This is a genomic window from Picosynechococcus sp. PCC 7003, from assembly GCF_001693255.1.
In the GTDB taxonomy this organism is placed as follows: domain Bacteria; phylum Cyanobacteriota; class Cyanobacteriia; order Cyanobacteriales; family MRBY01; genus MRBY01.
Genome location: NZ_CP016474.1, coordinates 1 through 57,671, shown reverse-complemented (window position 1 = coordinate 57,671; position 57,671 = coordinate 1). Strand labels below are relative to the sequence as shown.

48 protein-coding genes and 1 other RNA gene (1 of these 49 running past the window's edge) are annotated in these 57,671 nt (G+C 50.4%); 21 read left to right on the top strand and 28 right to left on the bottom strand.

Annotated elements, in window-relative coordinates:
• A protein-coding gene (locus AWQ21_RS00245) for a helix-turn-helix transcriptional regulator (protein ID WP_065712814.1) crosses the window boundary here: on the top strand, positions 1–293 show its 3' portion. Its footprint begins 55 nt before the window's first position; only the last 293 of its 348 coding nucleotides appear in the window; the start codon falls outside the window, past its left edge; it ends in the stop codon at positions 291–293.
• A 119-nt stretch (positions 294–412) separates the two neighbouring features.
• Positions 413–1,066: a DUF3318 domain-containing protein gene (locus tag AWQ21_RS00240; protein ID WP_065712813.1), complete on the top strand. Its 654-nt coding sequence runs from the start codon at positions 413–415 to the stop codon at positions 1,064–1,066.
• Between the two features lie 12 nt (positions 1,067–1,078).
• Here the strand turns inward: AWQ21_RS00240 and AWQ21_RS00235 are convergent, their stop codons facing one another.
• The 5 genes from AWQ21_RS00235 to AWQ21_RS00215 form a co-directional block, all read right to left on the bottom strand.
• Positions 1,079–4,213, bottom strand: a complete 3,135-nt coding sequence (locus AWQ21_RS00235) for a hybrid sensor histidine kinase/response regulator (RefSeq protein ID WP_065712812.1) — start codon at positions 4,211–4,213, stop codon at positions 1,079–1,081.
• Between the two features lie 122 nt (positions 4,214–4,335).
• Positions 4,336–8,736 carry a GAF domain-containing protein gene (locus AWQ21_RS00230; RefSeq protein ID WP_065712811.1) on the bottom strand — a complete coding sequence of 1,467 codons (4,401 nt, stop codon included), beginning with the start codon at positions 8,734–8,736 and terminating at the stop codon, positions 4,336–4,338.
• 89 nt (positions 8,737–8,825) lie between these two features.
• Positions 8,826–9,317, bottom strand: coding sequence for a chemotaxis protein CheW (locus tag AWQ21_RS00225; protein ID WP_065712810.1), 492 nt, complete (start codon positions 9,315–9,317; stop codon positions 8,826–8,828).
• 74 nt (positions 9,318–9,391) lie between these two features.
• Positions 9,392–9,754, bottom strand: coding sequence for a response regulator transcription factor (locus AWQ21_RS00220; RefSeq protein WP_065712809.1), 363 nt, complete (start codon positions 9,752–9,754; stop codon positions 9,392–9,394).
• 90 nt (positions 9,755–9,844) lie between these two features.
• Complete coding sequence (locus AWQ21_RS00215) at positions 9,845–11,053, bottom strand: response regulator (RefSeq protein WP_065712808.1); 1,209 nt, start codon at positions 11,051–11,053, stop codon at positions 9,845–9,847.
• Positions 11,054–11,530: 477 nt separating this feature from the next.
• On the opposite strand from AWQ21_RS00215, the gene AWQ21_RS00210 reads away from it, so the two are divergent.
• Complete coding sequence (locus tag AWQ21_RS00210; RefSeq protein ID WP_065712807.1) at positions 11,531–12,208, top strand: uracil-DNA glycosylase family protein; 678 nt, start codon at positions 11,531–11,533, stop codon at positions 12,206–12,208.
• Positions 12,209–12,235: 27 nt separating this feature from the next.
• Here the strand turns inward: AWQ21_RS00210 and AWQ21_RS00205 are convergent, their stop codons facing one another.
• Positions 12,236–13,783 (bottom strand): FAD-dependent oxidoreductase, encoded by a 1,548-nt coding sequence (locus AWQ21_RS00205; RefSeq protein ID WP_065712806.1) that lies wholly within the window; start codon positions 13,781–13,783, stop codon positions 12,236–12,238.
• Positions 13,784–14,051: 268 nt separating this feature from the next.
• Here AWQ21_RS00205 and AWQ21_RS00200 point away from each other — a divergent pair, with 268 nt between their 5' ends.
• The 3 genes from AWQ21_RS00200 to ftsH3 all read left to right on the top strand — a co-directional run bounded on the left by AWQ21_RS00200 (position 14,052) and on the right by ftsH3 (position 22,496).
• A complete protein-coding gene (locus AWQ21_RS00200; protein ID WP_065712805.1) occupies positions 14,052–14,393 on the top strand; it encodes a hypothetical protein in 342 nt (113 codons plus the stop codon).
• 306 nt (positions 14,394–14,699) lie between these two features.
• Complete coding sequence (locus tag AWQ21_RS00195; RefSeq protein ID WP_065712804.1) at positions 14,700–20,492, top strand: translocation/assembly module TamB domain-containing protein; 5,793 nt, start codon at positions 14,700–14,702, stop codon at positions 20,490–20,492.
• A 141-nt stretch (positions 20,493–20,633) separates the two neighbouring features.
• Positions 20,634–22,496 (top strand): ATP-dependent zinc metalloprotease FtsH3, encoded by a 1,863-nt coding sequence (ftsH3, locus tag AWQ21_RS00190; protein WP_065712803.1) that lies wholly within the window; start codon positions 20,634–20,636, stop codon positions 22,494–22,496.
• Between the two features lie 80 nt (positions 22,497–22,576).
• Here the strand turns inward: ftsH3 and AWQ21_RS00185 are convergent, their stop codons facing one another.
• The 3 genes from AWQ21_RS00185 to trpS are packed head-to-tail and all read right to left on the bottom strand — an operon-like array spanning position 22,577 to position 25,464.
• Positions 22,577–23,479, bottom strand: a complete 903-nt coding sequence (locus tag AWQ21_RS00185; protein ID WP_065712802.1) for a PhzF family phenazine biosynthesis protein — start codon at positions 23,477–23,479, stop codon at positions 22,577–22,579.
• Between the two features lie 18 nt (positions 23,480–23,497).
• Positions 23,498–24,409, bottom strand: coding sequence for a methylenetetrahydrofolate reductase (locus AWQ21_RS00180; protein WP_065712801.1), 912 nt, complete (start codon positions 24,407–24,409; stop codon positions 23,498–23,500).
• Between the two features lie 44 nt (positions 24,410–24,453).
• The gene (trpS, locus tag AWQ21_RS00175; RefSeq protein ID WP_065712800.1) at positions 24,454–25,464 is read right to left on the bottom strand and encodes a tryptophan--tRNA ligase; all 1,011 of its coding nucleotides are present in this window, start codon (positions 25,462–25,464) and stop codon (positions 24,454–24,456) included.
• 210 nt (positions 25,465–25,674) lie between these two features.
• Here trpS and AWQ21_RS00170 point away from each other — a divergent pair, with 210 nt between their 5' ends.
• The 3 genes from AWQ21_RS00170 to AWQ21_RS00160 all read left to right on the top strand — a co-directional run bounded on the left by AWQ21_RS00170 (position 25,675) and on the right by AWQ21_RS00160 (position 29,339).
• Complete coding sequence (locus AWQ21_RS00170) at positions 25,675–26,670, top strand: hypothetical protein (protein WP_065712799.1); 996 nt, start codon at positions 25,675–25,677, stop codon at positions 26,668–26,670.
• Between the two features lie 88 nt (positions 26,671–26,758).
• Positions 26,759–28,459, top strand: a complete 1,701-nt coding sequence (gene lysS / locus AWQ21_RS00165; protein ID WP_065712798.1) for a lysine--tRNA ligase — start codon at positions 26,759–26,761, stop codon at positions 28,457–28,459.
• Positions 28,460–28,493: 34 nt separating this feature from the next.
• Positions 28,494–29,339: a 3'(2'),5'-bisphosphate nucleotidase CysQ gene (locus AWQ21_RS00160; RefSeq protein WP_065712797.1), complete on the top strand. Its 846-nt coding sequence runs from the start codon at positions 28,494–28,496 to the stop codon at positions 29,337–29,339.
• A gap of 76 nt (positions 29,340–29,415) precedes the next feature.
• On the opposite strand, the gene ssrA is transcribed toward AWQ21_RS00160, so the two are convergent.
• The 4 genes from ssrA to AWQ21_RS00140 all read right to left on the bottom strand — a co-directional run bounded on the left by ssrA (position 29,416) and on the right by AWQ21_RS00140 (position 32,677).
• Positions 29,416–29,811: a transfer-messenger RNA gene (gene ssrA, locus AWQ21_RS00155) on the bottom strand.
• A gap of 120 nt (positions 29,812–29,931) precedes the next feature.
• A complete protein-coding gene (locus AWQ21_RS00150; RefSeq protein WP_369009151.1) occupies positions 29,932–30,399 on the bottom strand; it encodes a Dps family protein in 468 nt (155 codons plus the stop codon).
• A 161-nt stretch (positions 30,400–30,560) separates the two neighbouring features.
• A complete protein-coding gene (csaB, locus tag AWQ21_RS00145; RefSeq protein ID WP_065715132.1) occupies positions 30,561–31,592 on the bottom strand; it encodes a polysaccharide pyruvyl transferase CsaB in 1,032 nt (343 codons plus the stop codon).
• A gap of 26 nt (positions 31,593–31,618) precedes the next feature.
• The gene (locus AWQ21_RS00140; RefSeq protein ID WP_065712796.1) at positions 31,619–32,677 is read right to left on the bottom strand and encodes a glycerate kinase; all 1,059 of its coding nucleotides are present in this window, start codon (positions 32,675–32,677) and stop codon (positions 31,619–31,621) included.
• A gap of 98 nt (positions 32,678–32,775) precedes the next feature.
• Between AWQ21_RS00140 and AWQ21_RS00135 the strand changes: the two genes are divergently transcribed.
• Complete coding sequence (locus AWQ21_RS00135) at positions 32,776–33,297, top strand: hypothetical protein (RefSeq protein ID WP_157094675.1); 522 nt, start codon at positions 32,776–32,778, stop codon at positions 33,295–33,297.
• Between the two features lie 132 nt (positions 33,298–33,429).
• Here the strand turns inward: AWQ21_RS00135 and AWQ21_RS15750 are convergent, their stop codons facing one another.
• Positions 33,430–33,609: a hypothetical protein gene (locus AWQ21_RS15750; RefSeq protein ID WP_071932252.1), complete on the bottom strand. Its 180-nt coding sequence runs from the start codon at positions 33,607–33,609 to the stop codon at positions 33,430–33,432.
• Positions 33,610–33,748: 139 nt separating this feature from the next.
• Here AWQ21_RS15750 and AWQ21_RS00130 point away from each other — a divergent pair, with 139 nt between their 5' ends.
• Positions 33,749–35,104 (top strand): GTP-binding protein, encoded by a 1,356-nt coding sequence (locus tag AWQ21_RS00130; protein WP_065712794.1) that lies wholly within the window; start codon positions 33,749–33,751, stop codon positions 35,102–35,104.
• Here AWQ21_RS00130 and thiD read toward each other — a convergent pair.
• The 3 genes from thiD to AWQ21_RS00115 all read right to left on the bottom strand — a co-directional run bounded on the left by thiD (position 35,101) and on the right by AWQ21_RS00115 (position 38,164).
• Complete coding sequence (thiD, locus tag AWQ21_RS00125; RefSeq protein ID WP_065712793.1) at positions 35,101–35,904, bottom strand: bifunctional hydroxymethylpyrimidine kinase/phosphomethylpyrimidine kinase; 804 nt, start codon at positions 35,902–35,904, stop codon at positions 35,101–35,103. The genes AWQ21_RS00130 and thiD overlap by 4 nt on opposite strands.
• A 4-nt stretch (positions 35,905–35,908) precedes the next feature.
• A complete protein-coding gene (gene ftsZ, locus AWQ21_RS00120) occupies positions 35,909–37,156 on the bottom strand; it encodes a cell division protein FtsZ (protein ID WP_065715131.1) in 1,248 nt (415 codons plus the stop codon).
• A gap of 165 nt (positions 37,157–37,321) precedes the next feature.
• Complete coding sequence (locus AWQ21_RS00115; RefSeq protein WP_065712792.1) at positions 37,322–38,164, bottom strand: cell division protein FtsQ/DivIB; 843 nt, start codon at positions 38,162–38,164, stop codon at positions 37,322–37,324.
• Positions 38,165–38,245: 81 nt separating this feature from the next.
• Between AWQ21_RS00115 and AWQ21_RS00110 the strand changes: the two genes are divergently transcribed.
• Positions 38,246–42,403: an eIF2A-related protein gene (locus AWQ21_RS00110; RefSeq protein ID WP_065712791.1), complete on the top strand. Its 4,158-nt coding sequence runs from the start codon at positions 38,246–38,248 to the stop codon at positions 42,401–42,403.
• 62 nt (positions 42,404–42,465) lie between these two features.
• Positions 42,466–43,353 (top strand): alpha/beta fold hydrolase, encoded by an 888-nt coding sequence (locus tag AWQ21_RS00105; protein WP_065712790.1) that lies wholly within the window; start codon positions 42,466–42,468, stop codon positions 43,351–43,353.
• Between the two features lie 116 nt (positions 43,354–43,469).
• On the opposite strand, the gene rsmD is transcribed toward AWQ21_RS00105, so the two are convergent.
• The 3 genes from rsmD to AWQ21_RS00090 are packed head-to-tail and all read right to left on the bottom strand — an operon-like array spanning position 43,470 to position 45,814.
• Positions 43,470–44,009 (bottom strand): 16S rRNA (guanine(966)-N(2))-methyltransferase RsmD, encoded by a 540-nt coding sequence (gene rsmD, locus AWQ21_RS00100; protein ID WP_065712789.1) that lies wholly within the window; start codon positions 44,007–44,009, stop codon positions 43,470–43,472.
• Between the two features lie 9 nt (positions 44,010–44,018).
• Positions 44,019–45,557: an AAA family ATPase gene (locus AWQ21_RS00095; RefSeq protein ID WP_065712788.1), complete on the bottom strand. Its 1,539-nt coding sequence runs from the start codon at positions 45,555–45,557 to the stop codon at positions 44,019–44,021.
• 26 nt (positions 45,558–45,583) lie between these two features.
• A complete protein-coding gene (locus AWQ21_RS00090; RefSeq protein WP_065712787.1) occupies positions 45,584–45,814 on the bottom strand; it encodes a hypothetical protein in 231 nt (76 codons plus the stop codon).
• 246 nt (positions 45,815–46,060) lie between these two features.
• Here AWQ21_RS00090 and AWQ21_RS00085 point away from each other — a divergent pair, with 246 nt between their 5' ends.
• Together AWQ21_RS00085 and AWQ21_RS00080 are read left to right on the top strand one after the other, a co-directional pair.
• Complete coding sequence (locus tag AWQ21_RS00085) at positions 46,061–46,363, top strand: hypothetical protein (RefSeq protein ID WP_065712786.1); 303 nt, start codon at positions 46,061–46,063, stop codon at positions 46,361–46,363.
• 81 nt (positions 46,364–46,444) lie between these two features.
• Positions 46,445–46,810, top strand: coding sequence for a VOC family protein (locus tag AWQ21_RS00080; RefSeq protein ID WP_065715130.1), 366 nt, complete (start codon positions 46,445–46,447; stop codon positions 46,808–46,810).
• Here the strand turns inward: AWQ21_RS00080 and AWQ21_RS00075 are convergent.
• From AWQ21_RS00075 to AWQ21_RS00055, 5 genes are all read right to left on the bottom strand, one after another.
• On the bottom strand, positions 46,794–47,708 hold the full coding sequence (locus AWQ21_RS00075; RefSeq protein ID WP_065712785.1) for a TIGR04168 family protein: 915 nt from the start codon (positions 47,706–47,708) through the stop codon (positions 46,794–46,796). The genes AWQ21_RS00080 and AWQ21_RS00075 overlap by 17 nt on opposite strands.
• Positions 47,709–47,727: 19 nt before the next feature.
• Positions 47,728–48,483, bottom strand: coding sequence for a DUF1995 family protein (locus AWQ21_RS00070; protein WP_065712784.1), 756 nt, complete (start codon positions 48,481–48,483; stop codon positions 47,728–47,730).
• Positions 48,484–48,586: 103 nt separating this feature from the next.
• The gene (locus AWQ21_RS00065; RefSeq protein ID WP_065712783.1) at positions 48,587–49,285 is read right to left on the bottom strand and encodes a macro domain-containing protein; all 699 of its coding nucleotides are present in this window, start codon (positions 49,283–49,285) and stop codon (positions 48,587–48,589) included.
• A gap of 13 nt (positions 49,286–49,298) precedes the next feature.
• Positions 49,299–50,099 carry a DUF4433 domain-containing protein gene (locus AWQ21_RS00060; protein ID WP_065712782.1) on the bottom strand — a complete coding sequence of 267 codons (801 nt, stop codon included), beginning with the start codon at positions 50,097–50,099 and terminating at the stop codon, positions 49,299–49,301.
• Between the two features lie 111 nt (positions 50,100–50,210).
• Positions 50,211–50,795, bottom strand: coding sequence for a Uma2 family endonuclease (locus AWQ21_RS00055; protein ID WP_065712781.1), 585 nt, complete (start codon positions 50,793–50,795; stop codon positions 50,211–50,213).
• Positions 50,796–50,904: 109 nt separating this feature from the next.
• On the opposite strand from AWQ21_RS00055, the gene AWQ21_RS00050 reads away from it, so the two are divergent.
• The 4 genes from AWQ21_RS00050 (at position 50,905) to AWQ21_RS00035 (ending at position 53,103) form a co-directional block, all read left to right on the top strand.
• Complete coding sequence (locus tag AWQ21_RS00050) at positions 50,905–51,264, top strand: Spx/MgsR family RNA polymerase-binding regulatory protein (RefSeq protein ID WP_065712780.1); 360 nt, start codon at positions 50,905–50,907, stop codon at positions 51,262–51,264.
• A 38-nt stretch (positions 51,265–51,302) separates the two neighbouring features.
• Positions 51,303–51,644: a phosphomannose isomerase type II C-terminal cupin domain gene (locus AWQ21_RS00045; RefSeq protein ID WP_065712779.1), complete on the top strand. Its 342-nt coding sequence runs from the start codon at positions 51,303–51,305 to the stop codon at positions 51,642–51,644.
• Between the two features lie 100 nt (positions 51,645–51,744).
• Entirely contained in the window at positions 51,745–52,389 is a 645-nt protein-coding gene (gene purN, locus AWQ21_RS00040) for a phosphoribosylglycinamide formyltransferase (RefSeq protein WP_065712778.1), read from the top strand.
• An 18-nt stretch (positions 52,390–52,407) separates the two neighbouring features.
• A complete protein-coding gene (locus AWQ21_RS00035) occupies positions 52,408–53,103 on the top strand; it encodes an N-acetylmannosamine-6-phosphate 2-epimerase (protein ID WP_065712777.1) in 696 nt (231 codons plus the stop codon).
• Here AWQ21_RS00035 and AWQ21_RS00030 read toward each other — a convergent pair.
• The gene (locus AWQ21_RS00030; RefSeq protein ID WP_065712776.1) at positions 53,100–54,146 is read right to left on the bottom strand and encodes an aromatic ring-hydroxylating dioxygenase subunit alpha; all 1,047 of its coding nucleotides are present in this window, start codon (positions 54,144–54,146) and stop codon (positions 53,100–53,102) included. The genes AWQ21_RS00035 and AWQ21_RS00030 overlap by 4 nt on opposite strands.
• A 142-nt stretch (positions 54,147–54,288) precedes the next feature.
• On the opposite strand from AWQ21_RS00030, the gene nrtS (AWQ21_RS00025) reads away from it, so the two are divergent.
• The gene (nrtS, locus tag AWQ21_RS00025; RefSeq protein ID WP_065712775.1) at positions 54,289–54,546 is read left to right on the top strand and encodes a nitrate/nitrite transporter NrtS; all 258 of its coding nucleotides are present in this window, start codon (positions 54,289–54,291) and stop codon (positions 54,544–54,546) included.
• Between the two features lie 42 nt (positions 54,547–54,588).
• On the top strand, positions 54,589–54,870 hold the full coding sequence (nrtS, locus tag AWQ21_RS00020) for a nitrate/nitrite transporter NrtS (RefSeq protein ID WP_065712774.1): 282 nt from the start codon (positions 54,589–54,591) through the stop codon (positions 54,868–54,870).
• 464 nt (positions 54,871–55,334) lie between these two features.
• On the opposite strand, the gene AWQ21_RS00010 is transcribed toward nrtS (AWQ21_RS00020), so the two are convergent.
• Together AWQ21_RS00010 and dnaA are read right to left on the bottom strand one after the other, a co-directional pair.
• Positions 55,335–56,264, bottom strand: coding sequence for a cobalamin-binding protein (locus AWQ21_RS00010; protein WP_065712772.1), 930 nt, complete (start codon positions 56,262–56,264; stop codon positions 55,335–55,337).
• A 57-nt stretch (positions 56,265–56,321) separates the two neighbouring features.
• Positions 56,322–57,671 (bottom strand): chromosomal replication initiator protein DnaA, encoded by a 1,350-nt coding sequence (gene dnaA, locus AWQ21_RS00005; RefSeq protein ID WP_065712771.1) that lies wholly within the window; start codon positions 57,669–57,671, stop codon positions 56,322–56,324.

Sequence of the window (57,671 nt, the reverse complement as noted above, 5' to 3'; positions counted from 1 at the left end):
TTAGTGTTCTGGGAGAGCCGATGCGATTAAGGATTTTAAGTCTCTTGCAGGACGGAGAACGCTGTGTCCAGGATTTAGTTCAGGCAACGGATACAAGCCAAGCGAATGTATCTAAACACCTCAAGGTGATGCTCCAAGCAGGAATCCTACAGCGGCGGAGTGAAGGGACTTCTGCCTACTATCGGGTCAGCGACGAACTAATCTATGACCTGTGTAATCTGGTTTGTAATCGCTTAGCTGAGCGCATTGAAGAACAGGCGAAGAAATTCCGGAATGCCTCTTTGACTTCCTAGGCGATCGCCTTTTTTGATGCTGTCCAAGGTTAACAAAAGGATTAGGTCACGAAAGTTTACAATTATTTTATAACGAAGCCAGAATTTATCTCCTAGCCCACCTACAGATTGCCGATCCTATGACTTCCTATTCCACTTTTTCTGCCAGAGCCGAAATGAGTGAGCTGCGTCGCCTCAAGACGTTGTTACCCCCTGAGTTGCAAAGTTGGGTGATGGTTGAGGGCACCACAGAGGTCAATCCACCCCTAGTACGCTGCGAAGAATTGGGTAAAGACGAAGTTGAAATCCAAATTGATTTGGCGAAATGGGAAAATCTTGCCATTGACCAGCGCAACCTCTTGTTTTGGCATGAAGTAGCGAAGATCCAGAACGATACAATTCCCCGGGAAGGTTGGGAAATGGCAGCCCTCGCCATTGGTCTTGGGGGTGCTGTGGGTGAGCTTTGGGTGCAAGATGGCCTACTTTTGGTTTTGGCGATCGCCCTTTGTGGTTTTTCGGGCTACCGACTGTGGCAAAAAAATAGCGGTGAAAAACGGATGACTATTGCCATTGATGCCGATGAACAGGCGATCCGCCTCGCCACCCGGTTTGGTTATACCCTGCCGAATGCTTACAAGAGTTTGGGGAGTGCCCTCAAAACCCTGATTGAACAAACCCCCAACCGTCGCAAACGCAAGGATTACGAAACGCGCCTCCAGTTTTTACGCAAGAGTGCCGCTAAGGCGAAGGCCCAGATGGAAGACCAACAGGTGCGCCGTCCGAAAATGAGCTAGTCCCCATAACGGTTAAACGGTGGCGATCGCCGTTGGTTTTGCCTTTGTTTCGGCGATCGCCCCTTGGAGGGTTTCGACCAACTCTTGATCCAAATAAGGCTTTGTTAGATAGCCACTCGCCCCTAACTGCTGGGCCAACTGACGATAACGTTTACTGCCCCGGGACGTCAGCATCAACACCGGCAGTTCTGTTTTCGGGTGTTTTTTGCGACAGCGGCCAAGAAATTCAAAGCCATTCATATTGGGCATTTCCACGTCACAGATGATCCCAACCACTTCAGGGTGAAGCTCCAGTTGATTGAGGCCGTCAGCACCATCTTGAGCCTGGATGACGCGATAACCGGCCTTTTGCAGGGTGGTGGAAAGGGTTTGTCGTGTCGTCAGCGAATCATCAATGGCGAGGACAGTGGGCAAGGTCAATTTCGGCTGGCGGGCCCGGAATTGGGGATCAATGATAGCTGTGTTCTGGTTGTCTTTTTGGCAGACCCGTTCGATGAGGGCGGCACTATCCAGGACGGGCACCAGGCGACCATCCCCTAGAATGGTGCAACCAGAAATATACTGAGGCGAGGCGATCGCCGTCCCAAAGGGTTTAATCACGAGGTCTTGTTCGAGGAGAATTTGATCAACCCGCAAACCAATCACTTCATTGGCCTGGGCCATGACCAAAACCATCTGTTGGCCCACTTGATTCCAAATATTGCTGATATTGCCCTGGGCTAAAGAGCCAATTTGTTGCCGACTGGCAATGGCTGCAGCGGGATAATTAAAGCCACTCAGTAGAGTTTGAACGAGGGGCACTGTTTTCCCTTGCCAGTGGAACTGTTCCTGGTGACCATCCTGTGTGAAATCTGCTTTTTTAGCAGCGGCGATCGCCGACAAACTATTGATGGGCACCGCAAAGAAACTCTCTTGACAACGGAAAATCAACAATTTTGTAATGGTCATACTCCAGGGAAGCCGGAGGGTAAATGTTGTCCCTTGGCCCAGCTCGGAAGTCAAGGTAATATTCCCCTTGAGGGCACGAATTTGTAGTCGTACCGCATCAAGACCCACCCCGCGACCGGACAAATGACTGACTTGTTCTGCTGTCGAAAAACCCGGAACAAAGAGTAATTCATACAGTTGTGACCGAGATAATTCTGTCGCTTCAGTGGCACTGACTAAGCCTTTGCGCACTGCTTTAGTGCGGACTTTCTCGATGTCAATGCCGCGACCGTCGTCTTGGATTTCAAGGTAGGTAGAGTTGCCCCGGTTGTAGGCCTTGATTGTAATGGTGCCCGCCTCCGATTTATTGTGGGCGGCCCGCTCTTCAGGGGAGTCGATGCCATGGTCAAAGGCATTACGGACTAAGTGAACTAGAGGATCATAGAGCTTCGATAAAATGGCGCGATCCACAAGGGTATCTGTTCCTTCTAGGTTCAGGGTGACGGGTTTATTGTCTTTAACGGAGAGATCGCGCACGGTACGGGGAAAACGGTTGAGGAGCTCCCCAATGGGCAACATTCGGGCTTGAATCAGATTATTTTCTAATTGTTTGAGGGTTTGTTGTCGTTGTTTGAGGGCCTGTTGATCCTGCTGGGCGATGAGGGTGGTATCTTCAATGGTTTCACTGAGCTGGGCCATTTCTTCAGCCATTGTTGAGGCGAAAATTACGAATTGTGCCAACTGAGTCCGGGCCTGGGGATTTTTGGCCACCAGTTCTTTGGCATATTCTTGCAATTGAGTAGTAATTTTGTCTAAGCGGCCGTACCAGCGTTTGAGGGAATTAAGGGCGTCGCTACTTTGCTTGTTGCGGAGCAGGGCACTGTTGTCCTGGGTGACTAATTCTCCCACCAAATTGTTGAGGTGATTGAGGCGACCCATGTCGAGGCGCACGCTGAGGTTATTGGTGTCGATGGTGGGGAGAACTGGATTAGGAGGGGGGGCGATCGCCTTTTCTGTGACTGGGGTCTTCTCTGGAACCGGAGCCACATCGGCATTTGGGCGCAAACTTGGTTCTAGTACAGTGGCCTGAGGCGTGCTGGGGGAGGTCTTGTCCTCGGTGGAGACGACATCATCATTCTGGGTGATGGGTTCGCTGGGTTCCGGTTCATCCATGAGTACAAGGCTCGTGAGGTCCACATCGACCTCTGCGAGGACATCATCGGCTTCAAGGATCAGTTCAGCCAGATCCGTGTCACTCAGGACAGGTCGAATTTCGGCTTCTGGTCGGGCATTTTGGGTCAAAAATTGCAGGGCCGCCAGTTCATCGGCATCGAGGGAAAGACCGTTCCCTAAATCTTCGCCATTGTCACCACTCACGCTGTCACTGACTGTCTCCTGGGGGGGGATTTCTGGTTCCTGTGACGGGGGCGCAGTCTGGATTTGGCTAAGTTGGCGGAGGGCGGCGCTGGGTTCTCCCCCCTGGGTGCGATCGCCTTCGAGGACTGCGGCTTGGCCCGCTTGAAAATCAGCAAGGGCGCAACGGGCAATCTCTAGGTATTGTTCGGTATTGGTTTCGAGGGCGGCTTGGGCCACCTGGGCGATCGCCGCAAATCCTTCAAGGTTCAACATATCGCCTAGGGTTGCCAAAACTTCCATTTGGGAAACGAGTTCCCCATGGGGATTTTTCGTTGGCGGTTTTTTGACGTAATTTTCGAGGCGACCAAGGGCCTGGGGAACTTCTTCTTTGAAAATAAACTCGGTAATATCCCCCTCCATTTGCATTTCTGGCAGTTCTGCCGCTTCATCCAGGGCATGGCCTAACTTTTGTTCTAACTGGCTAAAGATCGGCTTCGCCCGCCCCAAAGCTTGGTCGGGGTCATATTCTCCCTGGTGGATTTGCTGATTGATGGGATCTTGGAGGGCGTCATAGGCTTTGAGCAAGAGATTTTCTAGCTCCACATCAAACACGGTATCTTCTTTGTATAAAGCCCGGATTCCGTTTTCTAAATCATGGGCGATCGCTTGGATGGCCATCAAGCCCACACAGGCTGCTCCCCCTTTAATGGAATGGGCTGCCCGCATCAATCCGTGGATTGTTGGTGTTTCGTGGTCTTGGCAGAGGCTCATCAAACCCGTTTCGAGGTGCTGCAAAAGCGCCTGTGATTCCTGGACAAAGAATTCATAGGCTTGATCGTTTGTATCAACTGTTTCCTTGGCCATGATTGGATTGTGATCCCCTACTCAACCGATGTGATGATGAAAGTAAATAATGTTGCGATGCGATATTTCTAGATAGGGTGGGGAAAGGGCGATCGCCTCTCCCCCGTACCCCGACATTCAACTTACTGCACCTTAAAGCGAGACACACTCTGTTGCAGTTCTCCAGCGACTCCCAGAAGCTTGGTGAATGATTCCGCCACCTTCACCGATTGAACAGAGGTTTGATTGGAAACATTGGCCACATCCTGCATCGTTTGGTTCAACTCATTGGAAATATCCACCTGGGTAGATGCCGAATCCGCAATTTTTTCGACGGTTTGGTTGATGCTCATACTGACCTTGGCAAGATCCGTGAGAGCCTGGCGTGTTCCTTTCACCAATTTTGTCCCGATCAAAACCCGCTTCCGGCCCACATCCATGGCTTTGATCACCTCGTTGGTTTCCGCTTGGATTTCTTCGATGATCGCCTCAATCTCCTTGGTGGCGTTGGCCGATTGTTCCGCCAGGGTACGCACTTCATTGGCGACAGCAAAGCCCTGTTCTTCTTCCCCGGCGCGGGTTGCCTCCACAGAAGCATTCAGGGCTAGCAGATTGGTTTGGTTGGCCAGTTCGCGGATCAGGTTCAAGACCCGGGAGATCTTCTGGGAAGAATCCGCCAGATTTTTAACCTTACGGGCCGTTGCGTCAACGGTTTGTTGAATCGCCACAATCCCCTGCACAGTACGGTTCATGGCCATATCCCCTGATTGGAGCGTTTTGTTTGCCAATTGGACTTTGGCTTGGGCTTCCTGGGCGTTGCTGGCGACCTCTTGGATGGATGCAGTCATCTTAAAGAGCTTATCGAGGGCCACATTAACGCTCTCAGCTTGGCGCAACGCTTCCCCAGAGAGGTTTTGGACGAGGGATTCACTCTCTTGGGCGGTGTCCGACACAATGGTGGTCGATTCCTGTACCCGCTGTACCAGCAGTTGGAGATTTTCGAGGGTGGCATTGAAAAAGTCGGCTACGGTGCCCATTTCCCCTTCGGTGACCCCAGCCCGCACGGTCAAATCCCCTTCAAAGGACTCTTCAATTTCTTCGAGGAAGTTTTCAATTTGCCCTTGGAGTTGCTCCCGCTGTTGGCGCTGTTCTTCGGAAACCATCTCCGCTTGACGGCGGGACGTTTCGACTTCTTCGAGGAGGAGCGCTTGGTCGAGGGCATAGCCCAATTGAATCGCCACCTGACGGAAGGATTCTACCAGGGGGGCTTCCCATTCTCTAGTGCTTGCACATTGGTGCGCCCCCAAAAGGCCATAAAGCTTTTGGTTAACCAGAATGGGGACCACCACGTTGGCTTTCACCTGCCATTTACCAAGTTGTTCTTCATGACAGGCGGTGAGGCCAGCTTGGGAAACGTCAGGGGTCACTTGCACCCGGCCTTGGCGGTAGGGTTCAACGTAATCTTCGGGGAAACAGGGGGCATCGCCGGAGGTCATCATATCTTCACTGAGTTTGCGCCAACCGCTTTTAACCGCTTCGTATTTAATCCGGCCATCCCAGTTGTCGTCAAAGCGGTAAACCACGACCCGATCGCACTTCATGAGTTTGAGGGCTTCTTCGACGCCAGTCCGGAAGATTCGTTCTAGGTCGAGGGATTCACGGATCCGGAAACTAATGAGGTTCACTTGGCGTGTCCGGGTGATCGCCTGCTCCTGTTCTCGGCGGAGGAGAGCCTGGTCAAGGGCATACCCCACCTGCTCAGAGAGTTGGCGGATAGTATCAATTTCCGCCTCCGTCCAAGCACGGGTACTGGAACACTGGTGAACAATGAGGAGCCCATAAAGCCGTTGGTTCGCGTTAATTCCCGCCGCCATGTAACCTTTCACACCGTAGGGGGAAAACTCGTTGATATGGCAATCGGCGAAATCGGAATTGAAAATGTCAGTGACTGCGAGAATCTTCCCCTTCATGTAGCCTTTGGACAATTTTTCCGTTACGTGGGGTTCGTCGGTACGAACGCCGAGGGTCGCAGGGTAGCCTTGCTCCACTGACTCAGCCGTGATCAGCCCTTTCCAGGAGGAGTCGAATTCATACACGATCGCCCGGTCTGTGCCCAAAAGGTTCCGCGCTTCTTCCACTGCCACATTGAGGATCGCCTCTACCTCTGAGGCTTCCTGGAGACGGATACGGGTTTCATTTAGGCGCTTAGCCCGTTCCTGTTCTTCCTTCAGAAAAGCTTGCTCTAGCACATAACCAATTTGTTGAGCAATTTGTTTGAGGGTATTGATCTCCGTGTCATTCCATTGACGAGGGCCAGAACATTGGTGGACGATCAGCAGACCATAGAGTTTTTGATTTGCCACAATGCCAATGGCCATGTAGCCCTTCACCGCATGGGATTCAAATTCTTTGATGTGGCAATCGATAAAGTCAGCTTCGTAGATGTTGTCATAGGCAGTGACTTTTCCACGGATATAGGCTTTGGCAAATTTTTCGGTGACTCGGGGTTCATTGGTCTTAAGACCCAGGATCGATTCAAAGCCAGGCACCACGGATTCAGCATTGATCAACCCACGCCAGTTGCGGTCAAAGCGATAAACGATCGCCCGGTCTGCCCCGAGGATTTCTCTGGTTTCTTCAACGGCGGCGGCGAGGATCTCCTTAACTTCGAGGGATTCCTGGAGACGGGCACTGATATCACTGAGGCGCTGGGCCCGCTCGGCGGTCATTTGCCGCTGTTCAATGAGACTGATCCGCTCCAGGGCAAAGTTAACCTGGTTGCTGATTTGTCGCATCAAGTTGCTGTCTACGTCCTGCCATTGCCGTGAACCTTGACAACTGTGAACTACCATCAAACCAAAGAGATTTCGTTCAATGGTGATGGGGGCAATCATCATCGCCCGCACCTGGGCGGTGTCAAGGGCTTCTAGTTGGGAGTTGCTCAAACCGATATCGCTGAGGCGATTGAGTACGGTGAGTTTGCCCCGTTGGGCTTGCTTTACATAGCGTTCGTCAAGGCCGCAGTCCTGGAGGGTTTTCCCCATGAGGCTTCTCCACCGAGGATCTGCAGATTCGGCGATCGCCATTGTTTTTTGTTGGCCATCGACCCGGAAAATGAGGACTCGGTCAGCCTGGAGAGCTTCGCGGGCATCGTCCACTACCGTTTCAAGGATCTCTGCGGTGTCGTTAAAACTGCCGAGGCGGGACGACAATTCATTAAGAATTTGGGCCTGGAGGGCGGCGGTTTCTTGTTGTTGGAGGGCAAAGGCTTGATCTAAGGCCGTGCTGACTTGGGTGGCTGCCTGGCGCAAAATCTCTAGCTCACTATCGGCCCAGCGGCGGGGCAGCGAGCATTGGTGCACCATCAAAAAACCCACGAGCTTTTGGCGGGCGATAATTGGGGCGATCGCACTAGCGCGAATGCCTTTGGCTTTGAGGTGATTGAGCACTGTTTCATCGAGGTCGACATCGTAGGTGTCCTCAATGGCATTCACCTGGCCCCGGAGATAAGCATCTTGGTGGCTGGCCTCTAGCCAGGGAAGATTAAGCTCCAGACCCATAATTGCCGGAAACGGCCGTTCTACGGCCTCGGCAATCACTTGACCCCCAAGGGCATTTTCACCAAGGTGATAGACCACCGTGCGATCGCCCCGGAGGGCAGTTTGGACTTCCTGAACCACCGCCGCAAAAATATCCGCTGGCGTGAGGGACTCCCGGATCCGCGCACTAATTTGGTTTAACCATTGGGCCTGTTCCGCCGCCGCCCGCTGTTGATCTAACAATTGTGCTTGGTCGAGGGCGTAGCCTACTTGTACTGCTAACTGCCGGAAAAATTCGATCTCCGACTCTGACCATTCCCTGGCGATCTCACATTGGTGGGCTACTAATAACCCATACAAATCGCCCCCCAAAAGCAATGGTGCCGTTAAGCTCGCCTGTACTTCCAATTGTTGCCATTGATCCAGTTGGGTACCGTCCGCCGTCGTCCCATGGCCGAGATTGTTAAAGGCTTCAACTCGACCCTGTTGAAAGAGCCGAATGGCATGGTCTGACAAACCTACCAGGGAATAGGGCATCCCCAAAGCACTGGGCCACCGCCGTTCAACGGACTCGTACATGACCTTGCCGAGCCAATCTGGGTCATCAAACAAATACACCACCACCCGATCCACATCCAGGGCATTGCGCGCATCCGAGACCGTTGCATTGAGAATATATTCAAAACTTAAGGACTCGCGAATGTGGGAAGTCATCGCGTTGAGAAGTTCAGCCCGCTCCACCGCCGCCCGTTCCGTGGCCAGTAGAGACTGGAGTTCTTCCGTCATCATGTCGATGTTAGAACGGAGATTACTGAGTTCACTAACGAGGGTGCCCGCCTTCGAGGTGAGGGTAGAATGCTTCCCGTTGGTGTCGGCGTTGGTGGCCTGAACCGGCACAATGGTTACTGTTTCTTCAATGGGCCGTTCTTTGCGGTCATGGCTAAGGGATTGGGGATTGAGATGGTTGTCCTGGGAGCTGTTGGGGCGAAAGGGAGCTTGAGTCATGGCAGTTTCAGGGAATTTCAATTTGGGTAAACGCAAGAAGGGAAAGAATGAGAGGCCGACATTGGGCTAATCTATTCAGTCTGGCAAGGTCAGCCTGGGGATTTGAGGTGGTCTAACAAGGCTTCGAGGTTGATGCTCCAGATGGTTTCCCCTGAAGCCAGACGAAACTCACCTGCCACCAAAGCCGAAACATCACTGGGAATTTGCCCTGGAGGGCCCGGTAATAATTCCAGGCGATCGCCGCGCATTAAATGCTGCACCTCGGCGACAAGAATGCCGAACGTCTGCTGGTTAACCGTAACCCGTAAAACATGACATTGCGATCGCGAATAATCACCATCCAATAAAGGAGACAAACGGAGGGCATAGGCTAAATCCACCAGCCACAGCACATCGCCGCGCCAACCACAGACCCCTACCACTGCAGGTGGCAAATCTGGCATTTGCACAATATGTCCTAACTCGACATTGATTGTTTCGACCAATTGAGCCGTGGGCACCATGGCCCGAAAACCATCGGACAAAAGAATACTAATGTATTGTGTTGTGCTACTTTCCGGGACAGAGGTCACAGTGGCCATAAACAACCCTCCAAATCAAACTTCAATCAACAAAAGTTGCGCAAGACGGGGCAGCAAATCACGCAGAGCCAAGCTTAATTAATCCAACGCCGTACCGCATTTAACAGTTCGTTTTGGTCAATGGGTTTGGTGACATAGTCATTCGCCCCCTGTTTACTGGCCCATTTTTTATCCATTTTTTCGGCTTTACTGGAGCACATGATGACAGGAATATTTTGGGTTTTTGGATTATTTTTGACCTCACGACAAAATCCAAAGCCGCTTTGGCCCGGCAGCACGACATCCAGGACAATGCCATCAATCATTTTGCTATCCAGGATGGCCCGCGCCGCCTCTGCCGTTGTGACTTTTAGTAAACTAAACCCAGCATTTTCTAGACAACTTGTAATAATTTGTGCTTCTGTCGGACTATCTTCAACTAATAATAAAGTTGCCATTACAAACCTCTGAGGAAAAATTCAAAATTCAAATTAAATAACAATTTTTGTTTGAGAGCAACCCTTAAGTAAACTTTGAAAAATCAAATTTTATCGGGCAGAACTAGAGACTTTCAAGGTGGCATTTTCTATTTCATTACCTTGTTCGGCAACTTCATCTAAATATTTTTCAATTAAGGCAATGGTTTTCTCTGGATCTGGTGGTTTTCCCAGAAAATCAGAGGCCCCCACAAGCTTGGCTCGGTTACGGTCAATTAAGGTATCGCGGCTAGTCAAGACAATAATCGGCGTTTTTTCAAACACAGAGGTTTGTCTGAGAAATTTACACACGGTATAACCACTGGCATTGGGCATCACGAGGTCAAGAATGATAATGTCGGGTTGACTCTCGATGAGCTTGGCAACGCCCCGCATGGGTTCACTGATGCCAATGGTGCGATAGCCAGCTCCTTCGAGGATTTTCCGCAGGGTTTGGAGAATCACGGGGCTATCATCGATACAGGCAATGAGGGCATCACGCTTTTCAGGGGATCTCAGACTGCCGGAGGTGGGGGCATCGGCATCGGTGGGTTCAACAAGATTGGCCAGGGGATGGGGTAAATCTGCAATTTTTTTCAGTTGAACAATGCGCTTTTTGAGTAGGGGAATTAGGGCATTGGCAACGCTATTGACTGATTTACCGAGATGCACAGAAATGTCCCACATGGTGAATTGCCCATTGAGATACTGGCCCAGACCACCCAGGGCACTGGCATCAATACCCGCTTTTAGCACCGGGGCGAGGGTTGGACTTAGGTTGCCCAGACCTGCACCTTGCCATTGTTGCTGGAGTTGCGTGACCCGATTGAGGTCGGGTTCAACTTCTAGATAGGACAAGGACAAACTGAGGGCAATTTCTGTGGCATTTTTTTGGGTTTCATGCCATTCGATGGTGGCATCGGCATAGCAACCAAGATCAAAGAAGACTTCCTGGGCGATCGCCCGAATAATGGCCTTCGCTTGCATGACCGTAAGTTGCTTCGTTGTAATCCCTTGATAGAGGAGCTGATATTCCCACATTTGCGGGCTCATCAGTTCTTGGGGATTTGGCGTCCACTGGGGGGCGAGCCGTTGGGTAATGCGGTTCCAACGACGGGTCGAGTGGATGCCGGCTGTGGCATGGAGAAGACGCCCGGACAGGAGATGAATATGCCCCTGGTATTGACTATTCCCCACAACCAACTCACCCGTAGCCCGTGTTTGGCACAGTTGGTTGAGTTGATCGGCGATGAGATTGAGTGTATTGCCTGCAGCAGTCATATTCTGTGTCTAGAGCATTTCTCGATCTTAAATATACCCATAACCTCTAGATAGCCTAACAAAAGCTTTGCAACAATATACAAATTGACAAATCATTCTGAATTTTATGAATTTAAACATAAATAGCAAAACAGTCCCCAATATTTTTTCTTGGCATTGGGGCTTGCTGGCTTTCTTTTGATTTTTTACCGCGAAGACATCCAAACGATCTTTAATTTTCTTGGCACTTTCTACGTATAAACACTGAATTTATTTTGATTTTTATTAAGTCCAAGAACATGTTAATTGTTAGCTGTTTCAAAGCAGTTATTAAAAAAAAAATTATAAGGATTTTTTCTAAACAATTTTGTGAAGATTTGATATAGCTTTCGGTGTCCTAGGATAGAAAAAGACGCCGTCAGCCATGGTTTGGGTTGACAAAGGGCGGTGGCGATCGCCAACAATGACATAGATTTCTAGCCCTCTCCAGTTGAGACCATGACGGATATTGCGACGTTAATCGCCCAAGTAAAAACGGAGGCAGAACGGGAACCATTTCCCATTGATGTGCCTGTGTATCAAGCGGCACACCTTGCCCCCACGGAGCCAGTGCTCTATGCAGGAAATCTCAAAGCTTCCCTATGTTTTTTTGGGCGGGATTTGGGACGGGATGAGGTGCACGCCCGTCAACCCCTGTATGGCGCTGCGGGCACCCTGGTTCGCCAGGGATTTTATTACGCAATCCACCAGCAAAAGGTTCATGACAAAGCACAACTAGCAACGGTTTGCGATCGCCTCTTGTTGACCAATACAGTGCCCTACAAACCGCCAGGCAACAAAGCCTATCCGGTGTCGGTCAAAGAACGATTTCGTCCCTTTGTGGAGCGGCTTTTGGTCTTACATTGGCAGGGGAATCAAATCATCACCCTCGGCACAGAGGCCTTTAAATGGTTTGACCCCTATGGGCGACGGGGAGAAGTAAATGGATTTTTTCGGCGGGGCGATCGCTTTGAAACTTCATTACAAGTGACCCTCCGGGCCGTGGACGATCTGGGACTGGAACACCAAAAGATCGTTACTTTATCGCCTCTGCCCCACCCATCCCCCCTAAATCAACGCTACTATGCCCAGTTTCCTCAGATGTTGCAAAATCGTTTGGGGGCGATCGCCTTTTGATGAGGTTTAACCATTGAGTTTTTTGAGCTACTCCTGGGACTGCTCTAGTAAGCCAGCCGGATGAAAATCTTGACCTGACCCATACTGCCAGGCCTCACGCCGTCGCTTAGTCTGGTAACTATCCCCCATGGGCAGACGCTGACTGAGGGCATAGCCTGAGGTATAAAGACCCAGGGCAAGGTAGTGGCGCAACCAATCGGCCAAGGCTCCCACCCCTAAATGGGGCAACAGGGGCAACACCGTTTTAAAGTTCACCCTGGGTAACGTCTTCGTCAGTCCCTGGAATTGCACCACATCCTGTAAGAAAGGATTAAGGGTGTCTTCCCCCAACTGGGCCATCACCCCAAAGACCGCATTTAACAGATCATTAATCTGGTTTGGTGGGCAAGTTTGCTTTACCCCAACGCTCATGGCCTTTTGAAACAGCCAGGTGACCGAAAGGTTCGGTTGGTAGGGTTGTAACAGAGCGAGGGATTGGCGATCGCAACAGTCCTGGGTGAGGACGTCATCTAAACCGTTGGTGAGTCGCTCTAGATGTCTCAGCATTGCCCCAAAGCCACCAAAACTCACGGGAGATTGGCTGCCACTACTATCACCAATGGGCAAAATACGGTCCCAAGGATAACGGAGGGGACTACGACGATAGCTCGGAAAAAAACCAAACAGAAACCGTTGAAAATCTAGGGCCGCTAAATCCACCTGTTGGTAGTCAGGGAGTAGTTTGAGGTATTCCTCCAGAAGAAAAGCCAGGTCAAACCGTTGGGGATGGGCATCAAGATAGGTAAATAAATAGGTGGTGCGGCCATCGTGGGCGGGAAAGGCTTCCCAAAAATATTGGCATTGATTGCGAATCGGCGTGAACGAATAGATTAAATCTCCCTTACTATTCGCCGCAAACCCCTGGGCACAACTTCCCACCACCAGACAGACACCGTCGGGCTTTTGGCCTTGGCGCACCTGTTGGGCAAGGGGAGAAAAATGCCCCATCCCATCCAAAATTAAGCGGGTGTGAAACGTAAACTTTTCGGTCTTGGCGATCGCCCCCTGCGGCGAAACCGTAATGCCTGTGCAAGGGTGATTTTCAAAAATTTTGCCGCCCCAAGTGAGGAATTTTTCCTTCAAAATTGCCAGCAACCGTCGGGGACTGACACCAATATTTAAAATATCTTTCACCCAGAGGGGATCTCCCCCATGGAACTGGATCCGCAGGGGGTTAAATTCCGTCATGATGACTTCGCGCAGTTCTGTCTCACTAAGGAGATCGAGATCCAGGAGCGTTTGTAACTCACTCCGGGAAATGTTCCATTCCTGGACGCGCCCTTGTAATGGCCCCCGTTCCAGGATAATCACCCGCCAGCCTCGACGTTGTAAGGCCGCCGCAAGGAGCAAACCTAACGTGCCCCCACAGACCAGTACATCGCAATCGTAATCAGGGCCATCCTCCGTACCAATTTGAACCATCGTCGGAGCACCGATTTTACCCTGTCGCCAATTTTGCCACCGTTGATCGGCCGCCCGTAATCCCTGGAGGGGATTCCCCGGCATGGCACCCAAAATTGTTTCTACCTGACCCATGGCGATCGCCTCTCATTTTTCTGCACACTGTGGCTATTTTTTATCATTTTCCCCGGAAGCAATGGTCATAAATACTTAAAAAATCTCGAATTTCCGGGATTGCCTTGACTTCATAAAACTTAATCAATAGAATCAGCGTAACTTAATCTCGCCAAAATATTCGTGCTTAATCATTTGGTGCGTTGAGTACTGTTTTAATCCATTTTTAATAATCAGGAGCTTGCCCGTGCTAGGAAAAATTTTAGGAAAGAAGAAAGATAACTTTTTCATGGAATTACCTTCCCAAGGTAACGACACAATCGCTGAAGCGTCCGTTGCGCCCGAAGTGCGGGTACAGGAAACAACTGAGGTAGAAGCCCCCGCTGCTGCTGCATCCCAAGAGGCGCCTGCTCCCGCCGCCAGTGCCCCTGCCCCCAATGTTAATGACCCCACCGATGTGATTGTTGCGGCGATCCAAGCTGCAAGCCGAGAAGACGTTCTTGCACAGACAGTAGAAGCAGGTGCCTTTGCCGAAAACTATCTCCTCAACCCCGGCAATCGTTCTAGCCGTCGCCGTCCAGGGGCAAACATGGCTGCTTTTAAATCCATGGCCCAAAACATCAAATTCTAGAAAAAGGTTTGCGTCAAAAAAATTTCTGTCAGAGATAACGACAGCCATTTATGGATTTAGGGTTTAGCAAGGGAAGTAATTACTTCTCTTTTTTTGTGGCAAATTTATCAATGTGGCAACGGTCAAACAACGAATCTTTGATGCTTGGGCTACTGGGAATCGCTTCTATATGGGATTGATTCAAAACTTTTCAGGCTGACCTTTTGGGGCAGATCCAGAATCTATAGTAATTAAAAAGCGACAAAAGCCATTGCGATAGGGTCATCCTATCTATAATGATCGCAACACTTGCAACCTGTTGCCACCATGAGCCAAAACCTCCCCCCTTCCTCCGAAAACTCAGTGCAAGTTCCACCATCTCGTCGGCGTAAACGTCTCATTACGGGGGCGGCGGTGGGCCTTGTGCTGGCTGTGGGAGCGGGATTGGGCTATGGGCGTTACTACATTTACCAGCGCCTATCGCCACAAATTGAGCAGCAGCTGAATAAACAAATTGATCGCCCCATTAACCTGGGGTCAGTGCAAGGGTTTTCTTTGGGGGGGCTACGGTTCGGCCCTTCTGAACTGCCGCCGACGACGGATTCTAATGATCAGCTTTTGGTTGAGGCGATCGCCGTTGACTTTAACCTGTGGACATTGCTCACCCGACGGCGCTTAGACCTAAACCTCACCTTGATTAATCCCCAGGTGACCGTCGAGCAAAACCAAGCCCGCAAATGGCTAGATTTGACGATTACACCAGATGACTCGGACAGCGAGGGTCTCGAGGTCAATATCAACCATATCCGACTCCGCCGGGGCCAACTGACTCTCATTGCCCGCCAACGTTCCGGCACCCTAAGCCCTCCCGTGCAATTGGCGATCGCCTCTGGGAAAGGCCGCCTCACGAACGAAAACAAAGTTATCGATTTTGATATTCAAGGCAAGTTGGCCCTGGGAGGAGAATTAGACATCCAAGGGGTCCTCGATTTTGACCAAGAAACAAGCCATCTCAAGATTCGCGCGAAAAAATTAGACCCCGTCGCCATTTCTAACCTGGTGGTTCCGCCGGTCACTTTTTCCGGAGGCTTAGTAGATGGGGCCATCGAGCTATTCCTCGAGGAAGGCGACCTCAGCAATTGGAATGGGGAGTTAATGGCCGAGGGGACAACCCTGATCGTGCCAGCCCTCGCCAAACCCGTGGAAGATTTTGCCGGCAGAATTGGCTTTCAGGATCAAGAAATTCAACTCCAGCAGATTACGGGCCAACTGGGGGCACTGCCGTTCAGTGGCGATCTGAATATCGATTTTGAAACAGGTTTTGCGGGACAAATTGAGACTGCCCCCACAGAAATTGCCCAGATCCTGGACACATTTGAATTAGAATCCCCAGCCTTTCCGGTGGAGGGAAAATTAGCAACGACGGTGACCTTTGGGGGGCCATTGGAGGAAATTCAGTTGGCCGTTGCCGCGACGAATGCTAGCCAATTAAAAGTAGATCGCCTGACCCTTGAGCGTTTTCAGGGCGATCTGACTATTGTAGAGAATCGTTTTTTGCTTGATCAGTTCACCGCTCAACCCACCCTGGGGGGCATGATTACAGGCCAGGGGGTGATTCAATTGGCCGATGAAAGTACGTCTTCGCCTGGGGCGATCGCCATTACTGCCCAGGGCGATCAACTGCCGACTAATGCGTTGGCCCAACTTTACGAACTTGATTTACCGGTCACTGCCGGGCCAGGGCGAACGAATCTGGTGTTTGAAGCGCCCTTGAACCAAGTCTCAGAATTTGTGGTTTCAGGTACCGCTGTGGTACCCGTGGCTGGGGGCCTGGTGACGATGCCCAACCTGCGCATCACCCAAACCCAATTCCAAACCCCGGCACGTGCCCAGGGGCTGCGCCTCGCACAACTCACGGAACAGGAACTGCCTCCTTTTCTCCAGCGCAGTATCGTCAATGGTGATTTTCAAGTTGCGGGCACCTTTGGCCAGTCAGAACCCCAGGAGCAAAGTGGTTCCCTCGAGATTACCGGTCAGGCCCGTACCAGTTTTGCCAATGGTCAGGCGATCGCCCGCAATATTCGCGTCGGGGATGGTCGGTGGCGCGCTGACCTGGCCCTAAATAGTCTCGATCTCAAAGACATCCTCCCCGCTGTTCCCCGTACCCTGGTAGCAAACTACTCCGGCCAGTTTCAGACTGGGGGAACCTTGGCCGAGGTGAACTTAAATACCGTTGAAGCGGTAGGTTCAGGGCGTCTCACGGTAGGTGCTGGTGAGATTCGCACCGAGGGGGTCACCATCGCCAGCGGGGAATGGTACAGTCGCACTGTCCTCAATAATGTTGATTTGGTGGACTTTGCGCCCCAATTGGCTAATGTGGCGAATGCAGTTCCCAGCCAAGGTCAGTTTGAGGTGCGGGGTAATTTAGAGGATCTCTCCGTAGAAGGGATTTTGGCCCAGGGTTCCCTGAGCGCCCAACTAGCAGGCGGTGTTATTGACGGCGGACTGTTAACGCTCCAGAATGGCCAACTCCAGGGAGATTTTACCGCTCAAAATTTGGATCTCAATCGCCTCAACAGCAGTCTCGATGGAATTGGTAGTGGTGCTGTGCAATTGACGGCGGATGTAACCCAGCCAGATCTGAAAAACGTGCGGGCCGAAGGGGATCTGCGCCTCAGTGAAGGGGTCGCCTTGATCAATTCTCCGTTAACCAGTCAATGGGCTTGGAACGGGCGACAACTGCAAATCCAAAGGGCGATCGCCGAAAATTTCCGGGCCGATGGGGTTTTAACCCTTGATAGCGATCGCCTCGGTCGCAATGCAAGCCAAGCGATTACAGAGTTAGCTCTCAACCTAGAAGTCGAGGGTTTAGATCTCCAGCAACTACCTTTACCGGAGGTGGCCCAGTCCCTCGATATCTCTGGTCAAGGGGATTTTCGAGGCACGATCCAAGGGACGCTCCAGCAGCCCCGGATCAACGGTCAAGTGGCCCTTAATAATGTGCAGCTAGCCGAATTAATCCTCGATCCGACCCTCCAGGGCACCATTCAAACCCGCAGCGATCGCCGCACCATTATCGCTATCGAAGGGGAAGAAGACCAGATTTTTGCCCGTCTGAATTCCCGTCTCCGCCCAGAACAGGCCCAGTTCAAGCTTGACGGCTCGACCCTAGACCTCGCCCTGGAGTACAACCCCGCAGGCCTCGAACCCATTAGACTTGAACTGAGCAGTGGCAACCTCCCCGTCACTTTGATCCAACAGGTGGCCCAGGGACAACCTGCCTTGCAACGGCTTGATTTTCCCCTAGAAACGATGGTCTTGGGGGGACGACTCTCCAGTGAACTGCGGGCGGATCTCCGGGCAAATTCGGTGTCTGGTCAAGTGGCGATCGCTCAACCGATGCTGGGTTATCTCGAAGGCGATCGCCTCAGCGGCAACTTTTACTTCGCCAACGACACCCTCAGACTCCAGGATTTCCAGTGGGCCCAAAATGGCGGACTCTACAGCGTCGATAGCACCATTGCCCTGGCCAACGAAAATCGGCCTAGCCCAACCATTCAAACCACGGGCACCATTGAGCAAGGCCGGATTGAAGATGTTTTAGCGGCCCTGCAGATTTTCGATTACGGCGATTTCCAAAGCCTCGGTAGTTTATCCCTACCTGATTATTTTGGCCGTTCTAGTCGCTTTGATCAGAGCGCCGATCTCTACGCCAACCGTCCCCAGGATCTGCCTCCCATTACCACCGAAATTGAGTCCATAGCAGTACCAGCCCAACCTACCCTGGAATTGGCCGATGCTTCGCCCCCCAAACGGGAAAAATATCGTTGTGAGACTCTCCTCAACGGCATGGCTGAAGCGAATCCGCCTGAAAATAATGGCGAAAATCCAGCCCTCTACAGTCGCGGCGATCGCCAACAGTCCTTTGCCGAAAGAATCGCTCTCCTCAGTTGCGTCCAAAGCCAATTAAATTTGGATGTCGCCGAGAGCAAACCGCTCCTGCCCGCAGAATTAGCCGACCTCCGGGGGGAATTTAACGGCGATCTAACCATTGCCTACAATGCCGATACTGGTCTCCAGGCAGATTTTGATCTCACCGGGGGATACCGCGAAGTAGACGTGTTTGGCGAATCGCAGATTGTCGGTGCTCCTTGGCAGTGGGGTGAGATCACCATGCCCCAGATCATCGCGCGGGGTGTGCTGCGAGACCGGGTCTTAACGCTTCGGCCCGTGGGCATCCGTCTCTCGGAACAAGATGGTGGGGGACGCCTCAGCTTCATCGGTAGCTTTGGGGGGGATACCCAAACGGGACAATTGCGTCTGACAGAAGTCCCTGTAGCTTTTTTAGAAAAATTTGTGGACTTACCGGAAGCGGTGGCGATCGACGGCTTTATTAATGCCAATGCCGCCCTCGCGGGTACCCCTGATGATCCTTCGGCCCGGGGTGAAATGACCATGGTCAATGCCAGCATCAATGACACGCCGATCAATAGCGTTAAGGGGAACTTCACCTACGATGATGCCCGCCTCAACTTTATCGTCGATAGTGAACTGGTAGCCGATGCTGACCCTCTGAAAATTACAGGCAGTATTCCTTACCAACTGCCCAATGCCACGATTGTCCCGGAGAGTAACGCCCTCAATCTCACGTTTAACCTTGAGAACGAAGGATTTGCCCTCTTAAATATCTTGACGCGGGGTCAAATAGCTTGGCTTGGGGGTGAAGGGAAAGTGGATCTATCCATTGACGGAGAAATTGATCCTGATACGGGGCGACCAGTGGATCTGGTTGCCGATGGTCAGGTGGCGATCACCGCAGCGGAAATCCAGGCCAAGGTTCTACCTGATGCCCCCCTGACCAATGTCCATGGACAAATTGATTTCAATTTAGATACCCTGACGATCCAAGAACTCACCGGTGATTTTAGTGGTGGTCAGGTGGCGATCGCCGGACAACTCCCCCTCGCCAAGCCGACGACCGGGAGTCAAACCCTCGATGTTCGCCTAGAAGATCTCAACTTTGAGCTCCCTAATCTCTACCAAGGGGGCGTTGCGGGTAACCTGATCATTGCTGGCACCAGCCTAGAGCCGACCATTGGGGGCGATCTAACCCTCCGAGAGGGACGTATTTTGCTAGTGGGGAACCAAGAAAATGGCAACAATGGCAACTCAACCGGAGCGACAGATCAACAAACTACCGCCGGGAATAAACAGCTTGATTCAGAGGCATCATCTGCGCCGAAACGCGTTTCCAATGTCGATCTGCGGGCGATCACAGAGTTTAAAGACCTCAAAATCACCCTTGGCGATCGCATACAAATTACCCGGCAACCGATCCTAAACTTCTTGGCGACGGGGGATTTAACCATCAATGGCACCCTCAACGATCTGCGTCCTACGGGGGTGATTCAGTTAGATCGAGGTCAAGTGAATTTGTTTGCCACCCAACTCCGGCTGGCGGGTAATCGCAATACCGCAACCTTTACCCCCAACTTTGGGCTTGACCCAGAACTTGACCTCACCCTAGAGACTTCCCTATTGGAAAATTCCCGGTCATTCCTCGCCACCACCGATCCCCTTTCTGCCGAAATTCGTGATAATAGCGTCTTTGGCCCCAGTCAGATCGGTACCGTCGAAACCATCCGTATCCAAGCGAATGTGCGAGGCCGGGCAAGCAACTTAGATGAAAATATCGAATTGACCAGTAGTCCGCCCCGTAGTGAAACAGAGCTAATTTCTCTCTTAGGAGGATCGTTCTTAGAAAACTTTGCTGGCGGTAGCACCAACGAAACTCTAGCCTTGGCCAACTTAGCTGGGTCGGCCCTTTTGAGTAACATCCAAGATGTCATTGGTAATGCCCTTGGCTTGAGTGAGCTTCGTCTCTTCCCGACGGTGATTACAGAAGACGAAGATGAGAGCAGTTCGACCTTGGGGCTTGGGGCTGAACTCAGTGCCAACATTAGCCCAGATTTGTCCCTGTCGGTGCTGCAGATTCTGAATAGCAGCCAGCCCGCTCAGTTTGGTCTCCGGTATCGGGTCAACGATGAGATTTTTGTGCGGGGCTCCACGGATCTCAATGATGATAATCGCTTTTCTGTCGAATATGACCTGCGATTTTAGACATAAAAGGAGAAAATTTAACAATCTTTCCTGAGAAACGTTAACATTATTTAATAACCAACCTGAAACACAGGATAAGACGCTCTTTTAAGAATCGCATAATTATTCTGCTTATCCTCAAATCCTAGGAGGCTCTCAGTAGTGAACAAAAATAACAAAAAATGGCGCAGTACCGGGCTTTATGCCCTATTGGCGATCGTCGTGATCTCCTTGGCTGTGTCTTTCTTGGATCAGCAACCCCAAAGTCGAGAGACCTGGCGCTATAGTCAGTTCCTCCAAGAAGTCCAGCAGGGCAATATCGAAAGTGTCAAAATCAGTGGCGATCGCACCAAGGCTTTCGTCCCGGCCCAAGATGGAACTCCCATTCTCGTCAACCTCCCCCCCGGTGATACAGAGCTAATCGACATCCTCAGCGAAAACAATGTCGATATTGCCGTGTTGCCCCAGAGTGACGATAACTGGATTTTCCGCGCCCTCAGCACACTTATTTTCCCAATCCTATTGCTTGTGGGGTTATTCTTTTTGCTCCGGCGCGCCCAAAGCGGCCCCGGTTCCCAGGCAATGAACTTTGGCAAATCAAAGGCACGGGTACAAATGGAACCCCAAACCCAAGTCACCTTTGGTGATGTGGCAGGGATTGAGCAGGCCAAACTTGAGTTAACCGAAGTTGTTGACTTCTTGAAAAACGCTGATCGGTTCACTGCAATCGGTGCCAAAATTCCCAAAGGGGTGCTCCTCGTCGGCCCGCCTGGAACCGGTAAAACGCTCCTGGCCAAAGCCGTTGCTGGCGAAGCAGGTGTCCCTTTCTTCTCCATCTCTGGTTCTGAATTCGTCGAAATGTTTGTCGGGGTCGGTGCTTCCCGAGTCCGCGATCTCTTTGAACAGGCCAAACAAAATGCCCCCTGTATCGTCTTCATCGATGAGATCGATGCCGTGGGTCGCTCTCGGGGTGCTGGCCTCGGTGGTGGTAACGATGAGCGGGAACAAACCCTTAACCAACTCCTGACAGAAATGGATGGTTTTGAAGGCAATACTGGCATCATCATCATCGCCGCAACCAACCGTCCCGATGTATTGGATGCTGCGTTAATGCGTCCCGGTCGCTTTGATCGCCAAGTGGTGGTTGATCGCCCCGACTATTCCGGTCGTTTAGAAATTCTCAATGTCCATGCCCGGGGTAAAACCCTCTCGAAGGATGTGGATCTCGAAAAAATTGCCCGTCGGACTCCCGGCTTCACAGGAGCAGACTTGTCGAACCTCTTGAATGAAGCGGCAATTCTGGCAGCCCGTCGCAATTTGACGGAAATTTCCATGGACGAAGTGAACGATGCCATTGATCGCGTCCTCGCTGGCCCTGAGAAGAAAAACCGCGTGATGAGTGAAAAGCGCAAAACTCTTGTTGCTTATCACGAAGCGGGCCATGCCCTCGTTGGTGCGTTGATGCCTGACTATGACCCAGTCCAAAAAATCAGCATTATCCCCCGGGGTCGTGCTGGCGGTTTGACTTGGTTCACCCCCAGTGAAGATCGCATGGATTCTGGTCTATACTCCCGTGCTTATTTGCAAAACCAGATGGCCGTTGCCCTCGGTGGCCGCATCGCTGAAGAAATTATCTTTGGTGAAGAAGAAGTAACTACAGGAGCTTCCAATGACCTGCAGCAGGTCGCTAATGTTGCCCGACAAATGATTACCCGCTTCGGGATGAGCGATCGCCTGGGGCCTGTGGCCTTAGGTCGCCAGAACGGCAACGTCTTCATGGGTCGTGATATTGCTTCTGATCGGGACTTCTCCGATGAGACCGCCGCAGTCATTGACGAAGAAGTCCGGGGCCTCGTAGAGGAAGCCTACAAGCGCGCGAAAGATGTGCTCGTCGGTAACCGCAGCGTCCTCGACAAATTAGCGACAATGCTCGTCGAAAAAGAAACCGTCGATGCTGAAGAGTTGCAAACCCTACTGATGGAAAGTGACGTACAAATGGCCGCTTTCTCTAGTACCGCAGCCTAAGCTACTCGGAAAATTGAATCATCTCCAATCACTACGGTGAGAAACGAGATCCCTAATCAAAATAGGGATCTTTTTTTTGTTTAAAACGTGGGCACATTGATGTGGCCGACACTGACCAACACCGAAGATCCGCCCACGGCAATCTCCGTTAATTCCCCTTTTTGCTGTTGCATGGTCAGCATGAGCTGACTGGGCCGCCCCATTTGAATGCCTTGGTAAATTTGCCAAGTTTGTAATGTCGCCTGGCTGGGTAGGTAGCGATGTAGATAACCAGCTAAACTCGTGGCCGCTGAACCCGTTGCTGGATCTTCAGCAATGCCTAGGCCGGGGGCAAACATCCGCGCATAAATTTGATTGTCTTCGGTCACCACAAAGGGATAGATATGGGCCGCAAATTGATGTTGGAATTTTTCTTCCCAGAGGGTACGGTTGAGGGCGCAACGGCTCAGGGCATCGAGATCCTTGAGGGGCAGATATAAAAAGGGCAGTCCGCAGGAAATTACCGCCGGTTTTAGCACCGGGTGTAAGTCGTGGGTCTGGAGATTCACCAAAGAAGCGTAATCAATGGGCTGAGATGGCTCAATAAACTGGGGCAACTGGGCGGCACTCAAGGCGGTGGTGCGGACTTGATCCTGTTCCCAATAGATAGAGACGGGGACAACCCCCACTGCTTCCTGGAAGCGCACAAGTTGACAATTCTCAGGTAGATAACCGAGGTGGGCCAAGAGGTAGGCGGTTCCCACGGTGGGATGGCCAGCAAAGGGAATTTCGGCGGCGGGCGTAAAGATCCGCAATTGAAAGTCCGTATCGGGATCTTTTGTGGGGAGCACAAAGACAGTTTCTGAGAGGTTCAGCTCTTTGGCGATCGCCTGCATTTGGTTTGAGCTTAACCCTTGGGCCTGGGGGAACACCGCCAGGGGATTACCCCCGAAAATTTGCTCTGTAAACACATCGAGGGTGTGGAAAGTATAGGTTTGTGACATGTAGGCTTAAAAATAAACTTAAACTAAGGCCGGTGCTGTGGGGACTGAAATCGAAACATCCGCTAAATCAAGAATTTGCGGAATCAAATCTTCTTTTTTGACGGCCATCATATGCACACCGTGGCAGAGGTTCTTGGCGATTTTTACTTGCTCCGCCGCAATTTTGAGACCTTCTTCGAGGGGATTTTCGGCCTGGGCTAAACGCTCAATAATGGCGTCGGGAATTTGTGCCCCCGGTACACAACGGTTGATAAATTGAGCATTTTTCGCCGACTTCAACAGAAAAATTCCTGCAAATACAGGCACATCATATTGACTCGCCACCCGGTGCATAAATTCTTCGAGCCGCTGAAAATCCGTGATCATTTGTGACTGGAAAAACTGCGCCCCGGATTCTACTTTTCGGGCAAAGCGAGATTCGATGGTGTACCAACTTTTCAGCTGGGGATCGACGGCTGCCCCAGGGAATAAATCCAGGGGGCCATCGGGCATTTTTTTGTCGTTAAAGTCCTGACCATTATTTAATTTGCTGATGAGCTTTAACAAACGTACCGACTCAAGATCAAAAACTGCCTTGGCTTTAGGGTGATCACCTGCTTTGACTGGATCCCCCGTGAGGGCCAACACATTCCGTAAACCGAGGGCATGGGCACCCATTAAATCTGCTTGGAGACCAATGACATTGCGATCGCGGCAGGCCACCTGGAAAATCGGTTCGATGCCATTTTGCAAGAGGACAGTGGAGGCGGCAATGGAGGACATCCGCATCACAGCCCGGCTCCCGTCGGTCACATTCACCCCATGGACGCGATCGCCAAGCAATTTTGCCATCCGCAACATTTTCGTTGGGTCACCCCCCTTCGGAGGCGCAACCTCAGCCGTAACGACAAAATCTCGATTTTCGATGGCACGACGCAGACGGGTGGTCATGGAAGCAGTTTTAGGGTTAAAAAAATCACAGGTAATGAACCATTCTACAGGGACGGCAGAAAACCAAGGGCGTCTTTTACCTGCTTGAGGGTCGCATTGGCAACAGTGTCGGCTTTTTCACGGCCTTCCCGCAACACCTGATCGAGGTAGTCGGGGTTCGCCATAATGTCATGGTATTTCGTTTGGATTGGCTCTAGGGCGGCAATAACGGTCTCTGTGAGGAGGGGTTTAAATTGACCCCAGCCCATATCGGCACATTCGGCGGCTACGGTTTCTTTGGTTTTGCCACTGATCAGAGCATACAATCCCAGCAAATTATTGCATTCTGGGCGGTTCGGATTGTCAAACTCGAGGCCCCGTTCGGGATCGGTTTTGCACTTTTTGATTTTTTTGGTCAGCACATCGGGGGGATCTAAGAGGTTAATGCGGCTGAGTTCTGAGGGATCAGACTTGGACATTTTCTTGGTGCCATCGGTGAGGCTCATCACCCTCGCCCCCGTCGTCCGAATCAGCGGATCAGGCATTTTCAGCACGGGATTTTTCTTCGTGCCAAATTTGTCGTTAATGCGGATCACAATGTCGCGGGTCAGCTCTAAATGTTGTTTTTGGTCTTCACCCACGGGCACTTTATCGGCGTCATACAAAAGAATATCAGCGGCCATCAGCACTGGATAATCGAGCAAGCCTACGCTGACGTTTTCTCCTTGTTTTTGGGCTTTTTCCTTGAACTGAATCATCCGCTCTAACCAGTTTAGAGGCGTCACGCAATTCAGCAACCAGGCGAGTTCGCTATGGGCCTTAACATGGGATTGAACAAAAATCGTGGAGTGCGCTAAATCAATGCCACAGGCTAAATACAGTGCGGCGATCGCCTTGGTATTGGCCGCGAGAACTTTCGGATCGTGGGGCACCGTAATCGCGTGGAGATCCACCACACAGAAAAAACTGTCATAGTCCTGTTGGATTTCCACCCAGTTTTGGATCGCCCCGAGATAGTTGCCGAGGTGGAGATTACCGGTGGGTTGTACCCCAGAGAGAATGCGCTGTTTCGCCATGGATCGCTACGGTGTGGAATGCCCCAATGATTATCGGCCAAATGTTTCAGACTGTAAAGTTGCCTGACGAAGCCTAGGGGCGATCGCCTGCTTTTGCTTGGGCATAGCACCAGTGGGCCAGATTACAATAGAGATACAGGATCCTAAAATTTGCCCTCTTTTCTCCCGTTAAGTTTAAGGCAGCAATTTTTTTAGATTTCCTGCGGTGATTTGCGCCAGCATTGTCTTGCGGCCCATGCCATGAAGATTCTCTGTCTTACGGTTTTTCCCGATGAGTTTCTTGCTCTCCAAAGGGCGATCCACCACCCCTGGCAAGAAACCGTAACCCCCAGTGGCACTCCCTACCTCGCCACCGACTACGACGGGTTACAACTCGCCATTGTGCATCTTTCTGCGAAATCCCTGGCTAATCCCCAGCGCCTTGTTTCCGTGGGAGATTATCTCAGTCCGCAGTTGATTGTGATGGTCGGCATCTGTCGTGGCAACCCAGCCAAAGTTGTTTTAGGGGATATTATTGTTGCCCAGAAAATTTTCACGCTACCGACAGATAGTTTTACTGACTCCACCTATACCCTCCCCCAACCTTGGCAAGGGCGACTCCTAGGACAATCTAGTGCTTGGCAACAGCAAATTCAAACGCCCCGTCCCAAATCGATGTTGCACCAGCGGGGCTGGTTACTCCACACCCTCTACGACTACGAACTTAAGCCCGACCATTGCCCACCACCCCAAGCACACCCTGAGCGCCGCCACCACTGCCCCGACTGGCCTTTGATTTTCGAGCAATTGCTCACAGAAAAATTACTCACTGCCGACCCAATTCGCCTGACGGCCCAGGCCATCGATTTGATCCGTGAGAATCACGCACTCCATTTAGCGACGGGTTTCCCTCACGATCCGGCAGTTCCGGCAGTCCACCTAGGGGCGATCGCCGATATGACTAATACTGATTTCCCGAACGATGATGATCCTTTTGAAACCCAGACCCACCTATTTGGTTTAGATATCGGCAGTGCTGCCGCCACGACCCTGGCCACTCAAATGGACTGTCCTGCCATCGTGATCAAGGCAGTGCAAAGCTACGGCAATCCTCAACAGCCCCTGCCTTTCCGTGCCTATGCTACCGAAGCGGCCGCTCAATTTTTCCTGGGCTTCCTCCGGCACCTCATGCCCCAAATCCCCCTGACCTGTCCTCGTTCCCCATGAGTTAAAGGCCGTGGCGGTTCTGTTTTGAGAACGAAGCCGTTATAATAGCCGAGTTCTGCGACGAGCCTTCACAGTTTTTAATTTTCCCATGTCTGAGTCTAGCCATTCCTCCCTCGATGACATTCGCGCGACCCGATTAGAAAAGGTCGATCAACTCAAGGCGATCGCCATGAATCCCTACGCCTACAAATGGGAGATCAGCCACCACACCGCCGAACTACAGGAAAAATACAAAGACATTGAAGCAGGGGAAGAAGTCGAAGAAACCGTATCCATTGCCGGAAGAATTCTCGCCCGCCGCGTCTTCGGGAAACTTGCCTTTTTTAGTCTCCAAGACGAAACCGGAACCATTCAGCTCTACCTCGACAAAAAACTGATTAATGCCGGAATGCCCGACCTCGAAGGCGCATTTAATCACCTCAAAAAACTCACTGATGTCGGCGATATTATCGGCGTCAAAGGCATTATCAAACGCACCGAAAAAGGGGAACTCTCCGTGAAAGTGAGCCAATTCGCCATGCTCACCAAATCTCTACTCCCCCTCCCCGACAAATGGCATGGCTTAACCGACATCGAAAAACGTTACCGTCAGCGTTACGTTGATCTAATCATCAATCCTGAAGTCAAAAAAACATTCCGTCGCCGCGCCAAAATCACTGCCGCCATTCGTCGATATTTAGAAGATAGAGATTTTCTCGAAATTGAAACCCCCGTCCTCCAGGCTGAAGCTGGTGGTGCCGAAGCCCGTCCCTTTATCACCCACCACAACACCCTCGATATGCCGCTCTATCTGCGGATTGCCACCGAATTACACCTGAAACGCTTGATCGTCGGTGGTTTTGAGCGGGTCTTTGAACTGGGGCGCATCTTCCGTAATGAGGGTGTTTCCACCAAACACAACCCCGAATTTACCTCCATCGAAGTCTACCAAGCCTATGGTGACTATTTCGACATGATGGATCTCACGGAAGATTTAATCCGTACCCTTGCTCGCGACATCGTGGGCACGACCGAACTTCCCTATGGGGATGCAATGGTCGATGTGGGTTCGCCGTGGCGCAGAGAGACCATGCATAATGTCGTGAAAGAGGTGACGGGCATCGATTTTGCGCAATTGACTGATTTTGCCGCTGCGAAACAAGCCGCTGAGTCGATTGGGATGCATATCCCCGAAAAATGCACCAGCGTTGGACATTTGTTGAATGAAGCCTTTGAGCAAAAGGTTGAGGAAACCTTGATTCAGCCGACCTTTGTCACCGATTACCCCGTTGAAGTCTCCCCCCTTGCCAAACCCCACCGCGATAAACCCGGTTTAACGGAACGGTTTGAGCTATTCATTGTGGGTCGAGAACTCGCCAATGGCTTCTCGGAGCTAACAGATCCGGTGGATCAACGGGAACGGCTAGAGGAACAGGCGGCGAAGAAAGCGGCAGGAGATGTGGAAGCCTGTGATGTGGATGAGGATTTTGTCACAGCGCTGGAATACGGGATGCCTCCCACTGTTGGTTTGGGGATTGGCATCGATCGCCTAGTGATGTTGCTAACAAATTCCGAGAGTATCCGCGATGTGATTGCCTTTCCGCTGCTCAAAAGTCAGAGTAAAGCGGTTAAAAGTTTCGATTACGATGCCGAAAAAAAGATCCTGAAGGTTGAATTTCAAGCGGGCGGTGTCTATCTCTACCACGATATTCCAGAGGAAGTTTTTGAAAATTTCAAATCGGCTCCCTCGGCGGGTCAGTATTTTAATCAGTTTATTCGAGATAAATATGGCTGCGATCGCCTGTCCTAATCACCTAGTTTATTAATTATTTGGATCAAGCATTATGGATCAACAACGGTTAAGGGAAGTTTTGGCGATCGCCCGACAAATCGGTTGGGGCGCAGGGGATGTCCTCCGGAGCTATTACAAAGGCGATATCAAAAATATTTCTGATAAAAAAGATGGCCCCGTTACCAAGGCAGATTTAGCAGCAAACCACTATATTCTGGAAGCGTTTCAGGAAAAGTTGGGCAGCGAAGATTTTGCTTATCTCAGCGAAGAAACCTACGATGGCAATAAGATTGAGCATCCTTGGGTGTGGATTATTGATCCCCTCGATGGTACGCGAGATTTTATTGATCAAACCGGAGAATATGCCGTTCATATTTGTCTGACCAATGAGGGTCGTCCCATCATTTCTGTGGTGGTTGTGCCGGAAATGGAAAAACTTTATTTTGCCCTTAAAGGTCATGGTACGTTTGTGGAAACCCGCGATGGCACAATTGCCCCCATCAGGGTTTCTGAGCGCAATCAACCGGAAGATTTATATTTAGTCGCCAGCCGTACCCACCGGGATCAACGCTTCCAAGATTTGTTAGATCGGCTACCCTTCAAAGACAGAAATTATGTCGGTAGTGTCGGCTGTAAAATCGCCCATATCCTTGAACAAAAATCCGACGTTTATATTTCCTTGTCGGGGAAATCGGCGGCAAAGGATTGGGATTTTGCTGCACCAGAATTAATCCTCACGGAAGCAGGGGGCAAGTTCAGTTATTTTGAAGGAAATGAAGTGCTCTATAACCAAGGGGATGTGGTGAAATGGGGCGGCATTATGGCGTCTAATGGGCCATGTCATGAAGCACTTTGTAAGCAGGCGATCGCCATTCTCAAAGAACTTGACCAAGCCTAAAATGCGATAAATTTCAACGCAAAACAAAACCCCCTAGGTTAATTTAGGGGGGCTTTTTGTTGTAACTGATTGATGGAAATGGAGCCGAGCAGAGTCGAACTGCTGTCCAAACTGGGTATTCACCCCTAGCTCATTCACAGGTTTAGTTCTTCTAATCCTCAGAACGGGAATGACTACTTGTTCCGAGTCACCAAGAATCTCTGGTCTTTGCTTAACTTTAGTTCAAACCAGATGTATCCCTAAAGTGCATCCGTTGGGGGTTTAGTCATAATCCTTAACGGAGTCGAATTATGAATGCTCGAACCTAAGTTAAGGTTGTCTTATTAAGCTACAGCAGCAGCTTTGCGAGCGAAAGGAACGATGTTGTTCGCAGTTACATTTTGTTTGGATCTTTGATTTGCGAGAGGAGACCCACTCTCGACCTGCATCACAGTGGAAGCTTTCGCCAACCTGTCGAAACCGTTGCGGCCCCGTGCAATGTATTTAGTATAGCATTGGGCTACGGTTCTCAGTGGGGGAAAACCCTACAAAACATGAGTGTGTTGCGCAGTGGATTTTGGGGCGATCGCCTCCCTTATTTTTTCTCAGCACTTTAGCCGAGCAAGCTCCGGAGCATCCAGGCATTTTTTTCATGCACCTGCATCCGCTGGGTGAGCAGATCGGCGGTGGGTTCATCGTTCGCCTTGTCCACGGTGGGGAAGATGGAGCGGGCAGTGCGGACGACGGTTTCTTGGCCTTCTACCAAAAGACGAATCATTTCTTCGGCAGTGGGTACCCCTGTGCCTTCGGGAATAGCGGAGAGTTCGGCAAATTCTTGGTAAGTGCCGGGGGCAGGTACACCGAGGGCGCGGATCCGTTCAGCGATGAGATCCACGGCGAGGGCGAGTTCGTTGTACTGGGTTTCAAAAAGTAAATGGAGGGTCTGGAACATCGGCCCAGTAACGTTCCAGTGGAAATTGTGGGTTTTGAGATAGAGGGTGTAGGTGTCGGCGAGGAGGTGACTTAGTCCTTTGGCGATCGCCTCTCGATCTGCTTCGCTAATGCCGGTATTGATGGGCATGGGGCCAGAGACAGTGGTCATGGCGACTTCTTCTTTTGCTTTGGTCTTAGTTTTGGATTTACTACCCATTATGTGAAGATTTTCCAGTTAGAGTGCTTTTACGCCCATTATCAACAATTTTTCTGGCGATCGCACCTTAAGCGTCAAAACCAAACATATTTTTAAAGAAATGTTTTCAATATTTCCTGATGGGTCTGGACTTGGGACTGGATGCTTTGCTGCTGGGCTGGAGTCAGCGGCCGTTGGTCCTGGAAAGCCGTTGTCCATTGCGCCGTAATTGCAGCGGCATCACGGGGGAACTGTTCGAGATCGAGGCCAGGAATGCCGCATTGTTGTTGCAACTGGGTAACCTTGGGATCGTAGCTAAGGGCAAAGCAGGGACAATCTGCGGCGGCAAGGATCAGGCTATGGAGACGCATCCCAATCAAAAAATCCACCTGGGCAAAGAGGCTTTTGTACTGCTGGGGCTGAATCGGGGTAATAATCGCCTTGGGTTCTGCTAATTCGTCATAAAGTTGCTGGGCGATCGCCGCGTCCTGACTTTCTTGAAACGGCACAAGAATAACACTTGCCTGGTTTTGCTGCTGGAATTGTTTCAGGGCTTCTAGGAGAACGGCAATTTTGGGGGGAGTTAAAGTGCGGTGGGAACGCAGATTAACGGCGATTCTAGGCTGGGGCAGATCAGGCATTTCCCCAAAAGGCTGTGCGGCTAAGGCCCACACGGGATCCGGGGCGAGAATGTGGGGAATTTGCCAATTTTTTAACAAGTTTGCTGAGGCTTCATCCCGCACGGTGATTCCTGTACAACTCCTCAGGACAAAGCGAGTGATGTGATTCGCCAAACTAGACTGCAACGGGCCGATACCCTGGGCCCAGGCGACGGTTTTCTTGCCTAGGAGTTGCGCCCATTTCATCAAACCAGCGTAATACAACAAGCTGCCAAGACTCGTGACATCCTGCAATAAACTGCCTCCCCCAAAGATAAAACCATCTGCTTTGGCGATCGCCTTGAGGGTCGCCCAAGATTTGTGGGGAATTGCCGTCACACCGTAGGCTTGGGTCGTGGCGGTGGGATTATGGGAGAGGACAATGGGTTTCACCCCTGAGGGCAACATCTGCAAGAGGGTTAATAGTAGGGCTTCATCCCCCGCATTGCCCTGGCCGTAATAGCCACAAAGAACAACGTTTGGCATCGTGCAATCCGCAAAAAACAAGCCTATTATGCCGGATTCTGGGGGCGATAAATTTTACTAGGGCGATGGGAAGCATCAATTTCAATGACGAGATCTGTCCAATGGGGATTTTGGGTGAGGGGCTGAATAAAAAGTTCTGGGTGGAGCGATCGCCAAAAATAATCCACAAACTGATCAATTTCTGCATCACTCATGCCCGTTTTACCCTGGGCGATCATCTGGTGTTCTGCATCCTTGCGCCATTGTTTGCTCAGGCGATAATCTTCCGGGGACAGCACCAACAGCCGATCCAGCTTTTTCCACAGGGGGATATATTCTGCTAAAGCTTCGTTAATACTTCGCGCAAAAAGGCGATCGCCTTCAGTTGAAATCGGTTCTGGGGCTGTTTCGAAAACTTCCGGGGCAACGGGCCGACAACCCACAAACCACCCCTCAAAAAGAACAATTTCTGCCGGATCAATCCACTCTGGCTGTTGGCGATCGCCTGCGCCCTGGTGCAAAGACTTATCGAAGCGGGGAACGGCGATTTTATCCCCTAGGTTGGCCCGTTGTAGTTGTGTTAAAACCCCTAGGCCGAGGTCTACATCGTGGGTACCGGGGGGGCCACGCCAAATCAATTCCGGTTGAGTTTTCAGTAAATCCTGGCGGGCGGCATAGGTTTTGTAAAGATCATCAATGGAAATCGCCACACAGGGATATTGCCAGCGCGTCAGAATCGTCTGTAACACCCGACAGAGGGTCGTTTTGCCGGTGCCTTGGCCACCGAGGATGCCATAAATTAGCGGCTGATCCTGCTGTTGGCAGGCGGTACGAATTTGTTGGGCCAGGGGTAGCCACAGTTCCCAGAGGGTTTTGAAAATTGCACCTTGATCGTGAAATTGGAGAGTCTCACAGAGCTGAAGAATGTCCGGGGCGATCGCCAAAAAATCCTTAGCCCGGTGGGTAATGCCTGCCAGACTCAGATCATAGTCGAGGGCTTCAGCTTGGATTGGATCTGCTTGGGCTTGTGTCAGCAAGTAGGGAAAGTCTGCCGCTTGGGGTTTCTGTGCCGTAAGCCAATTATTTAAGATCGTTTCTAGTTGCATACTTTAGAATATACTCATTGCTTTATAAATTTTTACTCTTAGCTTAAATGCAAATCTTAAAAATTAGAGTTCATCTTCTACTTTCGTGTTTGTAATAATTGACAAAAATCAAATCTAAAATTCTAAAATCTATTTTTATAATTAAAATGAAGAATGTTTTTCTCTGTACTCTATTCGGATGTTTTTTATTACTACAGTCATGTACTTCTGAACCTGTAAATGAGCAAGAAGTCAGCACATCTACATCTAATACTGCCAGCGATCAGGAAAACAACACACTCTCCATTTCTGATAAAGCAACCTCTCTGTCTCTTGGCATGACGTATGAAGAAGTTTTAGAGTTATTAGGTGGTCAGCCAGATACGGTTCTTAATGACGATATCAGACAAGAAATTGGGGAGCCAGTTCAAGGGTTCGATTTAATCACCTTTAATTGGCGGAATGATAAGCCAAACTGTAGCTATATATCTGTAGATTTTGATCTCATAGAAGAAACTGTTGCAGGTTGGAATGACGGGAGCTTTTGTATGGATGATGCAACATCAGTTTTAACGGAGCCTATAGGCAAATCATGTAGTGAAACAAACCTTTGTGAGCAACCTTTCCAAGAACAACTTTAAAATAATATTTCGGCTTTTTTGAGACAAACCAAGTGCAAGCAATGAAAATCTCAAACTTAAAACTCTAGGTTACTTACCTTGGATTACTTCTGTGCAAAAATGTCCAAAATAAATATTAATTTGCAAGTATTGTCAATGTCGAGAAACTGTATAAACTCTTTGAAATCTTGGTTCAGCATTGTATTGCCATTGATGGTACTCTCGGCGGATATTTTCTAGGGCTGCTAATCGTTCTAAATAAGATGTTTTCAGCCAAAATTGCCGATCATTTTTTCTTTTATGTAAAGATACTTTTTTGATGACTTTTTCCATACTTTTTGTTATGATTTCAAGCTATTTTAATTTTAACTTGCGGCAATCTAGTTCAGCGATCGCCAAATAATTCTATGATGATCGCCCCACGACAACTCGATATCATAGAAAATGGGTTCTACAAATTTTTTTGCTGCCGATGGATAGTCAACAACAGGAAAGGCACTTCACCCTGGCGCGGGCCAGTCTCCAGCAAGCCCTCGCTTGGTATGGCAACACCCGCCGCCATTGGCACTATCCCCCCGACCCGGCATTAAAAGCAGCCGTGCGGCCCGAATTGCAACAACTCCAAACGGCGATCGCCAAACTGGATCAAAATCTATTGCGTATTGCCACCTTTGGCCTGGTTAGTCGTGGCAAATCAGCGGTAATCAATGCCCTCATTGGCGAAAAAATGCTCGAAACTGGCCCCCTCCATGGGGTGACCCAATATCCAAGGGCGGTGCGTTGGCCCCTCACAACGGAAAAACTAAAAATTGAATTAGTTGATACCCCAGGCCTTGATGAAATTGCCGGGGAAGCCCGCACAAAAATGGCGGCAGAAGTCGCGGCAAACTCTGATTTGATTCTGTTTATCATTGCTGGAGATATTACCCGCACCGAGTACGAATCTCTCTACGAACTGCGCCAACAGCACAAACCGCTGCTGGTGGTATTTAACAAAATTGATCTCTATCCCGACTGCGATCGCCAAAGCATTTTCCAGCAACTCCAACAACTGAGCCAAGAATCAACGGGCACCCAGTTTCCCCTCAGTCCCGAAGAAATTGTCATGGTTGCCGCTGAACCCCAACCCCTCGCCGTCCGCATCGAACATCCCGATGGCCGCATTGAAGAAGCCTGGGAAACCCCCGACGCCCAGATTGATCCCCTGCGGGAAACAATTTTTACGATCCTCAGCCGCGAAGGAAAATCTTTGATGGCCGTCCATGCCCTTGTCCAGGCACGTCAACTACAAACGGCGATCGCCCAAAAAACCCTGTCCCATCGCCAAGCCGAAGCCGAAGAATTGATCTGGAACTATGCCAAATCTAAAGGTGCGGCGATCGCCCTGAATCCCATTGGTTTTTTGGATATCCTTGGGGGAACCTTTGCTGATTTAGCTTTGATCCGTGCCCTGGCCCGCTTATATGGATTACCCATGACGAGCTACGAGGCGGCCAAACTCTGGCGCAATATTTTGATCAGTGCGGGAATTTTGTTTGTGGCGGAACTGGGTAGTGGCGTCTTTTTGGGTCTAGGAAAAACGGCCCTCAGTTTTGAATCTTTAACCAATCCGAGCACCCTTGGTCTCTATGGCACCGCCGCCCTCGCCCAGGGGGGAATTGCCGCCTATGGTAGCTATGTGATCGGGAAAGTGACCCAGACTTATCTCCAAAATGGGTGCAGTTGGGGGAATCTGGGGGCGAGTACCACCATTAAAGAAATCTTGGCCCAGTGCGATCGCCAAACCCTGCTGTACCGACTGCAAACGGAGATGCCCCGCGTCGCCTAGGACAACAAGGGGTAAAAATGGCCCACTGGCCCCGTCCCCTGACCAATGGCTAGGCTATGCTTGAGGGCTTCTGTAACGTAGGTTTTTGCCTTGTTGACAGCTTGGAATGGCGCATCTCCCAGGGCTAACCGAGCGGCGATCGCGGCCGAAAGGGTACAACCCGTGCCGTGGGTGTGGGGGGTCTGGATACATTCTGTTTTTAAAACTTCGAGCCGTTCGCCATCAAACCACACATCCACCCCTTGCAATGTCCCGGTCATCGCTCCCCCCTTGACGAGCACTGCCCCACAACCAAGCTGATGAATTTTCTGAGCCGCCTGTTCCATGGTGGCGAGATTTGTAATTGTCAGACCGCTGAGAATCTCCGCCTCGTAGCGGTTTGGCGTGAGGATCTGGGCGAGGGGGATTAATTGCTTTTGTAAAAAGGCGATCGCCCCATCGTCGATGAGCTGTACCCCTGTGCGAGAAACCATTACCGGATCTAAAACCCAGTTGGGGAGTCTACCGATTGCTGCGGCCGCCAAAACCGCCTCCATGATGTTTTCGTTCAGGAGCATCCCCGTTTTCACTGCCTGGACACCGATATCCCCGACCACCGCCTCAATTTGAGCGGTCACCATGGCCGAATTTAGGGCCACCACATCGGTGACGCCAATGGTATTTTGGGCCGTGACACAGGTGATCGCATTGGTACCGTGGACGCCATGGAAGGCAAAGGTTTTGAGATCTGCTTGGATACCTGCCCCACCGCCACTATCGGAGCCTGCGATGGTTAAGGCGATCGCCGGAGTTATCACCATCGACCTACTGCTTAGAACGATTAGAACGGCGCATCAAAAAATCGGGAATATCAGGAAAGCCTGTCCGGGGCGCGGGGGGCTGCTGGGCCTGGGGTGGGGCAGCCGGACGGGGTCTAGGGGCCTCCGGCACCGGTGGAGCCTGGGAAAGATCCGGCTGGGGAACCGCCTGCATCCGGCGCTGTTGGGGTAAAGGCTGGGGCGTTTCTGCGGGCTGGGACTCCGCGGCAAACCCAGTGGCAATAACCGTAATTTTGATTTCCCCTTGGAGATGTTCATCGATCACCGCCCCAAAAATAATATTGGCATTGGGATCGACCACTTCATAAACGGCCTCTGCGGCATCATTGACTTCATGCAGGGTCAGATCGTGGCCTCCAGTAATATTTAGGACAACCCCTTGGGCTCCCTCAATGGACGACTCCATCAATGGCGAAGAAATAGCCATTAAGGCGGCTTCCCGTGCCCTAGATTTACCGGAACCGATACCAATCCCCATCAGGGCAGAACCCGCATCGGCCATCACCGCCCGCACGTCGGCAAAGTCCACATTCACCAGACCAGAGATGGTAATAATATCGGAAATCCCCTGCACCCCTTGGCGAAGCACTTCATCGGCAGCGCGCAGGGCTTCGGACATCGAGGTTTCCTGGGGGATCATATCCAGGAGCTTTGTATTGGGGATGACCAAGAGGGTATCGACGCGGCTCTGGAGTTCTTTGATGCCTTCTTCGGCCTGGTTCGAGCGGCGGCGTCCTTCAAATTTAAAGGGTCGGGTCACCACAGCAACGGTGAGACAACCTAAATCCTTGGCCACTTCGGCAACGATGGGGGCAGCGCCAGTGCCGGTACCGCCTCCCATGCCAGCGGTAATAAAGACGAGATCCGCGCCTTCGAGGGCTTGGGCAATTTCATCACGAGATTCTTCGGCAGCTTTGCGACCAATGGCTGAATTACCACCAGCACCAAGGCCCCGGGTGATTTTTTGACCAATTTGCAGGCGCTTTTTGGCTTTGGAGTTGGTCAGGGCCTGGGCATCGGTATTAATCGCCCAAAAGTCGATACTCGACATGCCCCCTTCAATCATCCGATTCACCGCATTACAGCCACCACCACCCACACCGATGACTTTAATCTGAGCAACGCTGCTGGGCATGATCGGAAATTGCGACGCGGTTTCTTCGGCGCTGGCGGCATGGTTTCCAGTCGCATCAAAGGAAGCATTATGGGGTTGGAATAGATGGTTTTGGCTCACGGTCACAAAGAGAAGTGTGATGGATATGGATATTTAAGTTTAGTCGTTTAACGGAATTTATTAAGTATCTTTTGGGAGAAATTTCTCAGATCATAAGACCTTCAAGCTTTTTTAGACTGCCAGATTTTGGGAGATGTTGCTGTTACAGGGGCGTCATTTTTGGGTTTAGGGTGTTTCGGGCTTGGGAACGGGGGGGACGATGGGTTTATTGCTTTGGATAATGGGCTCGTCGGGATTTTGTAGATCGATGTATTGGATATCCTGGGCGGGAATGGTTGTGCCGAGGGTTTGTTGGAGCTTGGCGATCGCCGCTAATTGTGCTTCGAGCTGCGTGAGATCTGGCCCCAGGTGAAAACTACCAAGTTCGGTGTTCAAAATCAAATTGTTAGAGTCTCGCCAGTTGATGCTCAAAATTTTGACGGGCGATCGCCCCAAGGTTTGATAGAGTTCGGGCCAGAGGGGAAGTTGCAATTCCCGAATTCCGGTCACTTCTAGGGTCGGTAAGGGCTGATATTCACTGAGGGGTTCATAAACGGCGGCGGGAAACCACTGTCCTTCGGCATCCAGGTATCCCGATTCGAGGGGGGATTGTCCTTGACTCGATATGGGAGTTTGGGAACGGGCGACAGGGTAGCGCTCTTGGACTTGGATCGCTAGGCTGGGGGGCACTAGACGACGGGAAACCAGGGCTTCGGCGATCGCCCCTTGGGCTTCAATGGCCTGCTCTAGTTCCTGGGGTTTGAGGGTTAGGATCGGTTGGGGATAGGTGAGGGGAATTAGGGGACGAATCCGCTCTGCCGGAAGGACTTGATTGCCTTCAATGGTGATTTGGGCGGCACTTTTAATAATCCAATCGGGTCGGTCGAGTACCCAAAATGCGCCATAGGCTAAACCCATCAGGGCCAGCGATCGCCATAGACCTTGAAACCAGCGGAGGGTACGCTGTCGTTGTTTTTGCTTCCGTTGCTCCCGGAGCTGCTCCCGTGTTGCCATGGTTGTTTCTGTCATGGGTGGCGCTAAAACCGACACAATGTATGACTATCTTACTGAAGTTAGTTCTCTTTCCTTGAAATTACCCTTGGATTTGCCATGATCAATCGCCCTGGCCCGTCATTTCCCACGTTACGCCCCATTGTGCAGCGGTTGACCGACCGATTGTGGTCTTCCCCCCGTCGTGATGATGATCAGCCAGGACTTTATTGCGTTCGCTGCGACTACCAAGCCCAGGAACAGGAGCTTCTGGCGCAACTCCAGGGCAACCTAAAATTGCGATGGCACCAGGTCTTTTCTCAATTTACGGCGGCATATTATAGTGACCTGGCGTTGGCAGATTTAAACGGAAAAGCGAAGGGGCTACTTTGTCTTTGGCTAGCACCCCAGGCTCAGGATCTAGAGGACATTCTGAACCTGTTGGCAGCAACCCTAATTAATCTTGGTATCCAGCCGCTCCACATCAATGGAGCGATGGTTTTTGGGTTAACCCCAGCCGTTAAATTAACTGCGGCGACCTTTCAACGCCAAATTGCCCCCTGGATTGTGGTGTTACCGACGGCAGATGATCAACAGCGGCAAATGCCTGATGGGCTGACAACCGCAACGGATTTAGGGGAAATAACGTGGTCTCCCCAGGCCCTCAATGATTTTTGGCAACGTACAGAACAGGACTACTTTCAAAAACTAACGGTTGCTGGCCCCCTCACTTTTCCCGATCATCACTGCTGGAATTTAGCGCCCGGTCAACGCCGTTCTCAAGAATTAGACTTAGCCACTAAAACATTGGGCAACGGCGCTGGCTTGCTCTGTTTTATCCGCGGCCGACAAGCCCACCACAATCAGCAATGGCAAACAGCCCAGCAAGCCTATCAGGAGAGTTTGCGCCACTATTGCCGTGGGGAGCAGGGGATGGATTGGCTCAAGGTGCTGCGGGACAACCCAAATTCCCCTTTGTTAGAGCAATTACCGCCTTCCCAGGGGCAACGAATGGCCTTGATCTTGTTTCATTTGGGTTTACTCCTAGGCGATCGCCCCCAGCATTACCAAGCCCCCAGTCCGGAAGGAGAACAGGCTCTCCAATATCTCCGCCTGAGCCGTTGCCTCTGGGAACGACAAGAACAATGGGCCTGGGTCAGTCAACTGAGTTTATTGATTGGCGTATTTTTACAGCAGTGGCAGCGTGGGTCAGCCCTAGGGGATTTGGCTTGGTCACTCCTCAAGGGGGTTCAGGAACCTTGGCCACCCGATCTTCTGGCCCAACATTATGGTCTGATGGCGGCGATCGCCCTTCAGGAACAACAGTGGCATAAGGCCCAAACCCTTGCTCAAACAGCCCTAGAACATTTTCAAACCTTGGATGAACCGCCTCCGGTGGTTGTCAGGGCCTGGAGTACGCTCATTTTCGCCCGGGCCAGCCAATCCCTTGGTCAAGTTGCCCAGGCGATCGCCACCCTCGAAGAAATCTTGATCCCCATCCGCAGCCAACTCACAACGCCCGAGACAGCCCCTATCCCCTGGGGCCACTGGCAACAACGGCTCTATGATCAGATTTTTGCTTGCTTGGGTGATCTTTACCGACAAACGAAGGATTACCGTCAAGCCTTTGATCTCACCTGGGAACGCCAGCAGTACGAACACAACTGGGGTTGGCGGCCCTTTGTGGGGACTCAATCCCTACCAGATCAGTGGCGACATAACCTGTATTCGCCCCCTGAGCCCCTTAGTCTAGTGATACTCCGGGGTTCCCAACGGGATCGGGATCTCCAGGCATTAATCGACCGCTTGCAGCGCCCCCAGTCCAACCTGATTTTGCTCCACGGGGCTACCGCTGTGGGAAAAACATCTCTCCTCCGGGCGGGTCTGATTCCTAGGCTCCAAAGCCAGCCTCTAAATGGGCGGCCGGTGCGGGTTATTTATTTTAAAAATTATGGCCAGTGGGGCCGCCGCCTGGTACAACAACTCCATGGCGATCGCCCTTTTTGTCCCTGGCCAAATCCCCCCAGCTTAGATCCCCTCGTTCACCTCCAGCAGCAGCAAGATTCTGAATCCCTAACAGTTTTGATCTTTGATCAATTTGAGCAGTTTTTCTTGCAATATCCCCACCCCGAAGAACGTCAGGATTTTCTGCGCTTTTTGGCCCAGAGTCTCCAACTACCAACGGTGAAAGTGATCTTGTCCTGTCGTAACGAGGCCCTTGCGCCCCTGTTGGATTGGGAAATCGAGGCGGATCTAGGAGAGGCAAACCACAATCTTTTTGACCATCGTCTGCGCCATCGCCTGGGAAATCTTCGGCCTGATGCGGCGATCGCCCTTTTAGAACAGGTGGCAACCTGGGCCAAACTCCCTTTAGAAACAGCATTAATGCAGCAACTGATCGAAGATTTGCAGGATAGCCACGGAGAAATTCGCCCCCTCGAACTCCAGGTCATTGGCGCCCAACTGCACCAGGATCATCTCTATACCCGGGAGGAATATTTAGGGTTGGGTTTTCCGCCTAAATTGCTGCTGTTGGAGCGATCGCTGCTGGGGATTATTCGGTACTGCGGTGATGAAAATCGTGATTTGGCCTGGCAATTTCTCCATTACTTTACGGATCTGCGCCACAGTCAACTGGTGCTCACTAAGGCGGATATTCTCCAACTGGGTCGTCAATTCCTCGGCGATCGCCGCCTTGGGGAAGAAAAAGCAGAACTCATTTTGCATATTTTTAAAACAACGGGGCTAATTCGCTACCAACTCTATGGCGGCCAAGAGTCCTACCAACTAGCTCGACCTGATCTCGTTGAACCCATCCGGCACCACTACCAAGCCTTTCAGTCCCAACAATGGCTCCAGCGCATCACTGGCCGGGAACGGGAAATGCTCTGGCGGCGTTGGTGGAAGGTTTCTGTAGGCACCGTTTGGCGCTTGGGGCTGGTGGCGATCGCCTTGGGGTTTGGTCTGCGCTGGGTGGAACTGCAACGGTACCAACGCTGGCAGGGGGCGCAAAACACCATTTTGATGAAATTGGCCGAGGCCACCAAGGTGCTCCAGGACGGTGCCCAACCCGTTGAGGCCCTGCGAGAAAGTATCCGGGCAGCGACGGTCTTACGACGACTGAATGAAAAGGATGATGAGGTTGTCACTCCTGCAACCAGACTCAAGGTGCTCCTTGCCCTAGAACAAAATTTCAGTACCCTCGCTGCAGCGACCACTTCGACAACAGTGCGAGACTTTGGCCAAAATTTTATCCCCACCGCTTTTCGGCCCCCTGGCGATCGCCAAACCATTACTCCAGACGTGCCAATTACGGACTTTGCCTTTGTGGGAAATAGTTTCCAGCTTCTGCTCGCCCAGCCAAACCAGCCCCTAAGGCAGTGGCCCAACCAGGATCCAGCGTTGAGTCTTAGCAATGAGTCGATTACCAGTCTCGCCTGGCAACCCCGTGGTCACTTTTTCGTTACTGGAGGGGAAAATCGCCGGGTTACGCTCCACCAAAGGAATGGACAAGTTGTGCAAACCCTGGGAGGCTTCCGGAAAAAAATCAACGTCGTTGCCTGGAGTCGTGATGGGAAAATGTTCGCGGCGGGTAGCCAGGATCAGACGGTGCGCCTCTGGACGGAAACTGGGGAACTTTTGCAGATCTTGACGGAACACCGGGGGCCAATTACCGCCCTGCAGTTTAGCCCCGACGGGAAATTATTAGCGACGGCGGCAGGCGATCGCACCGTACAAATTTGGCAGCGGCGACGGAATAATTCTTTCTTTCTTGTGACCCAATTTCCCCCCTTTACTACAGAAATTATAGATCTCCAGTTTGGGGCCGATAGTCGTCACCTCGGCTTAATGGGGCAAGACCATCAGGTGATCGTTTACCCGATGACCTACGAAAACAATAATCCCGTCTTTGGGGAAGCACTGCCGATCAACCACCAAAGCAATGGCCCCGACCGCATCGGTTTTTATGGTGCTTTACCTTTACTAATCACCAATACAGAAAACCACCATCTGCAATTTTGGCAACTGGATGGCACCTATCTCGGCAGCCTCGCGGGGCACCAAGCTCCCGTCACGCAACTCCACTGGCACCCCCAAGGAAAGGCGATCGCCACCTTGGATCAAAATAATCAACTCATCCTCTGGAATCTGGATCTCGACGAATTACTCCAAAAAAGTTGCCGGCTGCTAATCTATGGCGATTTAGGGATTCCTGCCGATCAACGCCAAGGCGATCGCCAATTGTGTACGACCCTCCTCAACCTTCCACCGGAGTAGCACGTTATACTCACAAAAGTAAGTCATCAAACCCATTACACCGATTCCATTCCGCAAAAACCATGACCCAGGCCGTCACCCCCACCTCCGCCCTAACGCCCCTCGATTGGACTTGGCGTGACCAACAAATCCGCTACACCGTCCAGGGGGAAGGACAACCCCTCCTGCTGATCCATGGGTTTGGCGCTTCGATCGGTCACTGGAAACACAACATTCCCGCCCTCGCAGCCCAGGGTTATCAAGTTTTTGCTTTAGATTTATTGGGGTTTGGGGCCTCGGCAAAACCGGCCTGGGACTACAGCCTCGATCTCTGGCAGGCATTACTTTACGATTTTTGGCAGGCTAAAATCCAACAGCCCACGGTATTTGTGGGGAATTCCATCGGTGGTCTACTCAGCTTGGCAATGTTAGCCAATCACCCTGATCTCTGTACTGGAGGCGTCTTGATTAACTGCGCTGGCGGTCTCAACCATCGCCCCGATGAATTGGCTTTACCGCTGCGGGTGGTGATGGGTACCTTTGCGAAATTAGTCAGCTCGCGGTTAACGGGGCCGTTGATTTTTAATCAGGTACGCCAAAAATCACGCATTAAAAACACCCTTTATCAAGTCTATGGCGATCGCCAAGCCGTGACCGATGAATTAGTAGAGATGCTCTACGAACCTTCCTGTGATCCGGGGGCACAACAGGTCTTCGCCTCGGTGATTACGGCTCCCCCTGGGGAAAGTCCGACGGAACTTCTGCCCAAACGGCAACATCCTTTACTCGTGCTTTGGGGCGATCGCGATCCCTGGACACCGATTAAAGGCTCGCAGATTTACCAGGATCTTGCAGCGCAAAATGCCGGGGTCGAGTTTCATCCCATTCCGGGAGCGGGCCACTGTCCCCACGACGAAAATCCCAGTTTGGTCAATTCTTTAATCCTTGATTGGTTACAACGTTTGGGGTGACACCCCTCTAACTCCCCTCCAGGGGAGAAATTTAGGACTTTTCTGCCCCCCCACCAATTAATTCCCCTCCTGAGAGGGGTTAGGGGAGTGTGAGCTTGAGAAGGGCTAGGGGAGTGTCATTCGGCGAGGCAGTAAAAGGCGATCGCCGTTTTGCCGTAGTTTTTTTCTTTGAATAGCGCTAGACCAGACAACTCAATCGGTTGCCAGAGTTTCGGGTCGTACTCCACGGCCAATTCCCCGGTGGGGGCGAGTAATTCTAGGTCAACAATTTTGGTTAAAACTCGGTCGTAGAGTTTCGCGGCGTAGGGCGGGTCGAAATAAATTAAATCAAAGGTTTCGCCCCCCAAATTCTCCAGACGTCTGAGGAGATCGCCCTTTAAAATTTGGTATTCTTGCTCAGCTTTCGCCACTTTCTGCCAATTTTCTTGAATAATGCGGCAAGCCTGGGGATTTTTCTCGATGCCAACAACTTTCACAGCGCCACGACATAATGCTTCAGCCCCCATGGAACCCGAACCCGCACAAAGATCCAACCAGCGACAGCCAAGCACCTGCCCTTGCCAAATATTAAAAATTGCCTCCCGCACCTTTGCCAGGGTAGGCCGCGTTAGTTCGCCAGGGAGAGTTTTGATTTGTCGATTGCCGTAGATGCGCATCCCGGTATTCTACCGCGCTGACACAAAACGTTCCGAGGCGATCGCCCGTAATTTTTCCACATCTTCCCGCCGCGATACCGACAGGGGCACCGTACTTTTCATCTGGGCCACCAAAGCCTCCGTCGTCAAGGGGGTTTGGGCATAAAGAGCTTGGTAAAGTCCGGCAATAATCGCCTGCTCAATTTCTGCGCCACTATAACCCGCCGCCGCCGTCACCAGGATGCGCAGATCAAACTCCTGAACATTTTGTCGATGGCGGGTCAGGTGAATCGAAAAGATCGCCGCCCGCTCCTGGGCATTGGGCAAATCCACAAAGAAAATTTCATCGAAGCGTCCCTTCCGCAACAGTTCCGGCGGCAGTTGCAATAGATCGTTGGCTGTTGCGACGACAAAAACTTCCTGGGATTTTTCCTGGAGCCAGGTCAAAAACGAACCAAATAAGCGCAAGCTCAGTCCCCCATCGCCATCGCCGCTGGGATTACCAAAGCTTTTTTCAATTTCGTCGATCCACAACACCGCCGGGGCCATGGATTCGGCCAGTTTGATCGCCTGGCGGAAATTTTTCTCCGATTCACCGATAAATTTGTTGTACAGGCGGCCCGCATCTAGTTTTAACAACGGCAGTTGCCATTCCCGGGCAATGGTCTTCGCCGCAAGGGATTTACCGCAACCCTGCACCCCCACGATTAAAATGCCCTTCGGGGCCGGAAGATTCACCCGTTTCGCCGCCGTGCTAAAACCCACTTGAGCCCGTTTTAACCATTGTTTGAGGCCCACAAAGCCCCCTAATTTTGCGGTATTTTCTTCCACAGGAAAAAGTTCGAGGAGGGATTCTTCCCGGAGGATCTGGGCCTTGCGGTGGATCACCTTAAGGATGTCGGCCCCGTTTAACTCCCCATCTACCAGGGCAGCATAGGCGATCGCCTGGCGGGCCTGCTTGAGGGTCATCCCGCTGAGAGCATGGACAAATTGATTCAGTTCCTCCCCCTGGAGGGTAATCGTTAACTTATGGCGCACCTTGAGTTCCCGCATCACCTCCGAAAGGGTCTGGTATAGCTCGTCCCCATCCGGTAAAGTCAGCTCAAAATACACTGCATCATGGGCGATCGCCTTTGGTAAAGTGATCGATTCCCCCGTCAGCACCATCGCCGAATTCACAACCCCGTAAATATCTGCCAACTCCCGTACTTCCCGGATGACTTTGGGATCCTCCAGGTGGGGCGCAAAATCCTTGAGCCAAAAAATCCCATTACGCTCTATCTCGCCGATATATTTCAGCACATCGAGGGGATCCGCCGTATTCTCAAAGGCGATCGGTTTGTTCGCTCCGGGTCGGGCATATTCATTGGTGCGGGGCGCATATTTCGTCCCCGGTGTCGGCGCTAGCCCCAAATTCACCGTCCATTCAAACAAGGGCATGTGTAAATCCTTGACCACTTCCCGCAGGAGCGCCTCGACCCGTTCCTCTTCGACGGTCTCAATGACGATGATCGGATGAAACGCACAGATGAAGGTTTTTAAACTGTGAATGTTATCCAAAAAACCCATGGTTCTCCCCAAACTCCTCGCCCAACTCAGAGCAAATTGCGATAGAGCAAACGCAGTTCCTCGATTGTCTGGAGGTGGTAGAGTTGATTTTCGATCATTTTGAGGCCGTGCAGACTGGGAATTTGTTGAATATCGGCAAAAATGCGATCCGCATCCTGGGGAAATTTGATGTCTAGGCCGTGGCGGATTTGATTGAGGACACCCCGCCGCACACTGCGATCAATTCCCTTTTTGACCAGTCGATTAAACTCAACCATTGAGGTTCCCCAGAAAAATATTGACCGTAGTAATAAAACGGTATTTCGATCTTACGTTATTTTCCCAAACCCCCTCCAAATTTAAGATTTTTCTCCAGGCCCAGCAGAAAGACCGGGATATTTCTTCATATATTGTCATGCTCGATTCACAAAGATAAAAATTCTAACGCCTGCCCCCACAGCCCCAAAACAACCCTTTAAGGTAAAAGAAGAAGCCAGCGTTTTGTCACCAACGACAATCCCACTATGAACCACCAACCTTTTTCGACCCAAGGTAGCAGTGCTGCCTTTGAAAAAGAAGCTTTAGAACGTTTTCGTCAGCTTACGGCCCTGCTCCCCAGTCAGTGCGAAATTTATCGAGAAGTTTGGGGGGAATCAACAGTCTTGACCCTAGATTTTGCAGCCTGCCCCACACAACTGCTGATCGTAAAAGCCCAGGCGATGATGCTGTTGTTAGGGGCTGATCATTTAGGGCTAGCCCAATCTCTGTTGTTTCGCCTCGGCCCTAAAATTGAAGGCTGGATTAATTTTGCAACCACGGATTCCTAGGGGATTTTCTCCATTTGGATTTAGGAAGCACGACAAATCAAACCAAGCATCGAGCAAAAAGTCAGTATGGTAACGCCTCAGATTCAAGTGACCCGTTGTTTACACACAGCTATCTTGGTGGCAGATGTGCAACAGGCGGTGGCCTTTTATGATCGACTGCTGGGGCTGCCCAAGGTAGAACGACCTTTTAAATATGGTGGCGTTTGGTACCAGCTACCACAGATGCAAGTTCATCTGATTGAAGACCCGACGTTCCAGGCGAAATTACCCAATCCAGAGAAGTTGGGCAGAAATCCCCACATTGCTTTCGGCGTAAAAGACCTTGATGCAGTGCGATCGCAGTTGGATAGCGAAAATTATCCCTATGAGATGAGCGCATCGGGACGACGGGCCTTATTTTTGCAAGATCCAGACGGCAACGTGGTCGAGATTACGGAAGAGAGCTGAGGGGCTGTGACCAGATGGTTTCCCTCGTTTGCTGCTGGCTGATTGGATTGACCCACACCAGTTCGGCTTTGCTTGGGCGGCCTTGGGTGAGGGTAATCACAGAAAAACTATGGAGGCGATCGCCGTTTTTATAGGTTTGGATGCGGGGGACGCGGGCGGCATTGAAATAGAGGGTTTCGTCTGAAAATTGGCATTGGGTACGCAGACGATCTTTGCGGTGGCGGAGGCTGTGGTGCATGTGGCCAAAGGTGACTAGGGGAATTCTCTTGTTTTGACGGCGGGCGATCGCCAAAGCCTGGGCAAAATCCGGATCGCCAAAATCCCCCCCCAGGGGATTCCAATCGCGGCCACACATATCCTCCGGTTCAGAACCTAATCCGATGGGGCCATTGTGACCGAGAAAGATTAAGGTTTCGTACTGACAAGCCGCAATATTTTTCTCGATTAAGGCGGTGGATTCTGTAAAGTCATGAACACCGTAGCGATCGCCATAGAATTTTTCATTTTTCCACTTCTCGCCCCCCCAACTAAAGGGCCGTGCCCCGACCACCGAAAGCTCAAACTCTGGTAAATCCAAATGACCGTAGCCCACATGGGTTTCCCCCAGAATGTCTAACTGGGCCTGGACGCGATCTTCGATGGCATGGTCATAGGGGGCTTTTTTGCGGCCCCAATCGGAGGCGGTGTACCAGGCGTCATGGTTCCCAAAAATCACGGCTTTTGGGAAGGGAAGATCGGCGACTTGTTGCACTAATTTCACCGCTTCGTTGCCAAAATCCCCAACAAACAACACAAGATCGACGCCGAGAATCTCCAGGGCTTGGCGATCGCCAACGGCATCCCATTGGTCGTGGACATCTCCCACCACTGCAATGGTTAGTGAACGGTTATCAATCATTGGTTATTCGGTCTCAAACTTAGTTGCTGAGGGCTTTTAGGAAGTTTTGTAGACCCCCAAGCAGTCCTGTTTTTTTGATTTTTGGTGCGTTGGGATTTGCCGCTTCCCCAGCTTCGGGTTCCACTGCCGCCAACAACAGCCGCTCTAAATATTCGCCGAGGGGTTTAGTGGTTTCGCTGGCGATGAGTTCATATTGGTCTTCTTCTTTTTCGAGATACACTTCCCAAGTCGAGGGGTAAGAACGCCAAACCATAGCTCCTTCGTAGGGTCGAATGTAATAGGCGGTTTCGAGGGTGCTAATGAACCGTTCCCGCAGTTGCCGCGCCGCATAGCCAATCCCCACAATGGACACATCCTCTAGTTGGGGAATCAACATAATCACCGGGCGATCGCCAGCAAAGTTACAGAGCTTTTCGACCTGAGCAACTTCCACCGCCGACGGGCAGACAATGATAAAAATCTGGTCATCATCGCCGATTTTATTTTCGATAGGCGATCGCGAGGTGCCAATGTCCGTCACCTTAAAGGGAATTTCACCCCAATCCCGCCGGGCCAGAGCCGCCGCCCCCGTATCCGGAAAGAAAATTTTCAACCCCGAACCATACTCCTCCACAAAAAGTTGCGCCCAATTCCACGCCAAGGCCTGGGCCTGTAGAGCAATCTCAGGAAAGCATAATTCAATTAAAATCCGCCCACAGCCTGCTTCTAAACTGTTTAGGGTTGCGGCTTTCGCTTGTTCGAGGGTTTCTTCAAAGGATTGGGGCAGATTGGACATGGTTCACCGACGCACAACTTCAACATCGACTTATTATCAAATGTTTTTATCAGTCTCGTCAAAGTTTTGCAGATGAAACTCATCGACAGAGGTCAATATCAGTCTATTGGAATAGTGAGAGTTGTTCCATCTCTGGAACATTGTTTTGCTGTTCTTTCATCGCGTAGGAATAAGCATGTATAAAAATTTTTTCATAAGTTTTTTTGCCTATTCCTCTGATTTTTGCAATATCTCTAAATCGTTTGAACTCTATATTTCCGCGAATGTTCTCGATTGATTTCTCATTAAGACTGACAACATCTCTAAGAAACTTAGTATTTTTTACGCTTTCTATCATTTGAGCTTCAACACCAGAAGATGCTGGTTCTTTATCTAGACAAATAAAAACGTCAATATCAACAAGACTCAAATAATCAAGCATCACTTCATGGACTATATCCCAAGACAGACCGCCTCGATCACATCCTAACCTAGGAAATGCGATCGATTTTATGCCCATGTCTTTGTATTCGTTTTGAAAATATTGTAAGCCTTCTTTAATCCAAGATAATTTTGAAGGAAATTTCCAATGTCTTTTAGTAGGAAAATTCAAGATCCACGGTTTAGACTCTTTATAAATTTGTGGTTCACCAGTGACAAATTGTTGTCGTTGACATTTAAGTAAGTAATCTTGGTGCATTTCAGGGAATCTGAGTTTAAATTCAAGAGCCAGACCTCCCCCCATAACACCCACACAGTTGATCGTATTAACGATAGTTTGTGCTTTTATATCAAACACCGTGTTTTGTGAATAGTGGATCATTTGAAAATTTCACTTAAAAATAAAAACTGTGATCGACTACAACTTTAACATGGTGGCGAAATGCAAAAGGAATTTTGCCAATGATTTTTTGCCTTATAATTTCATTGTTACAAATTATAGTGGAGATATAATCAACTTCAACTTGATCTTTGATTAAGACTTCTGAACACATTTTTCTTCTTCCATCAATCTTATTATTCCAACGCGAACTCTTTAATACATCCCACGGTAGTTTATCCAAGTCTTTTGTTTGATAGTAAAACAATGTGTCGGCAGATGCGGCATTGCCATCAGTAAAAAAAGAGGTTGTTTTTGCAAAAACACTTGTGTTTACCCCTAAAAATATAATATCTCTCTGCATTTCTTTACGCGAATAAAGCATCGCATTTCTGGGATTGAAATAAAAAGGAACACAATCATGGAGTCTTATGTCATAAGTATTATCTCCACAAACAATTTTCTTTGAATTCCTTATCTCTTGGACATTTTGATTTGAAATATCCTTTTTATTAATAAAATCATGAGATGCTTTCTTGTGACTTAGAAGACCATAGTTAAAAATTGATGTAATATTTGTGTGGTGGGTCATGTGGTAAAAATAATTCACCCCATAATTTGTAAAGTTTTGGCAGTCTATATTAGTGAATGTAGCAGTTTGAGGAGGAGTGTACTGATACGTATTGTTGTTTTTTTGTATCGTTTTTTGCTTTTGATCACTTGAGTTTTTTCTTTGGAAAATAGAAATACTTTTGCGCGCAATACCACGTGCAATACTGCCCCCTACTATTAAGCCAAATATCGTAATTGGATCCATTGATTTTTTTGCACAAAGTATTTGATTTCAGTGAGTTACGGAATGACGTTTGTAGATCTCTCGTTAATCATAAACCAAATAACAACAAACAACACTAAACGATTGTTTTTTTTACAAAAGTTCAAAGCTGTTGATATTTAGTCCTTGGTAGGCTTGCTCAATAATAAAGGTGAGACCAATGCTTTCTAGGAAAATAAAGTCTCCAGATTGGTAGTTGATAATCAGCCATTCTCCTGATTTATTTTTATGATATAAATCCATCTCGATGGCGGTAGAACTCACCAGTAAATAATCTTTTAAGACTGGATTTTGGCGATAAAGTCTAAATTTGCCACCCCGATCATAAGCCTCTGTACTTTTTGATAATACTTCGACAACCAGACAAGGATATGTAATAAATTGGGTGGTGGACTGATCTCGTTCATCACAGGTGATGTTGATATCTGGATAGGTATAGTTATGGCTGTTGGGAATTTTGATTTTGAGATCAGAATTTCCGGTTTCACAACCGCTACCATTCAGATGATTGAAAAATAAACTCGCAAGCCTCACGGCAATTAGACTATGGTTTTTGTTGCCTCCCCCCATGGCATAAATTTGACCATCGATATATTCATATTTTTCAGATTGCTGTTCCTCCCAACGCAAATATTCGTCAGGGGTAAGTTGGGGGAATTTATCTTCGGCGATGACCATGGGGTCTTTCTTTTGATCAGGATATCCACCGTTATAACACTTCCACCCTGGGAGACAGTTACCCAGTATTAGATAATAAATTTTAAGTTAACTTTAGTTTGATAAAAAAATGACGCTGCAAGTTTACGGCATTCCCACCTGCAACACCTGTAAAAAAGCCTTGAAATGGCTAGAAACAGCCGGAATTCCCTACGAATTTATCAATACCAAAGAGCAACCTCCCGGCAGAGAGGCGATCGCCCAATGGGTTAAAGCACTCGGCAGCAAACCAATGCGCAATACTTCCGGACAAGCCTACCGAGCCTTGGGGGAAGAAAAGAAAACCTGGGATGATAACCAGTGGATCGAAGCATTTGCTCAAGATGCGATGCTGTTGAAGCGACCTCTATTTGTGCAGGATAACAAGGCAGTCTTGGTGGGGTTTCGAGTCAGTGAAACGGAGTTGCGCGATCGCCTGGGTGACAATTGAGCTTTTACAATGACAGCAAATCAATTTAACCTGCAAGTATGACCGAAATCCGTACACCCCCCTGGGGCAAAGTCACAATCCTCGAAGAAGGCGATCGCTACCGCATCAATCGCATCGAAATCAAACCCGGCCACCACATCAGTACCCAAATGCACTACCACCGTAGCGAGCATTGGGTTGTGGTTTCTGGCACCGCCAAAGTCATTTGTAACGACCAAGAAAAGATCCTCACGGCCCGCCAATCCACATATGTCCCCATGAATACCCGTCATCGGGTCGAAAATCCGGGGGTGATTGATCTGGTGATGATCGAGATTCAGAATGGTGAATTTTTGGGAGACGAAGATATTATTCGTTTTGAGGATCGAGATTCTGCCTAGTTTAATCCCCAAACCCCCACGCTACCGAGCAAAAATATCTGACTTTCGGCCAGGGAACCGATATGCTTAGTGGTTGTACTTCCGAGGTTGGCCGCGATTGATGGGTAATGTTGCGCTAAATTCTGCTTTAATTTCTCCCCCTGTGACCCTGACGGATGTGCCCTTATCCCGTCCGGTAAAACTAGGGGTGTTGGCCTCCGGTAGCGGCAGTAACTACGGGGCGATCGCCAAAGCCATTGCCGAAAATCAACTCAAGGCGGAAATCCCGATTCTGATCTACAACAACCCCAAGGCCAAGGTTTTAGAACGGGCCGCAACATTTGGCACGAAAACCCAACTGATTAACCACCGGGAGTTTGCCTCACGGGAAGCCTGTGACCAAGCCATTTTAGATGTCTTGCGATCGCATGGGGTGGAATGGGTGATTATGGCGGGCTGGATGCGCATTGTCACCGAGGTTTTGCTCACTGGCTACGAAAATCGTATCCTGAATATTCACCCCAGTTTGTTACCCAGCTTTAAAGGGATTCGCGCTGTAGAACAGGCTTTAGCGGCTGGCGTAAAAGTGACGGGCTGTTCGGTACATTTTGCCAGCCCAGAAGTCGATAGTGGCGACATTATTATGCAGGCGGTAGTGCCCATTTTGGCCGATGACACTCCTGAAACGCTCCATGCCAGAATTCAAGTCCAAGAACATCGTATTTTTCCAGCGGCGATCGCCTTAGCTGTGTCCCAATATTCCTAGAAATTTCCCATCAAGCCCATGTCTGATCTAATTGCCCAGTTTAAAAATCGCCTGATTATTTCCTGCCAAGCCCCCGCTGATTCCCCTCTCCATGCCCCTGAAATGATTGCGGCGATCGCCCAAGCCTGTGTTAACCAAGGAGGCGTTGGGGTGCGCATCGATAGCCCTGACCACATCCGCGCTGTGCGGGCCAAATTACCCCAGATCCCGATTATTGGGTTGTGGAAACGGACTTTTCCAGAATCAGACGTTTACATTACGCCCCGGTTAGAAGATGCCCTAGCAGTGGTCAAAGCGGGAGCCGACATCGTTGCCATTGATGCCACGGCCCGCCCCCGACCGAACGGAGAAAGTCTCGCGGATCTGATCGCCGGGATTCACCAGAAAACAGGAAAATTGGTGATGGCAGATCTCGATACCTACGACAATGCTCAACGAGCCGCCCAGGCTGGTGCCGATATTTTGGGGACGACCCTCTATGGCTACACGGGAGAAACCCAGCATTTAACGCCCCCTGGTTTTGAGCTGCTCGAAAAATTAACCCAGGATTTCGAGTTGCCAGTCATCTGTGAAGGGGGCATCCACACTCCAGAAATGCTGCAAAAAGCCTTCCAACTGGGGGCTGATAGTGTCGTTGTCGGAACTGCAATCACCGGGGTTGATTTGTTGGCCCAGAAATTTTGTCAGGCATCCCAGGCGATCGCCCAAGCTTAACTCCGCCAACGTAAAACCGCTTCTTTGACTGGATTCACAAAGGGGCGCATGGCTGTTTGGCTCTCCTGAAACTCCTTTTTTAGACGGAAATACCAGCGAGCTTGAGTATCAGCATCCTTGATGAGCATCATCGGCGGATTGTAGGGCAAACGGGTTTTTTGCTTGATCACCATCTGTCGATCTTGATCCAAAAAAGTGCGTGTTAAAGGAATCAGAATCGGTTTAAACCACTTCAGCCAGGGTAAAGTCGTATAAAACATTGTCGTCACCTCCGTTTCTGCCGCTGTTAGGGGGGTGATCACCGTCAAATTACAAATTTTATTTTGCTGGGTCAGTAATTGTTCGATGCGGATGCCCGGCAGCTGAAAGGAAATTTCCACTTCTGGATCTTTCCCTGCCAAGTCGTACATGAGGGTTGTTTTTTCAAGTTTATGGCGGCGCATCGTAAAACCATAAAAACTTGGATCAAAGGCTTTTATCTCCTCACTCAAGGTCGGATCTGCTCGCCACCACCAGGCCCGATGGACAAAGGGCACATGGGCCGGATCCATCAGACCCACCACCGCCTGATCATATTCACAGGGAAAGAGCATTGTCGTTTTCATTTGGTATCGCCCTTCTGAAAACAAAGGAATGGTGGGGGCTGGTAATTGGGGCACCGTATTTTTTTTGTCAGACATATAAATCCAAATATTGCCCTGACTTTCTGAGAGGGGATACGATTTCACGCTAAAGCGACTAATATCTAGGGTTTGCTCCTCTGTTAGACAGGGAATCGCCGTACATTGACCCTGGGGGTTAAAACGCCAGCCGTGGTAGCAACATTCAATTTCTTCGCCGTTAAATCGACCGTCGCTGAGGGGCACCGCCCGGTGGGGACAAGCATCTTGGATGGCAAAAGCTTTTCCTTGGCGATCGCGTCCGAAAAGAATGGGTTCATTGAGGAGAAATTTGGTGACGGTTTGCTTCGGTTTGAGGCGATCGCTAGGCATCGCATAATACCAAAGGTTGCGAAGAAAATTGATTTGACTGGTTGCTGTCATAGACCTTGCATCGGAGAAAAGCGGTTCCCATTGATAATAGGCAGATTTGATCGAAATGGATACACTCAATACTTTGGCGATCGCCTTTCCCAACAACAATCAGAACTGACTACAATTATTGCTAAATCCCCCAGCTTGACCGATGGCTTCCATGAAAACCTATCTAAAACTCCTCGGCGATCGCGCGATTCATTCCACAGCACTGCGGGTGGCACTAACCGTAGGGACTGTGCTCTTTTGCATCAACCACAGCCTCGCCGTCGTCAACGGTACGATGACACGCACCCGCTGGATTTCTGCCGTTGTGACCTATTTTGTACCCTACTGCGTGAGTACCCATGGCCAAATGACTAGCCGCGTACGCCAAAAAACAAAAGCCAAAACCCTACAACCGGACTAATTGCAGCATCGGGAGATAAAGCTTCTACTCGGGGAAAGATCCATGACCCTTAAAACCTACCTGTCTGCCCTAGGCGATCGCCGCCTCAGACCCACAGCCCTCCGAGTCGCCCTTTTCGTGGGCAGCCTTTACTTTTTTATTAACCATGGCAACGCCGTCCTCGACGGTACCATGACCAATGGTCGTTGGGTTTCGGTACTTTTGAGCTACTGTGTTCCCTATTGCGTGAATATCCATGGTCAACTGGCTAGCCAATTACGAATAGAATCTCACCTCGAAACCTCTCGCACAGGCGCTGAAAAAGTTGAAAAAATTGCCCCCTAGCAACCCCTAGTAGGTATGCTGGCCTTTATTGGCAGCCTCTTTTTGCCAGCATTTTTCTAACAGGTTGATTTTATAGAGATACCAAAAACGATTGGGGTTCCATACCGTATGCCGATCTGTGTGTCCCACGGGTTGATTGAGATATTGCAATACAGGATCGACTAGGTGCCTGATTTTGAGCCACATAGACAGCATCCTCACCTTAGATAATATTTTTTGAATCGAAAAGCGGCGGTACATCACGAAACGCCTGCCCTCAAAATCTTGCTATGTCTTTAATGTGCCAAATTCCCAGAAGAAGCCAAAGGGATGCTTTTTTGGGGAGGATGCTAATTTTTGCGGCAATATCCCCTAATTTGTCTGAATAATCCTTTTTTCACCAACATAAACTTGATAGAAAATGTTGTAAAACTAGGCTGGGATGTAATATTTCTTTGGATAGTTACTATTTGTTGAGATTTTGCTCACAAAGGTAAGGAAAGTTTTTGCCAAGCGGTTTCTGGATAAAGGCGATCGCCGACAGGTTGCAAAATTTCCGTGAGAATTTCTAGGGAATCCACGAGGCGTGGCCCTGGTCGGTTGAAATAGGCGTTGCCATCACAGATAAATAGCTGATCATTTTGCACAGCTCGTAATTGTTTCCACTCAGGATGCAGCTCCAAATCGGCGAGCATTTCCTGGCGGGTGCGCTCTAGATCGAAACCACAGGGCATCACCACCACCACATCGGGATCACTGGCGCGGAGAGTTTCCCAGCTAATGTAAGGAGAATGTTTACCCGATTTTCCCAAAATATTTTCGCCGCCTGCGAGCTCAATCAGTTCTGGGAGCCAATTACCGCCACCCATGAGGGGATCAATCCATTCAATGGCCGCCACCCGGGGACGTTTGGGCAAAGTTTTGCCTCGTTTCTGACAGGCTTGCACCCGCCGTTGTAGATCTTGCAAAACAGGTTGGGGATCACGGTTAAACTGCTGGGCTACGCGGCGAATATCCTGGTAAACATCCGCTAGGGTATTGGGCTGGAGGGAAATTAGCTGTGGTGGGTGATCACTCAGTTGGGCGATCGCCGCCTGGACATCAGCCAGGGTAACGGCACAGACATCGCACTGGTCTTGGGTGACAATGTGGGTCGGCTGCAAGGCTTGGAGTACATCCAGCTTCACTTCGTAGATTCCCAAGGTTTCCTGGAGCAAGGCCAAGACTTCTTGGTCAATTTCACCGCTGGGGCGCTCTGAGTCGAGGCGAGCCGCAGTACAAACGGGGCGATCGCCAATCTCCGGTGGATAGTCACATTCATGGCTCCGGCCCACCACGTTCGGGGTTAAACCCAGACAATCTAAAATTTCTGTGGCACTGGGCAGAAGGGAAACAATCCGGTAGGGAACGACCATAGTTTAACGGGAAAATAACACTGTTCGTTATTGTAACGGCGTCTTTATTTTGATTCCCTAGAGGTTCTGGTGGTGATGGTTAATGCGATCGCTAATTTGGCTCACCAGTTGGGAGATTTTTTGATTTTTTGTGAGTAACTGACCAATTTTGTCGCAACTATACATCACCGTAGTGTGGTCTTTGCCGCCGAACATCTCCCCAATGCGGGGCAAACTGAGATCAGTGTGTTGGCGCATCAAATACATCGCAATTTGCCGGGCTGTACTAATTTCCCGCCGCCGGGAAGCCCCCTTTAAATCCTCAATGCTCACCCCCGTGGCTTCTGCGGCAATTTGCAAGATCACGTCCGGGGCCGCCGGGGCATATTCCACCGTCGGGTTCAAAATGGGTGCGAGGTTTTCGACGGTCATCGGTAGGCCAGAAATGGCAATGTGCGTCACTGCCCGCAGGAGCGCCCCCTCCAATTCGCGAATATTCGCCGTGTAGTGGGTAGCGATATATTCAATCACCGAGCGGGATAGGTTTAAATTTTCCGCCTCGGCTTTTTTCTGGAGAATCGCCATCCGGGTTTCTAGGTCGGGGGGTTGGATATCCGCAATTAGACCCATGGAAAAACGCGAAGACAGCCGTTGTTGCAAGCCTGGGATTTGGTGGGGAGGGCGATCGCTGGCTAAAACAATTTGTTTACCCGCTTCATGGAGGGTATTAAACGTGTAGAAAAATTCTTCCTGGGTATATTCTTTCCCTTCGATAAACTGAATATCATCCACCAGCAAAATATCAGCGGTGCGGTAATGTTCCCGAAAGGTTTGCAGACTATCCTTGCGAATCGCAACAATTAAATCATTGGTAAATTGCTCCGTGGAAACATAGAAAATCTTCGCGTCCGGCTGGGTATCCAAACGGTAATGACCGATCGCCTGCATCAGGTGCGTTTTCCCCAGACCCACGCCCCCACAGAGCACCAGAGGATTAAAATCCCGCCCCGGTGATTCTGCCACCGCCAAGGCCGCCGCATGGGCCATGCGATTGGTGGGGCCAACCACAAACCGCGAAAACGTATATTTCGAGTTGAGTTCTGGGGTCTTTTTGCCGGGGCGAGTCGATTGACCACTGCGGGAACTATAAAAACTTTGGGTGGCCGCCAGGGTATTTCCCTCTGGAGAAGTAAGGCGTACCTTAACGGGCTGTTGCAACAATTCGGCAATGGTTTCGGTGATCAATGCACCATAGTATTTCTGGATATGGTTCAGGACAAAAGCATTGGGGGCACAGAGTACGATTTCATCCTCCCGCCACTGTTGGATCGCCGTCGGCTGAATCCAGGTTTCGTAGGTGGGGCGACTCAGTTGTTGTTCAAGTTTTGTCAGGACTTCTTGCCAAAGCCATTGGGGATTTTGAGTCAC

Excerpts from the sequence above, each read along its gene's own strand:
- AWQ21_RS00115 (WP_065712792.1), bottom strand. The coding sequence starts at position 38,164 with ATGACAGAAACAACCATGGCAACACGGGAGCAGCTCCGGGAGCAACGG.
- AWQ21_RS00055 (WP_065712781.1), bottom strand. The coding sequence starts at position 50,795 with ATGGTCATCGCCGAAGATAAATTCCCCCAACTTACCCCTGACGAATAT.
- AWQ21_RS00220 (WP_065712809.1), bottom strand. The coding sequence starts at position 9,754 with ATGGCAACTTTATTATTAGTTGAAGATAGTCCGACAGAAGCACAAATT.
- AWQ21_RS00030 (WP_065712776.1), bottom strand. The coding sequence starts at position 54,146 with ATGACAGCAACCAGTCAAATCAATTTTCTTCGCAACCTTTGGTATTAT.
- AWQ21_RS00070 (WP_065712784.1), bottom strand. The coding sequence starts at position 48,483 with ATGTCCAATCTGCCCCAATCCTTTGAAGAAACCCTCGAACAAGCGAAA.
- AWQ21_RS00150 (WP_369009151.1), bottom strand. The coding sequence starts at position 30,399 with ATGCCCATCAATACCGGCATTAGCGAAGCAGATCGAGAGGCGATCGCC.
- AWQ21_RS00210 (WP_065712807.1), top strand. The coding sequence starts at position 11,531 with ATGACGGATATTGCGACGTTAATCGCCCAAGTAAAAACGGAGGCAGAA.
- AWQ21_RS00230 (WP_065712811.1), bottom strand. The coding sequence starts at position 8,736 with ATGACTCAAGCTCCCTTTCGCCCCAACAGCTCCCAGGACAACCATCTC.
- AWQ21_RS00195 (WP_065712804.1), top strand. The coding sequence starts at position 14,700 with ATGAGCCAAAACCTCCCCCCTTCCTCCGAAAACTCAGTGCAAGTTCCA.
- AWQ21_RS00090 (WP_065712787.1), bottom strand. The coding sequence starts at position 45,814 with ATGGTTGAGTTTAATCGACTGGTCAAAAAGGGAATTGATCGCAGTGTG.
- csaB (WP_065715132.1), bottom strand. The coding sequence starts at position 31,592 with ATGCCAAACGTTGTTCTTTGTGGCTATTACGGCCAGGGCAATGCGGGG.
- AWQ21_RS00110 (WP_065712791.1), top strand. The coding sequence starts at position 38,246 with ATGATCAATCGCCCTGGCCCGTCATTTCCCACGTTACGCCCCATTGTG.
- AWQ21_RS00225 (WP_065712810.1), bottom strand. The coding sequence starts at position 9,317 with ATGGCCACTGTGACCTCTGTCCCGGAAAGTAGCACAACACAATACATT.
- AWQ21_RS00185 (WP_065712802.1), bottom strand. The coding sequence starts at position 23,479 with ATGTCACAAACCTATACTTTCCACACCCTCGATGTGTTTACAGAGCAA.
- trpS (WP_065712800.1), bottom strand. The coding sequence starts at position 25,464 with ATGGCGAAACAGCGCATTCTCTCTGGGGTACAACCCACCGGTAATCTC.
- AWQ21_RS00180 (WP_065712801.1), bottom strand. The coding sequence starts at position 24,409 with ATGACCACCCGTCTGCGTCGTGCCATCGAAAATCGAGATTTTGTCGTT.
- lysS (WP_065712798.1), top strand. The coding sequence starts at position 26,759 with ATGTCTGAGTCTAGCCATTCCTCCCTCGATGACATTCGCGCGACCCGA.
- AWQ21_RS00235 (WP_065712812.1), bottom strand. The coding sequence starts at position 4,213 with ATGGCCAAGGAAACAGTTGATACAAACGATCAAGCCTATGAATTCTTT.
- AWQ21_RS00010 (WP_065712772.1), bottom strand. The coding sequence starts at position 56,264 with ATGGTCGTTCCCTACCGGATTGTTTCCCTTCTGCCCAGTGCCACAGAA.
- AWQ21_RS00160 (WP_065712797.1), top strand. The coding sequence starts at position 28,494 with ATGGATCAACAACGGTTAAGGGAAGTTTTGGCGATCGCCCGACAAATC.
- nrtS (WP_065712775.1), top strand. The coding sequence starts at position 54,289 with ATGGCTTCCATGAAAACCTATCTAAAACTCCTCGGCGATCGCGCGATT.
- AWQ21_RS00060 (WP_065712782.1), bottom strand. The coding sequence starts at position 50,099 with ATGGATCCAATTACGATATTTGGCTTAATAGTAGGGGGCAGTATTGCA.
- AWQ21_RS00075 (WP_065712785.1), bottom strand. The coding sequence starts at position 47,708 with ATGATTGATAACCGTTCACTAACCATTGCAGTGGTGGGAGATGTCCAC.
- AWQ21_RS00050 (WP_065712780.1), top strand. The coding sequence starts at position 50,905 with ATGACGCTGCAAGTTTACGGCATTCCCACCTGCAACACCTGTAAAAAA.
- purN (WP_065712778.1), top strand. The coding sequence starts at position 51,745 with ATGGGTAATGTTGCGCTAAATTCTGCTTTAATTTCTCCCCCTGTGACC.
- AWQ21_RS00130 (WP_065712794.1), top strand. The coding sequence starts at position 33,749 with ATGGATAGTCAACAACAGGAAAGGCACTTCACCCTGGCGCGGGCCAGT.
- nrtS (WP_065712774.1), top strand. The coding sequence starts at position 54,589 with ATGACCCTTAAAACCTACCTGTCTGCCCTAGGCGATCGCCGCCTCAGA.
- AWQ21_RS00200 (WP_065712805.1), top strand. The coding sequence starts at position 14,052 with ATGGAATTACCTTCCCAAGGTAACGACACAATCGCTGAAGCGTCCGTT.
- rsmD (WP_065712789.1), bottom strand. The coding sequence starts at position 44,009 with ATGCGCATCTACGGCAATCGACAAATCAAAACTCTCCCTGGCGAACTA.
- AWQ21_RS00045 (WP_065712779.1), top strand. The coding sequence starts at position 51,303 with ATGACCGAAATCCGTACACCCCCCTGGGGCAAAGTCACAATCCTCGAA.
- AWQ21_RS00140 (WP_065712796.1), bottom strand. The coding sequence starts at position 32,677 with ATGCAACTAGAAACGATCTTAAATAATTGGCTTACGGCACAGAAACCC.
- AWQ21_RS00065 (WP_065712783.1), bottom strand. The coding sequence starts at position 49,285 with ATGATCCACTATTCACAAAACACGGTGTTTGATATAAAAGCACAAACT.
- AWQ21_RS15750 (WP_071932252.1), bottom strand. The coding sequence starts at position 33,609 with ATGGAAAAAGTCATCAAAAAAGTATCTTTACATAAAAGAAAAAATGAT.
- AWQ21_RS00105 (WP_065712790.1), top strand. The coding sequence starts at position 42,466 with ATGACCCAGGCCGTCACCCCCACCTCCGCCCTAACGCCCCTCGATTGG.
- AWQ21_RS00205 (WP_065712806.1), bottom strand. The coding sequence starts at position 13,783 with ATGGGTCAGGTAGAAACAATTTTGGGTGCCATGCCGGGGAATCCCCTC.
- AWQ21_RS00240 (WP_065712813.1), top strand. The coding sequence starts at position 413 with ATGACTTCCTATTCCACTTTTTCTGCCAGAGCCGAAATGAGTGAGCTG.
- AWQ21_RS00095 (WP_065712788.1), bottom strand. The coding sequence starts at position 45,557 with ATGGGTTTTTTGGATAACATTCACAGTTTAAAAACCTTCATCTGTGCG.
- AWQ21_RS00085 (WP_065712786.1), top strand. The coding sequence starts at position 46,061 with ATGAACCACCAACCTTTTTCGACCCAAGGTAGCAGTGCTGCCTTTGAA.
- AWQ21_RS00035 (WP_065712777.1), top strand. The coding sequence starts at position 52,408 with ATGTCTGATCTAATTGCCCAGTTTAAAAATCGCCTGATTATTTCCTGC.
- AWQ21_RS00215 (WP_065712808.1), bottom strand. The coding sequence starts at position 11,053 with ATGACTGCTGCAGGCAATACACTCAATCTCATCGCCGATCAACTCAAC.
- thiD (WP_065712793.1), bottom strand. The coding sequence starts at position 35,904 with ATGGTGATAACTCCGGCGATCGCCTTAACCATCGCAGGCTCCGATAGT.